At 68.4% G+C, this 43,698-nt stretch carries 41 protein-coding genes and 1 pseudogene; 34 read left to right on the top strand and 8 right to left on the bottom strand.

The window, feature by feature from the left end:
• The first annotated feature begins 199 nt into the window (after window positions 1-199).
• The 5 genes from cls (at window position 200) to ACMZ91_RS09850 (ending at window position 6,553) form a co-directional block, all read left to right on the top strand.
• Window positions 200-1,618 carry a cardiolipin synthase gene (gene cls / locus ACMZ91_RS09830; RefSeq protein WP_049462271.1) on the top strand — a complete coding sequence of 473 codons (1,419 nt, stop codon included), beginning with the start codon at window positions 200-202 and terminating at the stop codon, window positions 1,616-1,618.
• A gap of 45 nt (window positions 1,619-1,663) precedes the next feature.
• A complete protein-coding gene (locus ACMZ91_RS09835) occupies window positions 1,664-3,085 on the top strand; it encodes an FAD/NAD(P)-binding protein (protein WP_049462272.1) in 1,422 nt (473 codons plus the stop codon).
• Window positions 3,086-3,094: 9 nt separating this feature from the next.
• Complete coding sequence (gene uvrD / locus ACMZ91_RS09840; RefSeq protein ID WP_049462273.1) at window positions 3,095-5,287, top strand: DNA helicase II; 2,193 nt, start codon at window positions 3,095-3,097, stop codon at window positions 5,285-5,287.
• Window positions 5,288-5,464: 177 nt separating this feature from the next.
• Window positions 5,465-5,791, top strand: coding sequence for a low molecular weight protein tyrosine phosphatase family protein (locus tag ACMZ91_RS09845; RefSeq protein ID WP_049462274.1), 327 nt, complete (start codon window positions 5,465-5,467; stop codon window positions 5,789-5,791).
• A gap of 207 nt (window positions 5,792-5,998) precedes the next feature.
• Window positions 5,999-6,553 (top strand): hypothetical protein, encoded by a 555-nt coding sequence (locus ACMZ91_RS09850; RefSeq protein WP_049462275.1) that lies wholly within the window; start codon window positions 5,999-6,001, stop codon window positions 6,551-6,553.
• A gap of 85 nt (window positions 6,554-6,638) precedes the next feature.
• Here ACMZ91_RS09850 and ACMZ91_RS09855 read toward each other — a convergent pair whose 3' ends face one another.
• Complete coding sequence (locus tag ACMZ91_RS09855) at window positions 6,639-6,785, bottom strand: hypothetical protein (protein ID WP_180862753.1); 147 nt, start codon at window positions 6,783-6,785, stop codon at window positions 6,639-6,641.
• Between the two features lie 183 nt (window positions 6,786-6,968).
• Here ACMZ91_RS09855 and ACMZ91_RS09860 point away from each other — a divergent pair, with 183 nt between their 5' ends.
• On the top strand, window positions 6,969-7,415 hold the full coding sequence (locus tag ACMZ91_RS09860) for a universal stress protein (protein WP_005411629.1): 447 nt from the start codon (window positions 6,969-6,971) through the stop codon (window positions 7,413-7,415).
• A gap of 134 nt (window positions 7,416-7,549) precedes the next feature.
• Here ACMZ91_RS09860 and ACMZ91_RS09865 read toward each other — a convergent pair whose 3' ends face one another.
• Window positions 7,550-7,834 carry a DUF2782 domain-containing protein gene (locus tag ACMZ91_RS09865; protein WP_049462276.1) on the bottom strand — a complete coding sequence of 95 codons (285 nt, stop codon included), beginning with the start codon at window positions 7,832-7,834 and terminating at the stop codon, window positions 7,550-7,552.
• Between the two features lie 98 nt (window positions 7,835-7,932).
• Here ACMZ91_RS09865 and polA point away from each other — a divergent pair, with 98 nt between their 5' ends.
• Window positions 7,933-10,707, top strand: coding sequence for a DNA polymerase I (polA, locus tag ACMZ91_RS09870; protein ID WP_049462277.1), 2,775 nt, complete (start codon window positions 7,933-7,935; stop codon window positions 10,705-10,707).
• 328 nt (window positions 10,708-11,035) lie between these two features.
• Entirely contained in the window at window positions 11,036-11,515 is a 480-nt protein-coding gene (locus ACMZ91_RS09875) for a DUF421 domain-containing protein (RefSeq protein WP_049462278.1), read from the top strand.
• Between the two features lie 42 nt (window positions 11,516-11,557).
• Here ACMZ91_RS09875 and hemF read toward each other — a convergent pair whose 3' ends face one another.
• The 6 genes and pseudogenes from hemF to ACMZ91_RS09905 all read right to left on the bottom strand — a co-directional run bounded on the left by hemF (window position 11,558) and on the right by ACMZ91_RS09905 (window position 18,696).
• On the bottom strand, window positions 11,558-12,454 hold the full coding sequence (hemF, locus tag ACMZ91_RS09880) for an oxygen-dependent coproporphyrinogen oxidase (RefSeq protein ID WP_149908940.1): 897 nt from the start codon (window positions 12,452-12,454) through the stop codon (window positions 11,558-11,560).
• 54 nt (window positions 12,455-12,508) lie between these two features.
• Window positions 12,509-14,125: pseudogene (locus tag ACMZ91_RS09885) on the bottom strand (hypothetical protein).
• 37 nt (window positions 14,126-14,162) lie between these two features.
• Complete coding sequence (locus tag ACMZ91_RS09890; RefSeq protein WP_049462281.1) at window positions 14,163-15,284, bottom strand: hypothetical protein; 1,122 nt, start codon at window positions 15,282-15,284, stop codon at window positions 14,163-14,165.
• 35 nt (window positions 15,285-15,319) lie between these two features.
• A complete protein-coding gene (locus tag ACMZ91_RS09895; protein ID WP_049398641.1) occupies window positions 15,320-15,880 on the bottom strand; it encodes a hypothetical protein in 561 nt (186 codons plus the stop codon).
• A gap of 30 nt (window positions 15,881-15,910) precedes the next feature.
• Window positions 15,911-16,330 carry an NUDIX hydrolase gene (locus ACMZ91_RS09900; protein WP_049462282.1) on the bottom strand — a complete coding sequence of 140 codons (420 nt, stop codon included), beginning with the start codon at window positions 16,328-16,330 and terminating at the stop codon, window positions 15,911-15,913.
• Window positions 16,327-18,696 (bottom strand): S9 family peptidase, encoded by a 2,370-nt coding sequence (locus ACMZ91_RS09905; protein ID WP_049462283.1) that lies wholly within the window; start codon window positions 18,694-18,696, stop codon window positions 16,327-16,329. Before ACMZ91_RS09905 ends, ACMZ91_RS09900 begins: the two co-directional genes overlap by 4 nt.
• Before the next feature lie 167 nt (window positions 18,697-18,863).
• Between ACMZ91_RS09905 and ACMZ91_RS09910 the strand changes: the two genes are divergently transcribed.
• The 26 genes from ACMZ91_RS09910 to ACMZ91_RS10035 all read left to right on the top strand — a co-directional run bounded on the left by ACMZ91_RS09910 (window position 18,864) and on the right by ACMZ91_RS10035 (window position 43,615).
• Window positions 18,864-19,193: a hypothetical protein gene (locus ACMZ91_RS09910; RefSeq protein ID WP_005414880.1), complete on the top strand. Its 330-nt coding sequence runs from the start codon at window positions 18,864-18,866 to the stop codon at window positions 19,191-19,193.
• A gap of 37 nt (window positions 19,194-19,230) precedes the next feature.
• On the top strand, window positions 19,231-19,884 hold the full coding sequence (locus ACMZ91_RS09915) for an RNA polymerase sigma factor (RefSeq protein ID WP_049462284.1): 654 nt from the start codon (window positions 19,231-19,233) through the stop codon (window positions 19,882-19,884).
• The gene (locus tag ACMZ91_RS09920) at window positions 19,881-20,096 is read left to right on the top strand and encodes a hypothetical protein (protein WP_414577624.1); all 216 of its coding nucleotides are present in this window, start codon (window positions 19,881-19,883) and stop codon (window positions 20,094-20,096) included. The genes ACMZ91_RS09915 and ACMZ91_RS09920 overlap by 4 nt, the downstream gene beginning before the upstream one ends.
• A 247-nt stretch (window positions 20,097-20,343) precedes the next feature.
• Window positions 20,344-21,741, top strand: a complete 1,398-nt coding sequence (locus ACMZ91_RS09925) for a cytochrome ubiquinol oxidase subunit I (RefSeq protein WP_049462287.1) — start codon at window positions 20,344-20,346, stop codon at window positions 21,739-21,741.
• A 1-nt stretch (window position 21,742) separates the two neighbouring features.
• Window positions 21,743-22,756 carry a cytochrome d ubiquinol oxidase subunit II gene (gene cydB / locus ACMZ91_RS09930; RefSeq protein ID WP_005414876.1) on the top strand — a complete coding sequence of 338 codons (1,014 nt, stop codon included), beginning with the start codon at window positions 21,743-21,745 and terminating at the stop codon, window positions 22,754-22,756.
• A gap of 217 nt (window positions 22,757-22,973) precedes the next feature.
• Window positions 22,974-23,717 carry a beta-ketoacyl synthase chain length factor gene (locus ACMZ91_RS09935; protein ID WP_414577626.1) on the top strand — a complete coding sequence of 248 codons (744 nt, stop codon included), beginning with the start codon at window positions 22,974-22,976 and terminating at the stop codon, window positions 23,715-23,717.
• Window positions 23,710-24,507 (top strand): lysophospholipid acyltransferase family protein, encoded by a 798-nt coding sequence (locus tag ACMZ91_RS09940; RefSeq protein WP_414577628.1) that lies wholly within the window; start codon window positions 23,710-23,712, stop codon window positions 24,505-24,507. The genes ACMZ91_RS09935 and ACMZ91_RS09940 overlap by 8 nt, the downstream gene beginning before the upstream one ends.
• The gene (locus ACMZ91_RS09945) at window positions 24,494-24,751 is read left to right on the top strand and encodes a phosphopantetheine-binding protein (RefSeq protein ID WP_005411610.1); all 258 of its coding nucleotides are present in this window, start codon (window positions 24,494-24,496) and stop codon (window positions 24,749-24,751) included. Before ACMZ91_RS09940 ends, ACMZ91_RS09945 begins: the two co-directional genes overlap by 14 nt.
• Before the next feature lie 17 nt (window positions 24,752-24,768).
• Window positions 24,769-25,026, top strand: coding sequence for an acyl carrier protein (locus ACMZ91_RS09950; RefSeq protein ID WP_006402206.1), 258 nt, complete (start codon window positions 24,769-24,771; stop codon window positions 25,024-25,026).
• 22 nt (window positions 25,027-25,048) lie between these two features.
• Window positions 25,049-25,600: a COG4648 family protein gene (locus ACMZ91_RS09955; RefSeq protein ID WP_012512473.1), complete on the top strand. Its 552-nt coding sequence runs from the start codon at window positions 25,049-25,051 to the stop codon at window positions 25,598-25,600.
• Window positions 25,593-27,278, top strand: a complete 1,686-nt coding sequence (locus ACMZ91_RS09960) for an ApeI family dehydratase (protein WP_414577630.1) — start codon at window positions 25,593-25,595, stop codon at window positions 27,276-27,278. The genes ACMZ91_RS09955 and ACMZ91_RS09960 overlap by 8 nt, the downstream gene beginning before the upstream one ends.
• Window positions 27,268-28,038: a glycosyltransferase family 2 protein gene (locus tag ACMZ91_RS09965; RefSeq protein ID WP_414577632.1), complete on the top strand. Its 771-nt coding sequence runs from the start codon at window positions 27,268-27,270 to the stop codon at window positions 28,036-28,038. Before ACMZ91_RS09960 ends, ACMZ91_RS09965 begins: the two co-directional genes overlap by 11 nt.
• A 1-nt stretch (window position 28,039) precedes the next feature.
• Window positions 28,040-28,981, top strand: coding sequence for a lysophospholipid acyltransferase family protein (locus ACMZ91_RS09970; protein WP_049398628.1), 942 nt, complete (start codon window positions 28,040-28,042; stop codon window positions 28,979-28,981).
• Complete coding sequence (locus ACMZ91_RS09975) at window positions 28,971-30,521, top strand: HAL/PAL/TAL family ammonia-lyase (RefSeq protein ID WP_049462290.1); 1,551 nt, start codon at window positions 28,971-28,973, stop codon at window positions 30,519-30,521. Before ACMZ91_RS09970 ends, ACMZ91_RS09975 begins: the two co-directional genes overlap by 11 nt.
• Complete coding sequence (locus ACMZ91_RS09980) at window positions 30,508-30,939, top strand: acyl-CoA thioesterase (protein ID WP_049462291.1); 432 nt, start codon at window positions 30,508-30,510, stop codon at window positions 30,937-30,939. The genes ACMZ91_RS09975 and ACMZ91_RS09980 overlap by 14 nt, the downstream gene beginning before the upstream one ends.
• Window positions 30,936-31,565, top strand: a complete 630-nt coding sequence (locus ACMZ91_RS09985) for an outer membrane lipoprotein carrier protein LolA (RefSeq protein ID WP_049462292.1) — start codon at window positions 30,936-30,938, stop codon at window positions 31,563-31,565. Before ACMZ91_RS09980 ends, ACMZ91_RS09985 begins: the two co-directional genes overlap by 4 nt.
• On the top strand, window positions 31,558-33,912 hold the full coding sequence (locus ACMZ91_RS09990) for an MMPL family transporter (RefSeq protein ID WP_049462293.1): 2,355 nt from the start codon (window positions 31,558-31,560) through the stop codon (window positions 33,910-33,912). The genes ACMZ91_RS09985 and ACMZ91_RS09990 overlap by 8 nt, the downstream gene beginning before the upstream one ends.
• Window positions 33,913-33,965: 53 nt before the next feature.
• Window positions 33,966-35,216: an NAD(P)/FAD-dependent oxidoreductase gene (locus tag ACMZ91_RS09995; protein ID WP_049462294.1), complete on the top strand. Its 1,251-nt coding sequence runs from the start codon at window positions 33,966-33,968 to the stop codon at window positions 35,214-35,216.
• Window positions 35,204-35,761 carry a DUF3261 domain-containing protein gene (locus tag ACMZ91_RS10000; RefSeq protein ID WP_049462295.1) on the top strand — a complete coding sequence of 186 codons (558 nt, stop codon included), beginning with the start codon at window positions 35,204-35,206 and terminating at the stop codon, window positions 35,759-35,761. Before ACMZ91_RS09995 ends, ACMZ91_RS10000 begins: the two co-directional genes overlap by 13 nt.
• Window positions 35,758-36,942 (top strand): beta-ketoacyl-[acyl-carrier-protein] synthase family protein, encoded by a 1,185-nt coding sequence (locus ACMZ91_RS10005; protein WP_049424190.1) that lies wholly within the window; start codon window positions 35,758-35,760, stop codon window positions 36,940-36,942. The genes ACMZ91_RS10000 and ACMZ91_RS10005 overlap by 4 nt, the downstream gene beginning before the upstream one ends.
• Complete coding sequence (locus ACMZ91_RS10010; RefSeq protein ID WP_049462296.1) at window positions 36,939-37,394, top strand: hotdog family protein; 456 nt, start codon at window positions 36,939-36,941, stop codon at window positions 37,392-37,394. Before ACMZ91_RS10005 ends, ACMZ91_RS10010 begins: the two co-directional genes overlap by 4 nt.
• Window positions 37,391-38,122: a 3-ketoacyl-ACP reductase FabG2 gene (locus tag ACMZ91_RS10015; RefSeq protein WP_012512461.1), complete on the top strand. Its 732-nt coding sequence runs from the start codon at window positions 37,391-37,393 to the stop codon at window positions 38,120-38,122. Before ACMZ91_RS10010 ends, ACMZ91_RS10015 begins: the two co-directional genes overlap by 4 nt.
• The gene (locus tag ACMZ91_RS10020) at window positions 38,122-39,360 is read left to right on the top strand and encodes a beta-ketoacyl-ACP synthase (RefSeq protein WP_049462297.1); all 1,239 of its coding nucleotides are present in this window, start codon (window positions 38,122-38,124) and stop codon (window positions 39,358-39,360) included. Before ACMZ91_RS10015 ends, ACMZ91_RS10020 begins: the two co-directional genes overlap by 1 nt.
• 62 nt (window positions 39,361-39,422) lie before the next feature.
• The gene (locus ACMZ91_RS10025; RefSeq protein WP_049454153.1) at window positions 39,423-39,863 is read left to right on the top strand and encodes a hypothetical protein; all 441 of its coding nucleotides are present in this window, start codon (window positions 39,423-39,425) and stop codon (window positions 39,861-39,863) included.
• A gap of 160 nt (window positions 39,864-40,023) precedes the next feature.
• Complete coding sequence (locus tag ACMZ91_RS10030) at window positions 40,024-40,284, top strand: YcgL domain-containing protein (RefSeq protein ID WP_010482302.1); 261 nt, start codon at window positions 40,024-40,026, stop codon at window positions 40,282-40,284.
• Window positions 40,277-43,615 (top strand): ankyrin repeat domain-containing protein, encoded by a 3,339-nt coding sequence (locus ACMZ91_RS10035; protein WP_414577635.1) that lies wholly within the window; start codon window positions 40,277-40,279, stop codon window positions 43,613-43,615. The genes ACMZ91_RS10030 and ACMZ91_RS10035 overlap by 8 nt, the downstream gene beginning before the upstream one ends.
• Window positions 43,616-43,698: the final 83 nt, after the last annotated feature.

Genomic DNA, 43,698 nt, shown 5'->3' on the forward strand with positions numbered 1-43,698 from the left:
GGGGGGGGGGGGGGGGGGGGGGGGGCGGCGGGGGGGGCCCCCCACTCCCCCGGTAGGTGTCGACCTTGGTCGACACGCTGTCCCCTCACCCGGTAGGTGCCAACCTTGGTTGGCACACGGCTTCAAAGCAGTCGAGCGCGGCTCGACTCTACACACCCCGCTGGGCAGAATGGCCCATCACCTCCCGACGGGCGACGCGATGCTGTTCGAGTGGTTGCTGGGTTCCTACCTGCTGCTGATCGACTGGCTGATCCGGCTGGTCGCGCTGTGCTGGATTCCCACCCGCACCACGCCTGGCGCGGCGCGCAGCTGGCTGCTGCTGGTCGGCTTCGTACCGCTGCTGGGCCTGCCGCTGTATCTGCTCTTCGGCCACCCGTGGCTGTCGCGCGAGCGCATCCGCCGCCAGGCCGAGGCCTCGCAGGTCATCCGCGAGGAACAGGCACTGCAGCATCGCCTGCGCTGGACCCCACAGCCCGACACCGCCAGCGCCGAGATCGTGCCGCTGGTGCAGCGCCAGGGCGATTTCATGCCGGTGCACGGCAACGCCGTCGATCTGCTGACCGACTACGACGAGTCGCTGCACACGCTGATCGCCGACATCGACCAGGCCGAAGACCGCGTGCACCTGCTGTACTACCTGATGTTCGATGACGCGGTCGGCGAGGCCATTGTCGAGGCCTTGCAGCGTGCCGCCGCGCGTGGCGTGCAGTGCCGCGTGCTGCTCGATGCGGTGGGCGCCAAGCGTGGCCTGCGCGCCTATCGCAAGCGCCTGCAGGCGCGCGACATCGAAGTGCGCGCGATGCTGCCCGGTGGCCTGCGCTGGCGCCGCAGCGGGCGCATGGACCTGCGCAACCACCGCAAGATCGCGGTGATCGACAACGAAGTGGCCTATGTCGGTTCGCAGAATCTGGCGGGCCCGCGGTTCGTGCCGGGCCACCCGAACCGCGAGCTGGTGGCGCGCGTGCGCGGCCCGGCGGTGGCGCATCTGGAAGCCGTATTCGCCAGCGACTGGTACATGGAGACCGGCCAGCGCCTGGATGTGATCACCGATGTGCCCGAATGCGGCGACGACATCGCCACCCAGCTGCTGCCCAGCGGCCCGGCCTACCCGTACAGCAACGCGCGCGACGCGGTTGCGGCGCTGATCCACCTCGCACGGCGCCGGCTGGTGATGGTCACCCCGTATTTCGTGCCTGACGAAGCCACGCTCAGCGCGCTGCGCATCGCGGCGTTGTCCGGCGTGGAAGTGCAGCTGATCCTGTCGGCCAGCAACAACCAGCGGCTGACCTCGTGGGCACAGGAGGCCTACTACGACGAGCTGCTGCGCTGTGGCGTGCGCATCGCGCTGTACGAGCCGCAGTTCCTGCACGCCAAGCACATGAGCGTGGATGAGGACATCGCTGTGCTCGGCTCGATCAACATGGATATCCGCTCGTTCGCGCTGAATGCCGAAATCGGCCTGATCTGCTACGACCGCGCGCTGGTGCAGCAGCTGTGCGCGATCGAGGATGGCTACCTGCGTGAAGCGCGGCAGCTGGACCTGCAGCAGTGGCGCAGCCGCCCTACGTGGCGGCGCAGCCGCGAAGGTATTGCACGGCTGGCCGATGCGTTGATGTGAGGCGGCGGCAACCGCCCATTTCGGCAATCCGGCCTGTCATCGCCGATGGCCTACAATCGGCGCATGACTGATTCACCGCGTAATGGCGAACTGGACCTGGCGATCATCGGTGGTGGTGCGGCTGGCGTGCTGGTGGCGATCCAGGTATTGCGCCAGGCCAAGGCGCCGCTGGCGCTGGCCATTTTCGAACCCGCCTCGCAGCTGGCGCAGGGCATCGCCTATGCCACGCCATGGCCGGAGCATCTGCTGAACGTGCCGGCGGCGAAGATGAGTGCGTTTGCCAACCAGCCCGGCGATTTCCTCGACTACCTGATGGCCGCCAATGCCTACCCGGGCGAGGCGCGCGAGGTGCTGGGCGAGCGCTATGTGTGCCGCCACTACTTTGCTGCCTACCTGCAGCAGCGCCTGCAGGAGGCCGCTGCGACCAGCCCGGCACAGCTGCAGGTGATCGCGCAGCCGGTGCTGGGCCTGCAGCCGGATGACCACGGTTACCAGCTGACACTCGGCGATGGCAGCACGCTGCACGCCGCGCAGGCGGTGCTGACCACCGGCAACAGCATGCGACCGCTGCCGGTAGCCGGTGCCGAGGCACTGCCCGCCGATGACGTGATCGAGGCCTGGGACTACGACGGCGTGCGCACCCTGGCCGGCGAGCAGGCCGTGGCCATCGTCGGGTCCGGCCTGAGCATGGCCGACACCGTGTTGGCATTGGTCGCCGCCGGCCACACCGGCCCGCTGCATGTGATCTCGCGCCACGGCCTGCTGCCGTTGCCGCATGCGCACGGGGGGCTGCCCACGTTCGATCCGGCTTTACTGCTGCCGATGAACCTGCGCCAGCGCCTGCGCGCGTTGCGCGGGTTCGCACGCCAGTCACAGGCCGACGGCCTGCCGTGGCAGGGCGTGATGGACCGCATCCGTCCGCACGGGCAGGCGCTGTGGTGCAGCCTCGAAGAGGCCGACCAGCGTCGCTTCCTGCGCCATGTGGTGCGCTATTGGGACGTGCATCGCCACCGCATCGCCGAAGAAGTGGATGCGCAGTTGCAGACGCTGCAGGACAGCGGCCAGCTGCGTATTCACCGGTCCCGCCTGCAACGTGTCTGGCGCGACGGCGATGCGCTGCAGCTGTCGGGCCGCGATGCCTCGGGCAATGAACAGCAGTGGATGATCGGCGGGGTGATCAACGCCACCGGCGTGGAGACCCGCGCCAGCGCACTGCGCAATCCGTTGCTGCAGCAGCTGCAGGCCGATGGGCTGGCACGCCCCGGCCCGCATGGACTGGGGTTGGACAGCACGGTGCCGGGCGATCGCCTGCGTGCCGCCGGTGGCCAGCCGCAGGCACGGCTGGGCGTGCTCGGCAGCCTGCGCATCGGCAGCCTGTGGGAAAGCCTGGCGGTGCCTGAACTGCGTCAGCAGGCGCAGGCACTGGCAACCCAGGTGGTCGCAGGAGCCGCGACGGCGATGCCGTAAAATGGGGGCATGGATGTCTCCCACCTGCTTGATGGCCTGAACCCGGCCCAGCGCGAAGCCGTCTCCGCTCCCCCCGGCCACCACCTGGTGCTGGCCGGTGCCGGTTCCGGCAAGACCCGCGTACTTACCCACCGCATCGCCTGGCTGCATGAAGTCGATGGCGTGCCGACCCACGGCATTTTCGCGGTGACCTTCACCAACAAGGCGGCCGGCGAAATGCGCCACCGCATCGACGCACAGCTGCCCAATGGCAGCCGTGGCATGTGGATCGGCACCTTCCACGGCCTGGCCAACCGCCTGCTGCGCCTGCACTGGCAGGATGCGAAGCTGCCCGAAGGCTTCCAGGTGATGGATTCGGACGACCAGCTGCGGCTGGTCAAGCGCGTGGTGCAGGCGCTGGAACTGGACGACGGCAAGTACCCGGCCAAGCAGATCGCGTGGTGGATCAACGCGCAGAAGGACGAGGGCCGCCGCCCACAGCACATCCAGCCCGAACCGCACGACGCGTGGCTTGAAACCATGCGCCAGGCCTACATCGAGTACCAGGCACGCTGCGACCGCGCCGGCCTGGTCGACTTCGCCGAACTGCTGCTGCGCGCGCACGAACTGCTGCGCGACAACCCGGCGCTGCTGTCGCACTACCGCGCGCGCTTCCGCGAGATCCTGGTAGACGAGTTCCAGGACACCAACGCCATCCAGTACGCCTTCGTGCGCGTGCTGGCCGGCGATTCCGGCCACGTGTTCGTGGTCGGTGACGATGACCAGGCCATCTACGGCTGGCGCGGTGCCAAGGTCGAGAACGTGCAGGGCTTCCTGCGCGACTTCCCGGGTGCGCAGACCATCCGCCTGGAACAGAACTACCGCTCCACGGCCAACATCCTCGGCGCCGCCAACGCGGTCATCGCGCACAACCCGGACCGCATCGGCAAGGAACTGTGGACCGACAGCGGCGACGGCGAGCCGATCGACTTGTACGCGGCGTACAACGAGATGGACGAGGCGCGCTACATCGTCGAGCGCGCGCGCCAGTGGGTGCGAGACGGTGGCAGCTATACCGAAGTGGCCGTGCTCTACCGCAGCAACGCGCAGTCGCGCGCGCTGGAAGAGGCCCTGCTGAGCGAACAGGTGCCGTACCGCGTGTACGGCGGCATGCGTTTCTTCGAGCGCGCCGAAATCAAGGACGCGCTGGCCTACCTGCGCCTGCTGTCCAACCGCAACGATGACGCGGCGTTCGAGCGCGCGGTCAACACGCCGACGCGTGGCATCGGCGATCGCACGCTGGACGAAGTGCGCCGCGAGGCGCGCGCGCAGGGTATTTCGCTGTGGGAAGCGACCATGCTGGTCACCCAGGGCAGCGCGCTGGCTGCACGTGCGCGCAATGCGCTGGCCGGCTTCCTGGTGCTGGTCAACGAGCTGCAGGCGCAGACCCTGCACATGACCCTGGCCGAACGCGTGGACCACGTGCTGGCCCGCTCGCAGCTGCGCGAGCACTGGAGCAAGGAAAGCCGCAACGCGCTGGACTCGGAATCGCGTACCGACAACCTCGACGAACTGGTCTCGGTGGCCTCGCGCTTCGTGCGCCGCGCCGACGACATCGAGGAAGTGGGCGAGAACATGGACGAGCTGGTCGCGTTCCTGGCCTATGCCGCGCTGGAGGCCGGTGAGGGCCAGGCGCAGGCGGGCGAGGACGGCGTGCAGCTGATGACCCTGCACTCGGCCAAGGGCCTGGAGTTTCCGCTGGTGTTCCTGGCCGGCCTGGAAGAAGGCCTGTTCCCCAGCGCACGTTCGCTGGAGGAAAGCGGGCGGCTGGAAGAAGAGCGCCGCCTGGCCTACGTGGGCATCACCCGCGCACGCCAGAAACTGGTGCTGAGCTACGCCGAATCGCGCCGCATCCATGGCCAGGACAACTACAGCCTGCCGTCGCGCTTCCTGCGCGAGATTCCGCGCGAGCTGCTGCACGAAGTGCGCCCGAAGGTGCAGGTCTCGCGCCCGGCCTCGATGGGCGCCAGCCGGGTGATGGGCCACGCCTCGATCGAGGCGCCGCCGCTGAAGCTCGGCGCGCTGGTCACCCATCCCAAGTTCGGCGAAGGCATGGTGACCGACTACGAAGGCAACGGTGCCCACGCCCGCGTGCAGGTCGAGTTTGCCGATGCCGGCAGCAAGTGGCTGGTGATGGCCTACGCCAACCTGACGGTGATCTGATCACCGTCGGGGGGGCGGGAATTCCTGTAGAGCCGAAGGTAGCGGCAGGAGCCGCTGCCAACGTCGCTTGCGACGGCCCGAAGGGTGCCGGTCAGGACGACCGGCATAGCCATGCTCGGCTGCTTGCAGCGGGAAAAGTCAGTCGAGCACGGCTCGACTCTACAAAAGCGAGTATCCATGACCCGCAACGTGCTCTTCCTCTGCAGTCAGAACCGCCTGCGCAGCCCCACCGCCGAGCAGGTATTTGCCGATTGGCCGGGCATCGAGACCGCCTCAGCCGGGTTGCTGGCCGACGCCGAGGAAGTACTCAGCCCCGAGTTGCTGCAGTGGGCCGACCTGGTCTTCGTGATGGAAAGGGCGCACCGCAACCGTCTGTCCAGCCGTTACAAGGCCTGGTTGAATGGCAAGCGGGTGATCTGCCTGGAAATCCCCGACGACTACGACTACATGGACCCGGTGCTGGTGGAGCTGCTCAAGCGCAAGGTGGCGCCGTTCCTGCGTTGACGGGCTGTTGTAGAGCCGAGCCCATGCTCGGCTGCTTCTGGTGGGAAAGGCAGTCGAGCACGGCTCGACTCTACAAAGGCAGTCGAGCGTGGCAATGCCGGTCGTCCTGACCGGCACCCTTCGGGCCGTCGCAAGCGACGTTGGCAGCGGCTCCTGCCGCTACCTTCGACTCTACAATGGGGCCTGACATCTTCCAGGAACGCCCCGATGACCGAACCCACGCTGCACGTCACCGTGAAGTTGAACGCCAAGCTGCAGCCCGAGCATCGCCACGAACTGTTCGAGGATCCGCTCGATGCGCTGCTGCAGGCGGCCCAGGTGGGCGAGCTGACCGGCGGCGGCACCGCGATGTCCGACCTCGGCGAGGTCGAATACGGCGATATCGAAGTGGCGCTGGTCGATGCGGCCGGCGTGCCGAAGCTGATCGACCTGCTGGAGCAGCTGGGCGCGCCGAAGGGTTCGCAGCTGCAGGGTGCGGGCGAGGCCGACCGCAGCTTCGGCGTGACCGAAGGCCTGGGCATCTACCTGGATGGCCTGAACCTGCCGGACGAGGTCTACGAACAGTGCGATTCCAACCACGTGTTCGAGCAGCTGTCGGAGAACATCGATGGCCTGGGCGAGATCTGCAGCTGGTGGCAGGGCCCGACCGAGACCGCGCTGTACATGTATGGCGAATCGTTCGAGGCGATGCGTGATGCGATCGCTGAATTCGTGGCCAGCTATCCGCTGTGCCAGAACGCGCGCGTGGTGCAGATCGCCTGAAGATGGGGGCGCTGTAGAGTCGAGCTTGCTCGACTGCCTTTTGTGAGCAGACGCAGTCGAGCAAGCTCGACTCTACGGCAGCAGGCTATCGGCCGGCTGACTGCCTGGCGTTGTCGCGCTGGGCCAGATCCTTGCCCAGGTAATAGCCGCCGCAGAACAGCACGAAGGCGGCAATGAGGCTCCACAGGATGATCCTGAGGGGGCTTCGTGATGTCGGCTTGCGGTCCTGCATGCGGGTTCTCCCAAGGCGGCGGCGCGCCGCCCACCCAGCTTGCGCTGCGGTGTCCGGGTACGCAAGCCGGCGGTGCGCACACGCCGCTGCGCGGCGCCGGATTGATCCTGCTCAAGGCGCGCCCTGCACATCCGGTGTGCAATGGTGTTGTTCCCATCTGGCAGACCGCCACGGAGCCCCATCATGTACAAGCGCATCCTGATTGCCACCGACGGATCCGAGCTGGCCGACAAGGGCCTGGCGAAGGGCTTGGAGCTGGCCAAGGACCTCAATGCAGAGGTCGATATCGTGACCGTTTCCGAGCCGTGGGCCGTCGGCATGTACGACGCCATGGGCTGGAGCGTGGGCTACATGAACAGCCCTGAGTACAAGGCCGACCGCGAGGAAGGCGCGCAGAAGGTGCTGCAGCCGGCGCTGGCCAAGGCCGCCGAGCAGGGCATTACCGCCAACCCGGTGCACGTACTGGACCGCTACGCGGCCGACGGCATCATTGAGACGGCGGGTGAGCGCAACAGCGACCTGATCGTGATGACCTCGCATGGCCGCCGTGGTGTGACCCGTGTGCTGCTGGGCAGCCAGACCGCTGAAGTGCTGGCACGCAGCACGCTGCCGGTGCTGGTCATCCGCTGATACAAGCGTTCCCGGGGAGGGGACCCGACGCCGGCCGCAGGATGCGCGCCGGCGTCATCTTTTGTAGGGCCGGCAGGGGCCCATCCACGCATGGCGTGGATCTACTGAATCGCAGGGATCCGACCCCGGTCACATCACCAGCTGTACAGCTTCCAGTACACCGGCGACACGCCGTCCTTGTCGTTGTCGAAACGGCCATCGCCGTTCTTGTCGTACATGTAGAACGGGGCACCGCGCGACGGGGTCACCTTGACCATGCGCAGCTGGCCGGACACGCGGTATTCCTCGATGACATCGCCGTTGTCCATGGTGCGCTTGGACACATCCGCGCCCTTGACGTCCACCGGGGGAGCGCCCGCGCCACCCATGCTGGCGCAGCCAGCGAGCAGGAGCAGGGGAGCCAGCATCAGGGTCTTCATCGGCGGGGGCCTTTGCCTGGAAAGAGCCTTGATTATGCCCCATCGCCGCGGCTGTGCCGTGTCGTCGCAGTGCAGGCACGGGCGCGTAGAATCGACCCATGAGCAGATTAGTCCTGATCGACGGGTCCAGTTACCTGTACCGCGCGTTCCACGCGCTGCCGCCCCTGTCCAATGCACAGGGCGAACCCACCGGCGCGCTGTTCGGCGTGGTCAACATGCTGCGCTCGACACTGAAGGAGCGCCCGGCCTACGTGGCGTTCGTGGTCGATGCGCCGGGCAAGACCTTCCGTGATGACCTGTACGACCAGTACAAGGCCAACCGCCCGCCGATGCCCGACGAGCTGCGCAGCCAGGTCGAGCCGATGTGTCGCATCGTCGAGGCGCTGGGCATCAGCATTCTGCGCGTCCCCGGCGTGGAAGCCGACGATGTGATCGGCACGCTGGCCCTCCAGGGCCTGGCGCAGGACCTGAAGGTGACCATTTCCACCGGCGACAAGGACTTCGCCCAGCTGGTGCGCCCGGGCATCGAGCTGGTCAACACCATGACCGGCAGCCGCATGGATTCGGACGCGGCGGTGATGGAGAAATTCGGCGTGCGCGCCGACCAGATCATCGACCTGCTGGCGCTGATGGGCGACGCGGTCGACAACGTGCCGGGCGTCGAGAAGTGCGGGCCGAAGACCGCTGCCAAGTGGCTGGCCGAGTACCAGCACCTGGATGGGGTGATGGCGGCCGCGCCCACCATGAAGGGCAAGATCGGCGAAAACCTGCGCGCGGCGCTGGAGCGTCTGCCGCTGAACCGCGAGCTGGTGACCATCCGCACCGACCTGGCGCTGGACGCCAGCCCGACCACGTTGGCCCTGCGCGAGCAGGACGTGCCGGAGCTGACCGAGCTGTATGCGCGCTACGGCTTCACCCAGGCGCTGAAGGAGCTGGGTGCGCCGGTGCCGGCACCGGTGGCCGCCAGCGAGGCGACCCCGAGCCTGCGCGGCACTGCGGCCGGCTTCGCGCGTGGCAGCGTCGAGGCGCCCGCCGCCGGCACGCTGGATCCGGCACTGTCCGCGCCGGGTGAATACGAGACCGTGCTGAGCGCCGAGCAGCTGCAGGCCTGGGTCGAACGCCTGCAGCAGGCCGACCTGATCAGCTTCGATACCGAAACCGATGCGCTGGACGCGATGCGTGCGCGGCTGGTGGGCATCAGCCTGGCCGTCGAGCCGGGCAGGGCGGCGTACATTCCGGTCGGCCACGATTACCCGGGTGCGCCGGCCCAGCTGCCGATGCAGCAGGTGCTGGACGCACTGCGCCCGGTGCTGCAGGACCCGGCGAAGAAGAAGCTGGGCCAGCACGGCAAGTACGACCTGCACGTGCTGCGCCGCCACGGCGTGCAGGTGCAGAGCTACCACGACGACACCATGCTCGAGAGCTTCGTGCTCAATTCCACCGCCACCCGCCACGACATGGATTCGCTGGCGCTGCGCTACCTGGGCTACAGCACCATCAAGTTCGAGGACGTGGCCGGCAAGGGCGCCAAGCAGATTCCGTTCTCGCAGGTGGGCATCGACGAGGCCAGCCGCTACGCCGCCGAGGACGCCGACATCACCCTGCGCCTGCATCACGCGCTGCAGCCGCAGCTGCTGGCCGAGCCGGCGCTGGACAGCGTTTACCGCGGCATCGAGATGCCGCTGGTGCCGGTGCTGACGAGCATCGAAGCCAACGGCGTGCGGGTCGACACCGACGAACTGCGCCGGCAGAGCCAGGACCTGTCTTCGCGCATGCTGGCCGCGCAGCAGAAAGCCACCGAGCTGGCCGGGCGCAGCTTCAACCTGGATTCGCCCAAGCAGCTGCAGGCGGTGCTGTTCGACGAGTTGAAGCTGCCGGCGGTGGTGAAGACCCCCAAGGGCCAGCCCAGCACCAATGAAGAGGCGCTGGAGGCGATTGCCGACCAGCACGAGCTGCCGCGCGTGATCCTGGAGTACCGCGGGCTGGCCAAGCTGCGCAGCACCTACACCGACAAGCTGCCGGAGATGGTCAACCCGGACACCGGCCGCGTGCATACCAGCTACCACCAGTCCGGTGCCGCCACCGGCCGCCTGTCCTCGTCGGATCCGAACCTGCAGAACATCCCGATCCGCACCGAGGATGGCCGCCGTATCCGCCGCGCGTTCATCGCGCCGGAGGGCTTCCAGCTGCTGGCGGCCGACTATTCGCAGATCGAGCTGCGGATCATGGCCCATCTGTCCGAGGACCCGGGCCTGGTGCGTGCCTTCGAGCAGGGCGCCGACGTGCACCGCGCCACCGCCGCCGAGGTGTTCGGGCGCACGCTGGAGGAAGTGACCCCGAACGAGCGCCGCGCGGCCAAGGCGATCAACTTCGGCCTGATGTACGGCATGAGCGCCTTCGGCTTGGCCCGCAACCTGGGCATCGACCGTGGCCAGGCGCAGGACTACGTGGCGCTGTACTTCAGCCGCTACCCGGGCGTACGTGATTTCATGGAGCGGATGCGCCAGCAGGCCCGCGACCAGGGCTATGTGGAAACCCTGTTCGGCCGCCGCCTGTACCTGAACGACATTCATGCACGTAACCAGGGCCTGCGCGCCGGTGCCGAGCGCGCCGCGATCAACGCGCCGATGCAGGGCACCGCCGCAGACATCATCAAGCGCGCGATGGTGGACGTGGACCAGTGGCTGCGTGACAGCGGCGCACCGGCACGGATGATCCTGCAGGTGCACGATGAACTGGTGTTCGAAACCGAAAGCAGTTTCGTCGAGGAGTTGCGTTTGCAGGTGGTCGAGCGCATGTCGCAAGCGGCCAAACTGCGGGTGCCGCTGGTGGTCGATACCGGCATCGGCAACAACTGGGACGAAGCACACTGAGGGTGTTTCAGGCCGAAAACGACGTGAATTCGTTCATTCGTCAGAGGTTTCTGACTCGATCATGAATGTTGCCCTGATGGAGGTTCATTAAATTGGGCCCCTTCACGAACCGTTAGTGTTCGGAGTGCTTCTATAACTCTCGACAGGCGCAACGCCTGTTGTGGATCTCTCCCATCCCCTGGAGCAGATCTCGGAACGGGGACTCCTCCCCAAGTGCCCGTTCCCCGGCCCCGTTGACCTCCCCCTGGTCAGCGGGGCTTTTTATTTGTGCCGTTGCCAGATGCCGTGGCCTGCGCCACGCTGGGCCACCGCTCCGCAGGGGAAGACAATGCCCGATCTGTTCGCACTGGCCATGCCGTGGTGGGAGTTCATCCTGCGCGCGGTGGTGGTGTATGTCGTGGTGCTGGGCATGGTCCGGCTGGGTGGCAAGCGGGCTCTGGGGCAGATCACGCCCTTCGACGTGCTGCTGATCGTGCTGCTGGGCAACGCGGTGCAGAACGCGCTGTTGGGCACCGACACCTCGCTGGGCGGTGGCCTGCTGCTGGCGGCCACCCTGATCGTGCTGAACTATGGGGTGGGCTGGTTGACCACCCGGAATCGGCGCATGGAGCGGATGATCGAAGGAGAGCCCACCGTGATCGCGCGTGATGGCCGGCTGTTGGAGGGCGTTCTCCGCCGCGAACTGATCAGCCGGGCCGATTTCGATGCCGCGCTGCGCCAGCAGGGCGGCCTGCGGATCGAGGACGTGCAGATCGCGCTGCTGGAGACGACCGGACACATCACGATCATCACGCAGAAGGGCACCTGACTTGTAGCACCGAGCCCAGGCCCGGCGCGACCAGGCTGCCCCTCACAGCCAGTCGCGCGGGACCAGGTAGTCGGCCAGTCGCGATTCTGCGCTGCCGGGTTCAGGCGAGAAGCCGTACTCCCAGCGCACCCGGGGCGGCAGGCTCATCAGGATGCTCTCGCTGCGGCCACCGCTCTGCAGCCCGAACAGGGTGCCGCGGTCGTAGACCAGGTTGAATTCCACGTAGCGGCCGCGGCGGTACAGCTGGAACTCGCGTTCGCGTTCGCCATGGGGTGTGTCCTTGCGCTGCTGCACGATCGGCAGGTAGGCGTCGAGGAAACCATCGCCGACCGCACGCAGATAAGCGAAGTCGCGCTCGAAGTCGCCGTGCAGGTCGTCGAAGAACAGCCCGCCGACGCCGCGCGTTTCATTGCGGTGGCGCAGGAAGAAGTACTCATCACACCAGCGCTTGTGCGCGGCATAGCGTTCGTCGCCGAACGGCGCACACAGATCGCGTGCCACCTGGTGCCAGTGCTGCACGTCCTCGTCGAACGGATAGAACGGGGTCAGGTCGAAGCCGCCGCCGAACCAGCTGGCCACCACTTCGCCGTCGCGCTGCGCCTGGAAGAAGCGCACGTTGGCATGCGTGGTCGGCACGTAGGGGTTGAGCGGGTGGAACACCAGCGACACGCCAGTGGCACGCCAGGAGGCGCCAGCCAGTTCCGGACGGTTGGCCGAGGCCGATGGCGGCAGGCGGCTGCCGGCCACGTCGGAGAAGCCGATGCCGGCCTGCTCGAACACCGCACCGTCGCGCAGCACGCGGGTACGCCCGCCACCGCCCTCGGCACGCTGCCACAGGTCTTCCTGGAAGCGGGCCTGGCCATCGACGGCCTCGATCGCCGCACAGATGCGGTCCTGCAGGTCGGTGAGATAGGCGCGCACGCGCTCGAATTCGTTCATGGCGCGTACTTTACCGCAGGGCCCGCCCGAAGCTGTGGGCAGGCCCTGGCCGGCTCAGCGCTTGCGGTTGGAGTTGCGCGGCGCCGGAGCGTCGTCCACGGCCGCCTCGTCAACCGCCTTCTGCAGAGCACCACCCAGCGTGATCAGCTCCCAGTTCTGGGTGCCGAGCACGTCGCAGGCCACATGCAGGCCGCTGCGGTCGGCCTTGCACAGCTGCTCCAGGGTTGCCCGTGCGTCCAGTTCCGCGCCGTTGCCCTGCGCGGTGACCAGGTTCTCGCACCCTTCGCGCACGCCGGCGCGGCAGACCGTGGTGTAGTGCTCGGCGGCCTGCAGCCAGTTCCCGGACAGCGCAAGGCGGTTGCCGAGAATGTTGCAGCCCTGCAGCTTGCCCTGCGCGCAGCAGGCTTCGGCGCCGCCCTCGTTGGCCAGTGCCAGCGGGCAATCCTGTGGCAGTGGCAGCACCTTGAACTGCTTCGGTGCACTGCAGCGTGTCGGGCCCTCGCCGGTGGGGACGAACACCTGGAAGCGGGTCCAGTTATCCAGCCCCAGCAACTGCCCGCCCGGCAGCGGGCGCAGCACGAAGTCGCCGTCCCGGTCGTGGTGGATGCGGATGTCGCCCGCTTCGACGCGTGCGCGAAGATGGCTGCTCCAGCCAACGCCAACCAGGCCGGCATCGCCGAAGTCCAGCGTGTCCATCAGGCCGCCGTCGGACCGGTAGTTGCCGCAGGGTAATGCAGTTGCGGGCTGCGGTCGCAGCGATGCGCCCACCGCCTGCAACGCCGGCAGGCGCTCGCAGGTGGCGGTGTCATTGCCGGGGGTGCAGGCTGCAGCCAGGGCCTGCACCGCCTGCTGGGGATCTCCCGCGTCCCAGGACAGCTCAGCCACGCGGGTGCAGAAGCCGCCGTGCGCTACCTCGCGGCACAACCGCAACAACTGTTGCCGCCGCTCAGCTGGAATGATCACCGGCACGGTCGGCGCCGTCATCGTCACCATGGCTTCGGTCATGGCGGCCGTCATCGCGGCCTTGACCAGCTGCTCCTGCACTGCCGGGTCGGCCTCGAGTGCGGCGGCACACGCCGGGGTTCCCTCTTCGAAGCCACCGTTGTCACAGGCGGCGGGGAGTTTGATGCCGGACAAGGCGGCGTCGAGCGCTGCCTTTGCCAGGGCGGGATCGGCCTCGACCGTGGGTTTGGCTTCCTCGTGCCAACGATCGGCCAGTTGCAGGCACATGCCGGGCACGCCTTCCCGGCACCCTGCTTCCAGCGCGGCCGGGGTCGCTTCGCGACGGTTGTCCAGGCACGCGGCCGCATCGGCCAGTCAGCTGCCATCAGCCGGCGTGGCGGCTGCGGCGCACTGTGCGGGGGCCTGCAGGAGGTAGACCGTGCCATCCACCTCGACCGTGCGGCCACGATCGCGCACCTGCAGCGCACTGGGCAGGCCGTACTCCAGGTTCACCAGCTGCAGCTTTCCGTCGATCTGCTGGAACGCGACCGGAGACGGCGCACTGCCGAAGTGCTTCTGCTCGCCGCGGTTCGGTGAGCTGATGCGCAGCGTGCCGCTGCCTTCGTCGGCCTTGAACAGGCCGCATTGTGGTGACTGTGCGGCGGCCATCGGCGCGGCCAGCAGCAGGGCCCAGGCCAGCCAGCGGCGGCGCGGTGCGGGTGAATGCATGTCGTCTCCTTGACGATCGAACGGGAAGCTCCTGGCGCTACGGCGAACCCTGGCCCTCGCGCGGGGGCGTGCATTGTGCCGCGTCGCGCAGTGGCCGGTAACGCTGGTAGCCGGTCTGGGTATCCATGCCGAGCAGGTCGCCGTTGCCGAGCTGGCGCAGCACAAGGGTTTCGCCGTTCTGCTGCAGCTGGACGGCGCCTTCATGCAGGCGGGCATGCGCGCCATCACCGAAGTCGAGCATGTCGATCACGCCACCGTCGGCCTGGTAACGGCCGCACGGCACCTGCTGCAGCGGAACCAGGCGCAGGTCGGTGCCGAGTTCACGCAGCGGTGCAGTACGTTCGCAGGCACTGACGCGGCCCGCATCGCAGACCACCTGCAGGGCCTGCACTGCCAACGCAGGTTCCAGCGCGTTCAATTGCTGCGCGGCCACTTCCACGCAGAAGCGGCCACTGCGGTGCTGCAGGCACAGTTGCTGCAGCTGATCGCGTGCAGCGGCCGGAAGCGGCGAATCCAGCGTGTCTTCGTCTTCCTGCTGCAGGCGTTGATTCACCCGCTGCATGGCGGCAGCCAATGCATCATTGGTCAGCGCCTCGCAGGCCTGCGGGTCATGCCCGGGCGTGTGTTCGCGGCAGGCAGGTGGGCGATCAAAGCCCGTGGCACCGACGTCGTCGGTGGCCTTTGCTGGGCTGCCATCCCGCAGTTGTCGCAGCAGCGCCGAGCAGCCCGCGCCAACGCCTTCGCTGCACGCGCGCTGGGCCTGGCTGGGCGAAGCCGCGGGCAGCTTCGCAATGCAGTGGCTGCCGGCGGCGCGGCAGCTGCCGGCAATCGCGCTGGGCTCGCTGGCGCAGTCCCGGGACTGGCGCAGCGTGTAGACCACCACAACCTCGTCTTCGATGCGCTGCCCATCGGCACTGATCCGGACCGGCAGCGCCACGCCATCGTCGAGCATGACCAGGCGGGCCTGCGCCGCACTGCGATCGACCCACAGCGGCTCCGGCTCGCTGCCGTCGTCGTGGCGGTAGCCGGTGCTGGGTGATGTGAACACCAGCGCCATGCCGCCTTCGGTGCTGCGGTATTCGCCACAGCGCAGCGCATCGGCGGCGGCAGGCAGCGCGGCGAACAGCAGCAGCGCGGGGAGACGGGTCAGCAAGCGCATGCGACGGTCCTTGTCGTGCGGGAAAGGGGTGTGGCTCAGTGGAAGCGCGAGCGGATGTCTGGTCGCAGCAGGCGCCAGGCCAGCCAGCCCTGCAGGCCGAGGAGTACGAATGACATGGCCACCATGGTCAGCGTGATCAACCAGCGCTTCAGATGGAGTTCCTGTTGCAGGACGGCGTCGTCGGAGAGAAACGGGATGACGTCGCGCATGAACACGTCCAGCCACCCGGCGATCGCAAAGTTGGTCAATGCACTCATCAGCAGGATGGCCACAAAGCTCCACAGGCCCCAGCTGCGCTCGCGCAGCAGTCCCCAGCTGGCCAGCGTCGAGGCAAGGCACAGCAGTGCGACGATCATCGACGCGGCCACCGGATGCGCCAGAAGCCAGATCAGGCTGTGCAGGTGCTGGAGTTGTACTTCCCTCTCAACCAGGTGCCAGATCGGAAGGTTGTGCAGCGGCCACAGCAGCAGTCCCTGCATCACGAAGTAGACCGTGAGCAGCAGTGACAGCCAGAACGAGGCGTGTGCGATCGGGCGCACCCAGGCGTGATAGGTCGGTTGGACCAGCGAAGGAATCGGCGGGATCGACATTGACATCCGGTGTCCTTGCAATCGGTGCCGGCGCGCTCAGCGGGCCGTCACCCGGGTGGCGACGGCCGGCAGGATATGGTGTTCGCTCAGCGGTGCCAAGGGCAGGCCGTGCGGTGGCTGCAGCGGCACCCAGGCCAGTTGGGCGATCTCCGCGCGTGCCTGTGGCATGCCGTCCACCTGCACCCACCAGGCCTGGGCCTGCACGCGGTGGCCGGGCTCGTTCACCGCCCAGTCTTCGAACGTGCCCAGCGCGACGGCGGTCTCGACGCACAGCTGCACGCCGAGTTCCTCATTCAGTTCACGCGCCAGCGCCTGCAGCGGTGCTTCGCCGGGTTCGGGCTTGCCGCCGGGCTGGATGAAGCGGCTGGCGCCGTGTTTGCGCACCACCAGCGCCCGGCCGCGGTCATCCAGGATGACCGCGGCCACGATATGGATCGTGGCCGCGGCGTTGCTCACTTCAGGTTCTGCTCGAACAGCTTGAGGATGCGCTTGTACTGGTCCAGCCAGGAATCGGCGCGGACGTAGCCGTGGCGCTCCAGCGGGTACGGTGCGATCGACCAGTTGTCCTTGTGCAGTTCGATCAGGCGCTGGGTGAGGTTCACCGAGTCCTGGAAGAACACGTTGTCATCCATCATGCCGTGGGCGATCAGCAGGTTGTCCTGCAGGTTCTGCGCGTACTCGATCGGCGAGGACACGCGGTACGCCTCCGGATCGATGTCCGGGGTGTTGAGGATGTTGCTGGTGTAGCCATGGTTGTACTGGTGCCAGTCGACCACCGGGCGCAGCGCGGCGCCGGCCTTGAACGTACCCGGCGAGCGGAACAGCGCCATGAAGGTCATGAAGCCGCCGTAGGAACCACCGTAGATGCCGGCATGGTCACGGTCACCCTGCTGGGTGTCGACCAGCCAGTCCAGGCCATCCTTGTAATCTTCCAGTTCCGGGTGGCCCATGTTGCGGTAGATCGCCGTACGCCAGTCGCGGCCGTAGCCCTCGCTGCCGCGGTAATCCATGTCCAGCACGATGTAGCCCTTCTGCACCAGCAGGTTGTGGAACATCTGCTCGCGGAAGTAGGCCGGGTAGCGCTGGTGCACGTTCTGCAGGTAGCCGGCGCCGTGCACGAACATCACAATCGGGTACTTCTTCCCCGGTTCCTTGTTTTCCGGTTCGTAGTACTTGGCCCAGACCACGCCGGCGCCATGCTTGGACGGCACTGCCACCAGCTTTGGCTGGATCCACTGGCGCGCCTTGTAGTCGGCGGTGCGGGTGTCGGTCAGCACGCGGGCCTGGCCACCGGTGCTCGGCAGCACGGCCAGCTGCGGCGGCAGGTAGGCGCCGGAATAGCGCACCAGCAGCTGCTGGCCGTCCGGCGACAACGAGAAGTCTTCCACGCCGTTGAGGCTGGTCAGCTCGCGCACCTGGCGGCTGCCGGTATCGACCGCGCAGACTTCGTAGTCATGCGGCGCCTGCTGGTTGCACAGGAAGTAGAAGCCCTTGCCATCGGCCGACGGCACCGGCGCCGAGGTTTCCCACTTGCCGCTGGTCAGCGCCTGCGGCTTGGCCGTGCCGGCCTGGGTGTACAGGTGCGAGAAGCCCGATTCCTCCGACAGCAGCCACAGCGTGCGGCCATCGGCCATCCAGCCGAAATCATTGAAGCCCCAGTTGATCCAGCCGTTGTCGGTCAGGCGATGACGGTTCTGCACGCGGCCATCGGCAGCGTTGACGCTGATGATCCAGCGGTCCTTGTTGTCGTTGGCACGCAGCATCACTGCGGCCTGCTGGCCGTCGGGGCTCCAGCGAATGCCACCGCCCATGAAGTCGCTCATCACCTGCAGGCTGCGCTCGCCCTTCAGCGCATCCTTGCCGGCCTTGCGGCGCAGCTCGGCCAGCGGGTCGGTGGCGATGCCGGGCAGGCTGGACAGCGAGACCTTCTCGGCCTTGCCGGTGCGCACGTCCACATACCACAGGGTGTGCGGCTCGAAGCCGTTGCGGCCGACGCGGGTGCGGGTGTCTTCGGTTTCCTCGTAGCCCGACTCGGTCACGTACAGCGGCATCTTGCCGCCGCGGCCGTCATCGAAGTCCTTCGGCTTGGTCACCACGATCAGGTGGGTCAGGTCCGGCGACAGCACGCTGTCGGCGATCTCCACGTCGGTGCCCAGGTACACCGGGCCCGGCGCGCGGGTCGGGTCGGCCTGGCGCCAACGCTGGTCCTGGTCCTTCAGTGCTTCGCGCTGGTCACGGTCGCGGCGCAGGGTTTCCAGCGTGCGCAGCTGCTGGTCACGCAGCACGTCGGCCTTCGGCGGCGTGCGCGGATCCTTCTCGGCCTTCAGGCTGGCCACCTGCTGCACGCCGCTCGCGGCGGTCCAGTGGAACCAGTTCTGGCCAACGCGCCAGATCACGCCATTGTCGGCAGCAAAGTTCACGTTGCCCGCGCGCTCGTTGCTGCGGGTCAGCTGGGTCAGCGCGCCGCTGCGCAGGTCGCGCACGAACACGTCGCCATTGCGGACGAAGGCGCTGCGGCTGCGGCTGCGGTCGTAGACCGGCTCGGCCACGTCCAGGGTGCCGCGCTGGTCATCGGCCACCTGTGCGGCCACGCCACCCGCCACCGGCTGGCGGAACGTATCGCGCACCGGGCTGCCGCTGCGCTTGAGCTGGTATTCCACCTGCTGGCTGTTCCACGACCACCAGGCCTTCTCGACCGGCGGACCGATCCAGTCCGGGTCGGCCATGGCCTGTTCGATGGTGATCGGCGTCGGCGCGGCATGCGCAGCCGGTGCGGCCAGCACGGCCGACAGCAGGAGGGACAGGGGCAGCACTCGGGACATGGGCGGACGGCACCAGAAGAGGAAACCGGGCAAGCGTAGCAGCCGCAAGGGCCCGGGGCAGGGGCCACAGGTCATGGCAGCGGGATTGGCAAAGTGGTGCAACCGGTTGCCGGGGTTGCGCATCCATCCTTCTGAACCCGCATCATCCACCGAACCGGAGCCCGACCATGCAGGAACTGATCCCGATCACCCTCTTCATCTGCATCGCCTACGCGATCCATGCCATTGCCGATGCGCGCGCGCGCAGCAAGCTGGTGGCCCCGCACGTGCCGGAGGAAGTGATCCGCTCGCTGGCGGTGCTGGAAGAAGAGCGCCGCCGCCAGGGCGCGCTGCGCTGGGGCATCAGCCTGGTCTGCCTGGCGCTGGCCATGGCCCTGCTGGAAGCCATCGGTGCCCGTGACCTGACCTTTGGCGCCGCCGCCGCGCTGGTCGGCAGTGCTGGCCTGGGCCAGCTGCTGGCCTGGCACTTCACCCGCCCCGCCGCACGCAAGGGCTGAGCCGGCCCATGTCACGGGCACAGGGGGCGCCCCGCAGATGAGCCTGCTCGGCGAAGCATTGTCGGCACTGCGGGGCCGTCGCCGCCATGATGCAGCGGCGACGGCGGCACCCGCCGCACCGCTGGATGCGGACCAGGCCCTGGTGCGGGCCATCATCGATGGCTCGCAGGCGGCGTTTTCGCAACTGGTCGAGACACATCAGCGCACCTGCGCACATGTGATCGGGCGCATGGTGGGCGACCGCGATCAGGTGGCCGACCTGCTGCAGGAGACCTTCCTGGCCGTGTTCCGCCAGCTGCACCGCTTTCGTTTTGAATCCTCGCTGCGCACCTGGATTTCCCGGGTGGCCTACACCACCGCGCTGCAGCACCTGCGCCGGCGGCGGCTGGAGGCGCAATGGATGGTGGCGGTGGAGGTGCCGGAGGAACTGGGAATCGGCGATGAAGGACCGGGGCCGGCTGAACTGAGCGAGGCGCTGCAGGCGGGGCGCCATCTTGGCGTGGCGCTGGAGCGGCTGAGTGCACCGCAGCGCCTGATCGTCGGCCTGCACTACCTGGAGGACTTCGACCTGGTCGAGATCGAGCAGGTGACCGGGCTGGCACGCGGTACCATCAAGAGCCACCTGCACCGCGCGCGCCAGGTCCTGAAGCAGGAACTGACGCGGCATGCCGCCGCCGGAGAACTGCTGTGAGCCCATCGACCGACCCTCGCGATGCGGAAGAACGCGCGCTGGCGCAGGCGTTGCGTGAGCAGACGCAGCAGGAAGAAACGCCGGATGTGAGCGAGGCCCTGCAGAAGCGCATTGCCGCTGAATCGCGCGATAGTGGCGTGGGCTATGTGGTGGTGCAGGTGGCGTTGTTGGGGGCGTTGGTGGCGGCAGCTGTCTGGTACTTCTGGAACTGAGGCGCCCTCCGGGCGGTGGGCTGCTCTAGTCGCTGTTGGTAGATGCCGACCTTGGTCGGCGTTTGGGCGTGTGTGCCAACCAAGGTTGGCAGCTACCAAAGTGGTTAATTCGTAGTGCTGGGCCATGCCTGGCAGGCCTTCCCGCCTGCGACAAAGTGAAGCAGCGCGTCACCCGGTCGCATCCCACCTTAACGAAATCCTCCTAAAGTGGTCCGGTATCCCACCGGTCACAGGCAGGAGGCGTCCCTTGGACGCGTTGTTGTTGTCCCGGATCCAGTTCGGATTCGTCATCAGTTTCCACGTGCTGTTCCCCGCCTTCACCATCGGTACGGCCAGCTGGCTGGCCTTCATCGAATGGCGGTGGCTGCGCACGAAGTTGCCCGTGTGGCGCGAGCTGTATTTCTTCTGGCAGAAGATCTTCGCCGTGTCGTTCGGCATGGGCGTGGTCAGCGGCATCGTCATGGCCTTCCAGTTCGGCACCAACTGGCCACGGCTGAGCGAGGTGGCCGGCACGGTCATCGGACCGCTGCTGACCTACGAGGTGCTGACCGCGTTCTTCCTGGAAGCCAGCTTCCTCGGCGTGATGATGTTCGGCTGGGGCCGGGTCTCGCCGCGCCTGCATTTCTTCTCCACCTGCATGGTGGCGCTGGGCACGCTGTTCTCCACGTTCTGGATCCTGTCGTCCAACAGCTGGCTGCATACACCGGCCGGCTACGAGATGGTCAACGGTATCGTGCATCCGGTGGACTGGTGGCAGGTGGTGTTCAACCCCTCGTTCCCCTATCGCCTGGCCCACATGGCGCTGGGCTCGTTCATCACCACCTGTTTCGTGATCGGTGGCGTCGGCGCGTGGTACCTGCGCAAGGGCACACATGTCGAGGCCGGCCGGCGCATGCTGATCGCGGCGGTGGCGTTCGCGGCGCTGACGGTGCCGGTACAGATCTTCGTCGGCGACATGCATGGCCTGAACACGCTCAAGCATCAGCCGATGAAGATCGCGGCGATGGAAGCGCACTGGCATGAAACCCAGGAAGGCGAGGGCGTGCCGCTGGTGGTGTTCGCGCTGCCGAACGAGAAGGAAGAGCGCAACGACTTCGAAGTGGCGATTCCGAAGCTGGGCAGCGTGATCCTCACCCACAGCCTGGACGGCACCTTCGATCCGCTCACCTCGGTGCCGGCCAGCGAACGGCCGCCGGTGACGCCGGTGTTCTTCGCCTTCCGCATCATGGTTGGGCTGGGCACGCTGATGCTGCTGCTGGCCTGGGTGTCGGCTTTTCAGCTGTGGCGCAGGAAGCTGCTGGATTCGCCGTGGCTGCTGCGCGGCTGGAACTGGATGCTGCCCAGCGGTTTCATCGCACTGCTGTCGGGTTGGTTCGTCACCGAGATGGGGCGCCAGCCGTGGGTGGTGTATGGCGTGCTGCGCACCGCTGATGCGGTCGGCCCGCAGAGCGCGTGGATGACCGCGCTGTCGCTGGGCGTCTATGTGGTTGGCTATGCCTTCGTGTTCGGCTGGGGCATCTGGTACCTGGTGAAGATCCTGCGCCACGGGCCGCAGCCGTATGCCGAGGGGCCGTCGCTGGACCATGGCAGCCATACCCCGGCACGTCCGTTGTCGGCCGCCGATGAACCGCTGGAGGAGCGCTGACATGGACCTGATGACCTGGCTGCCGGTGGCGTGGTTCGCGGTGATCGGCTTCGGCGTGCTGATGTACGTGGTGCTGGACGGCTTCGTGCTCGGCATCGGCATCCTTGCCCCGTTCGCCGAGGACGAGGAACAACTGGACCTGATGATGAACACCGCCGCGCCGATCTGGGACGGCAACGAGACCTGGCTGGTGCTCGGTGGCGCTGGCCTGCTGGCGGCCTTCCCCAAGGCCTATGCGGTGCTGCTGTCGGCGCTGTATCTGCCGGTGCTGCTGCTGGTGGTGGCGCTGGTGTTCCGCGGCGTGGCCTTCGAGTTCCGCTTCAAGGCGCATCGATCGCGCCGGTTGTGGAGCGTGGCGTTCGGCCTCGGTTCGCTGCTGGCCACGTTTGCCCAGGGCGTGATCCTCGGCACCCTGGTGCAGGGCATCCCGCTGGTGGACGGTGTCTATCAGGGCGGGCCGTTTGCCTGGTTCAGCCCGTTCGCGATGCTGACCGGTGCCGCACTGGTGGCCGGCTATGCGCTGCTGGGCAGCACCTGGCTGATCCTGAAGACCGAAGGTCGCGTGCAGGCGCTGGCGCGGCAGATGACCCGGCCACTGGTGGTGGCGGTGATCGCGGCGATGGGCCTGGTCAGCAGTTGGCTGCCGTTCCTCGATTCGCGCCTGATGGCGCGCTGGTTCAGCGACGGCAACTTCTGGTGGCTGTCGCCGGTGCCGCTGCTGACCCTGGCGGTGGCCGCCGCGCTGTGGCGCAGTGCCACCCACCCGCGCCGTGACCTGCCGCCGTTCCTGCTCAGCCTGGCCCTGTTCGTGCTCGGCTTCCTCGGCCTGGTGCTGGGCATGTGGCCTTATCTGCTGCCACCGTCGATGACCCTGTGGCAGGCCGCCGCGCCGGCGTCGTCACTGGGCTTCACGCTGGTCGGGTTGGTCATATTGCTGCCGGTCATCCTCGGCTATACGGCGTGGTCCTACCGGGTATTCCGCGGCAAGGTGCACGCCGACACCGGTTACCACTGATCGATTGAACACGGGGCCTGCCGGTACCGGGCCCCGTGTTGGGGAATGTGAAACCTGCACACCCTGGGCGGGACGTGCTAGCGTGCGCTCCTTTCCGGCGGCCAGGGGGGCAGCCGGCGACGTCCTGGACGGACGCACGGCTGCAGGAACGGGGGGCCGCCGCGCGTCGCCGTAATGGCTCGTGCCTATCGTTCTCCCGTTGAAGCACCATCGCTAAATGATCGAATTCTCCATCGTCGACTGGGCCGCCTGGGCGCCCGGCCTGAGTGAGCGTAGCCAGTGGCTGGGCTGGGCCGATGCGCCGTACCTGCCGCACGGCGCGGACACGCCGGCGCTGGCCGAAGTGCCGGCGATGCAGCGCCGCCGCATCGAGCGGCTGGGCCGGATGGCGATCCAGGCCGCGTGCTGGTGCGAGGACGGGCAGGGCGCCGACAGTGACGTGCCGCTGGTGTTCGCCAGCCGCCACGGCGACGTGGCCCGTTCGATGGACCTGCTGGGCGCGCTGGTCGGCGACCAGCCGTTGTCGCCGACCGGATTCGGCCTGTCCGTGCACAACGCGATTGCCGCGCTGTATTCCATCGCCCGCGGCCACCGCGGCAACTACCTGGCGCTGGCGGCGGGCCAGGCCACGGTGGAGACGGCTTGCCTGGAGGCCGTCGGCCTGCTGGCCGACGGTGCCCGCGAGGTGCGGGTGGTGGTCTATGAGTCGCCACTTCCGGAAATTTACGCGACGTTCGCCGACGAACCCGACCCGTTCTTTGCCTGGTGCTGGCGCCTGACCGCCCCGGCAGAGGGCCGGCCGACGCTGTCGCTGCAGTGGCAGCCGGCTGACGCCCAGGCCGGCACTGCGCCCGGCCTGCTGCCGCATGCGCTGGACCTGCACCGGTTCCTGTTGTCCGGCGCGCCGGCGCTGGAACACGTGGCCCACGGCCAGCGCTGGCGCTGGAGCCGCCGTGGCTGAGCTGCTGCGCCGCCTCGACCATGCCTGGCGGGTGTTTGGCACCGGCCTGAGCTTTGTCGCATTTGGCCTGGGCGGCCTGCTGCTCGGCGTTCTGGTGATGCCGGTACTGCTGCTGATGCGCGACCCGGTGGTCCGCCGCCGCCGGGCCCGCCGCGTGGTCCAGGCCGCCTTCGCCAGCCATCTGCGGCTGATGCGCGGGCTGGGGGTGATGACCTACGAGATCGAGGGCGGTGAACGCCTGCAGCGCGACGGCCTGCTGGTACTGGCCAATCACCCGACCCTGATCGACGTGGTCTGCCTGATCTCGCTGCTGCCCAACGCCGACTGCGTGGTCAAGCCGGCCGTGGCCTGCAACCCGTTCATGCGTGGCCCGGTACGGGCCGCCGGCTACATCTCCAATGACGATGGCGCCGGCCTGGTCGATGACTGCGTGGCGGCGGTACATGCCGGCGGCACCCTGGTGATCTTCCCGGAGGGCACCCGCAGCGTGCCCGGGCAGCCGCCGCGGCTGCAGCGTGGGGCCGCCAACATCGCCGTACGGGGCCGCCTGGACGTCACCCCGGTGCGGATCACCTGCAGCCCGCCAACGCTGGCCAAGGGGCAGAAGTGGTATCGTGTCCCCTCACGTCGCTTTCACGTTCGGCTGCAGATCGGCGAAGATATCCCGATCGCGCCATTTCTGGCCGAAGACGACTCGCCAAGGGGGGATGCCTTGGCAGCCCGTCGCGTCACCGAGCACCTTTCTCGTTATTTCGACCTGTCTGGAGATCCGAACCGTGCAAGCACTTGAGCACGAGATCAAGGAATTGATCATTTCCTCCCTTTCGCTGGAGGACATCACGCCGGAGGACATCGATCCGACCGCCCCACTGTTCGTCGAGGGCCTTGGCCTGGATTCGATCGACGCGCTGGAGCTGGGCCTGGCGCTGCAGAAGAAGTACGGTGTGAGCCTCTCGGCCGATTCGGAAGAAACCCGTCGCCATTTCTCCAGCGTGCGCGCGCTCGGCGAGTTCGTCGCCGCCCGCCAGTCGTAACGGTGCCAGGACCTGCCATGACCAAGAATGAACTGTTCGAACGCATCGTCAGCATCCTGACCGACAGCTTCGAGATCGAAACCGCCCGGATCACCCCCGAGGCCCGCCTGTACGACGACCTGGACATCGACAGCATCGACGCGGTCGACCTGATCGTTCAGCTGAAGCCGTTGCTCGGCCGCAACCTGCAGCCGGAAGCGTTCAAGGCCGTGCGTACCGTGCAGGACATCGTCGATGTGGTGCACAGGCTGCTGCCGGACCAGGCAGCCGCCTGACCGCAGCGCCGGCGGCTCCACCATGGCACGCGCACGCACGGTCGTGGTGGCTGCGATCTCGCTGGCCTACCCGGTGCTGGTGTACCTGGCGATGGGCCGCTTCGAGCCACGCTGGTTGTCGCTGCTGCTGTTCACCCTGGCCCTGCTGCGCGCGCTGAGTACGCGCCAACCGCTGTGGTGGGCCGCGGCCGCCGGCACCGGCCTGCTGGCGGTGCTGGCCACTGTGCTCAACCAGGCCCTGCCGCTGAAGCTGTACCCGGCGCTGGTCAACGCAGTGATGCTGGCGGTATTCGGCACCAGCCTGCGTTTCGGCCCGCCGCTGGTGGAACGCCTGGCACGGCTGCAGGAACCGGACCTGCCCCCGTTCGCGGTGGCCTATACCCGCCGCGTCACCCAGGTGTGGTGCGGCTTCTTCGTTCTCAACGGCAGCCTGGCCCTGCTGACCGCGCTGTACGCGTCGGACCGGGTCTGGATGCTCTACAACGGATTGTTGGCGTACGTGATGATGGGCGTGTTGTTCGCAGGTGAGTGGCTGGTGCGGCGGCGGGTGAAGGCGGCGCACGCGCATGGCTGAGTGGATTGCCCTGGACCGGCTGCTGCTGGAGGCGCGGCCGCATCGAAGTGTTGGCGTCTGCGATGGCGAGGTGATCGACCACGCCCGCTTCCGCCAGCGCGTACTGGCCTGGCGCGCCGCGTTTGCGGCGGCCGAAGGCCGTGACTGGGCCCTGTATTTCGATGATGCGGTGGCCTTTGCCGCTGCGTTGTTCGGTGCCTGGCATGCCGGCAAGCGGGTGTTCCTGGCTGCCGACAATCTGCCGGCCACGCTGCAGGCGCTGCAGCCGCAGGTGAGTGGTTTCGCAGGCGATGTGTCCGCCGATTATCGTCCGCTGGCGGCGCTGGACGCCGCACCGGACGAGGGTCTTCAGGCGCTGGACGAGCGCGCCTGCGAGCTGTGCGTGTTCACCTCCGGCAGCACCGGACAACCCAGTGCGATCAACAAGCGCATGGACCAGCTGACGCGCGAGGTGGACGCACTGCAGGCTGCGTTCGGCACGCAGCTGGAAGGCGTGCAGGTGCATGGCACGGTGTCGCACCAGCACATCTATGGCCTGCTGTTCCGCGTGCTGTGGCCGCTGGCTGCCGGCCGCCTGATCCATCCACGCCGGTTCTTCCACGAAGATCTGGTGGGTGCGCTGGCCGGTACCGATACGGTGCTGGTCGCGACCCCGGCCCACCTCAAGCGCCTGCCCGAGCAGCTCGACTGGGCCAGCCTGCATGGCCGCCTGCGCGCGGTATTCTCCTCCGGTGGCCCGCTGCCGGAAGAAGCCGCACGCCAGGTGCGGCAGTGGCTCGGCGTGGCACCGACCGAGGTCTATGGCAGCAGCGAGACCGGCGGCATCGCCTGGCGCCGCTGGGACACCGACCTGCCGCCGTGGCAGCCGCTGCCCGGCGTGCAGTGGCGCATCGAGGAGGGCTGCCTGGCGGTGGCCTCCGCACATCTGGAAACCCCGGATTGGTGGCGTACCCAGGACCGCGTTGAAGCGTTGGCCGATGGCCGCTTCCGCCTGCTGGGCCGCGCCGACCGCATCGTCAAGATTGAAGAACGCCGCGTTTCACTGGATGCGCTGGAACGTGCGCTGCGCGAAGACGCCGAAGTGGATGACGTGCGCGTGCTGGTGCTGCCCGGGCAGCGCGAGCAGTTGGTCGCGGTGGTGGTACCGGCCGACCCGACGCTGCTGGAGGGCGGTGAGGCCGCGCGCCGCGCGCTGGGCCAGCGCCTTGGCGCACGCCTGGCACAGGCTCATGACGCGGTCACCCGACCGCGCCGCTGGCGGCTGGTGCCGGCGCTGCCGATCAACGCACAGGGCAAGGTCACCCAGGCGGCACTGGCAGCGCTGTTCCAGCCGCTGATGCCGGTGCCGGTCTGGGATCACCGCGATGCGGCCAGCGCCACGCTGCGGATGACCCTGGACCCGGCGCTGCGACCGTTCCAGGGCCACTTCCCGCAGGCGGCGATCCTGCCCGGCGTGGCGCAGCTGGACTGGGCGGTGCGGTTTGGCCGCCAGGTGTTCGCCATGCCGGCAGTGTTCCTGCGCATGGATGCGGTGAAGTTCCAGCACGTGGCCCGCCCGGGCGATGAGCTGACCCTGCAGCTGGACTGGGATGCCGCACGCAACGTGATGGCCTTCCGTTACACCTCCAGCCACGGTGTGCATGCCAGCGGCAAGGTGGTCTTCGCCGATGCGGACTGATCCGGCCGTTGCCGGTGCCGCGTTCGCGCCACTGGTGGTGATTCCCGTCTACGACCACGAGCATGCCATCGCGGCGGTGGTCGACGGCGTGCAGGCCGCCGGCCTGCCGTGCCTGCTGGTCGACGATGGCTCGCATGAGGCGTGCGCGGCAGCACTGCGTTCGCTGGCACAGCGCCAGGGCGTCGACCTGCTGCGCCTGGACGTCAACCAGGGCAAGGGCGGGGCGATGCTGGCCGGTTTCGCCGAAGCCGGCGCGCGAGGCTACAGCCACGTGCTGCAGATCGATGCCGACGGCCAGCACGACACCGCTGACCTGCCACGCTTCATCGAAGCGGCGCGCGCCCATCCTGAGGCGGTGATCTGTGGCATTCCGGCCTACGACGCCAGCGTTCCCAAGGCGCGCCTGTATGGCCGCTACGCGACCCACATCTGGGTCTGGATCAACACGCTGTCGCTGCATCTGCGCGACACCATGTGCGGCTTCCGCGTGTATCCGCTGCCGCCGGTGCTGCGCCTGATCGGTGAAGAAACCATCGGCCGGCGCATGGATTTCGATACCGAAGTGATGGTGCGCCTGTACTGGCGGCACCTGCCGGTCGAGCACCTGGCCACGCGCGTGACCTATCCATCCGATGGCGTCTCGCACTTCGATGTGTGGCGCGACAACGTGCGCATCAGCCGCATGCACACCCGCTTGTTCTTCGGCATGCTCTGGCGCGCACCGCGCCTGCTGTGGCGCCGCCTGCGGGGGCAGGGCTGAGATGGCGGCCGCGCAGGGGGCCCCGCACTGGGCCGACATCGGCGAATCCACCTCGGTGGCCGGCGTGCTGTTCCTGTGCTGGGTGCACCGCTGGTTCGGGCGCTGGCCGTTCCGCCTGTGCGTGTGGCCGGTGGTGGCCTGCCACTGGCTGGGCAACCGCGTTGGCCGCCAGGCCTCGATGCAGTACCTGCAGCGGCTGCAGGCATACAGCGGCGTGCTCGGCCGCACGCCGACCCGGGGTGACAGCCTGCGCCACTTCTTCGCCTTCGCCGATACGATGCTGGACAAGATCCTCGGCCTGGGCGGGCGCTATCCGGCCGAACGCATCCATCTGCATCGCGACCTGGTGCTGGAGAAGATCGCGCGCCGCGAAGGCGGGCTGATCCTCACCGCGCACATCGGCTGCCTGGAACTGTGCCAGGTGCTGGCCGAACAGGTGCCGGGTTTCCGCATCACCGTGCTGGTGCACACCGCGCATGCGCAGCGCTTCAACCGCCTGCTGCAGCGGCTGGACCCGCTGGCGGCGGTGGAGCTGGTGCAGGTAACCGAAATGGGCCCGGCCACGGCAATGATGCTGGCCGAGCGCGTGGCGGCGGGTGGCTTCGTCGCCATCGTCGGCGACCGCACGCCGGTGCAGGGCGGCCGCAGCGTCACCGCCGATTTCCTTGGCCACCGCGCGCCGTTCCCGATCGGTGCCTACGTGCTCGCCGCCGCGCTGGGCTGCCCGGTCTACACGATGGCCTGCCTGCACCAGGGCGAGGGTTATCGCGTGGCGTTTGAACAGTTCGCCGAACGCATCGTGCTGCCGCGTGGCTCGCGCGATGCCGCACTGGCCGAACAGGCACAGCGCTTCGCGCGCTGGCTGGAACTCCAGGTCATCCAGTCCCCGTTGGACTGGTTCAACTTCTTCCCCTTCTGGGATCAGGCTCCGCATGACGACTGACGCCGTACCCGTGTGCCGCTTTGGCGATGCACCGTTGACCATTGAAGACGTGGTTGCCCTGGCCCAGCGCCAGTGCGAGGCCGCACTGAGCGACGCGCCTGCGTTCCGCGCGCATATCCAGCGCGGTGCCGACTTCCTCGACCGCCTGCTGCGCGAGGACGGCGTGATCTACGGCGTGACCACCGGCTACGGCGACTCGTGCACGGTGAACATCCCGCCGGCGCTGGTGGCTGAGCTGCCGCACCACCTGTACACCTACCACGGCTGTGGCCTGGGCCGTTACCTGGACCCGGTCGAGACCCGCGCGGTGCTGGCCGCGCGCCTGGCGTCGCTGGTGCGCGGCATGTCCGGTGTCAGCGTGCCGCTGCTGGAAGGCCTGGCCACACTGCTGCAGCACGACGTGCTGCCGATGATTCCGGCCGAGGGCTCGGTGGGTGCCAGCGGTGACCTGACCCCGCTGTCGTACGTGGCCGCGGTGCTGTGCGGCGAGCGCGAGGTGCTGCACGACGGCCGCGTGCAGCCGGCGGCGGATGTGCTGGCGAAGATCGGCATGACCCCGCTGAAGCTGCGGCCGAAGGAAGGCCTGGCGATCATGAACGGTACCGCGGTGATGACCGGCCTGGCCTGCCTGGCCTGGCAGCGCGCCGATTACCTGGCGCGCATGGCCACGCGGCTGACCGCGTTCAACGTGCTGGCCAGCGACGGCAACGCGCATCACTTCGACGAAACCCTGTTCGCCGCCAAGCCGCACCCGGGCCAGGGCCGCATCGCCGCGCGCCTGCGCAGCGACCTGCACAGCGAGCGTCCGCCGCGCAATGAACAGCGCCTGCAGGACCGCTACTCGCTGCGCTGCGCGCCGCATGTGATCGGCGTGCTGGAGGACAGCCTGCCGTTCCTGCGCCAGCTGATCGAAACCGAACTGAACAGCGCCAACGACAACCCGCTGATCGATGCTGACGGCGAGCGCATCCTGCACGGCGGTCATTTCTACGGCGGCCACATCGCGCTGGCGATGGACACCCTGAAGAACACCGTGGCCAACGTCGCCGACCTGCTCGACCGGCAGCTGGCGCTGGTGGTCGATGCCCGCTACAACCACGGCCTGCCGGCCAACCTGTCGGCGGCCACCGGCCCGCGCGCGGCCATCAACCATGGCCTGAAGGCGCTGCAGATCAGCGTTTCGGCATGGACCGCCGAAGCGCTGAAGCAGACCATGCCGGCCAGCGTGTTCTCGCGCTCCACCGAATGCCACAACCAGGACAAGGTCAGCATGGGCACCATTGCCGCGCGCGATTGCCTGCGCGTGATCGAGCTGACTGAACAGGTAGTGGCCGCGATGCTGATCGCTGCCCGCCAGGGCCTGGCGCTGCGCGAACGGGTTGGCCTGAACGCGCAGCTGCATGGCAGTCTGGCCGACATGTACGCCGACCTGGGGCAGCGCATCGCCCTGGTTGAAGAAGACCGCGCGCTGGATCGCGAACTGCGGGAACTGCTGGTGGAGATCCGCGCGCAACGTTGGGAGCTGTATGCCGGTGAATGAAGCAATCGAACGGGCCGGCGAGATTTCGCTGACCCCGGCCTTCCATGACTGCGATCCGATGAACGTGGTCTGGCATGGCAACTACTTCAAGTACTTCGAGATCGCGCGCTGCGCGCTGCTCGGCCGCTACGACTACGACTACCCGCAGATGCTCGAATCGGGCTACCTGTGGCCGGTGGTCGATGCGCGGGTGAAGTACGTGCGTCCGTTGCTGTTCAACCAGGCCCTGCGCGTGATCGCGCGCATCGTGGAATGGGAGAACCGGCTGAAGATCGAGTACGAGATCGTCGATGCGCAGAGCGGCCAGGTGCTGACCCGCGCGATGACCATCCAGGTTGCGGTGGACGCTGCCAGCAAGGAAATGCTGTACCAGTGCCCGCCGGTATTGTGGGAACGCCTGGGAGTGCCTGCGCCATGAGCCGAGCGAACCGTTTCGCCCGTGCGCTGCTGTGCGCGCTGCTGCTGGTGGCCGCACCGCTGGTGCAGGCCGCCGATCCGGCCATCGATGCGATCACCCAGGCGGTGGCGCGGCCGGATGTGCTGCGTGGCCAGTTCAGCCAGGAAAAGCAGGTCAGCGGCTTCAAGAATCCGCTGCGTTCGCAGGGCCGCTTCGTGGTCGCGCGTCAGCACGGCGTGATCTGGTCCACGCTCAAGCCGTTCCCCTCCGAGGTGGTGGTCACCGCCGACCGCATCCTCAGCCGCCAGCGCGATGGCAGCACCCGCGTCGAACTCGATGCACGGCAGCAACCGGCGATGCGTTCGGTGAACGCGATCATGTTCGCGCTGATGAGTGGCGACGTGCAGGCGCTGTCCAGCCAGTTCAACGTGGCGGCCAGCCGTGAAGGGCAGGGCTGGCGGCTGCGGCTGACGCCGAAGTCGGCGATGCTGGCCAAGGCGTTCCAGTCGCTGACCCTGCAGGGTGACCGCTACGTGCGCCAGGTCGAGATCGTCGAGGCCAACAAGGACCGCACGCAGATCCAGTTCAGCGCATTGAGCGAGGCACCGGCCACGCTCAACGCCGACGAGGCGCGCCGCTTTGAGTGAGGGTGCAGCATCGAACGCGCCGGACCGGTTGCGGCGCTGGTGGCACTGGCTGGGCATCGCCTGGCTGCTGGTGCTGGTGGTACTGGGCGCGCAGCAGTGGCACCTGTGGAGCCAGCAATCGCGGATCGACACCGACATCCTCGCCCTGCTGCCGCAGGATGCACACGACCGTCTGTTGAGCGATGTCACCCGGCGCATTGCCGATGGCAGTTCGCGGCAGGTGGTGGTGCTGCTGGGCGGCAAGGACGGCGCTGCCGCCAAGCGTGCGCAGGCCGCGTTTGCTGCAGCCATGGCCAAGGACGCCGATCACGCCCTGCTGGTACCCAGCGGCTCGATCGAAGGCTGGTTCGATGAGGCGCGCGCGTTCTACGCGCCGTACCGTGACCGCCTGCTGACCCCGGCCCAGCGCGAGCAGCTGCAGGGCAGCGAGCCGGGCGCGCTGGCCGAACAGGCGTTGGCCGCGCTGTACGGCCCGATGGGCGCGCCGCGCCTGACCGACTGGCGGCAGGACCCGTTGTCGCTGTGGCCGCAATGGTGGCAGCAGCAGGCGCAGGGGTCGGGGCTGCGGTTGGGCGATGACGGCCTGCTTGAAGCCGAGGGCAGGCACTGGGCCGTGCTGCAGTTCGATACGCCCGGCTCGGCGTTCCAGCTGGATGGCGAGCGCCATCTCGATGGCCTGCTGGAACGTGCCGGGCAGGCCGCAAAAGCAGCGGCGCCGGAGCTGGAAATCCTGCACGCCGGCGTGCCGCTGCATGCCGAGGCCGCCGCGGTGCAGGCCAACCAGGAGATCAACACCATCGGTTGGGGGTCGCTGGCGGCGGTGCTGCTGCTGGTGTGGCTGGCATTCCGCTCGCTGCGGCCGATCCTGCTGGTCGCCGCCTCACTGCTGATCGGTTGTGGCGTGGCGCTGGCGGTGACCGTGCTGGTGTTCGGCAAGGTGCACGTGCTGACCCTGGTGTTCGGTGCATCGCTGGTGGGCGTGGCCGAGGACTACGGCATTCACTGGTTCGCCTCGCGCCAGGCCGAGCCGGCCGATCGTCGCTGGAAACTGCTGCGGCATCTGCTGCCTGGCCTGTGGCTGGCCCTGCTGACCAGTGCGCTGGCCTACCTGGCATTGGGCCTGGCCCCGTTCCCGGGCCTGCGCCAGATGGCGCTGTTCTCGGTGGTCGGCCTGGCTGCCGCCTTCCTCACGGTGATCTTCTGGTTCCCGTGGCTGGATGGTGGCGAGATCCGCCAGACCCGCTTCTCGCAGTGGCTGGGCAACACGCTGGAGCGTTTCCCGCGCCTGCATGGCCGCCGCGCGGTGACGATGTTCGTGGTGATCACGCTGGCACTGTCTGCCATCGGCATCGCGCGCCTGCAGAGCAACGACGACCTGCGCAGCCTGCAGTCGTCGCCGCCGGCATTGATGGCGCAGCAGATCCGCCTGAGCCAGTTGCTGGGCATGCCCAGCCCGGCGCAGTTCTACCTGGTGCAGGGTGCCGATGCCGCGCAGCTGCTGCAGCGCGAAGAAGCGCTGACCGAACGCCTGCGTGTATTGGCCAACGACAAGCGCATTGGTGGCTATCGCGCGATCAGCGATTGGCTGCCGTCGCCGTCGCGCCAGCAGGCCGATGCCGCGCTGACCGCGAGGGTGGAACCCGGCGTGCTGTCGGCCGTGTCCGAGGCCGTGGGCGAGCCGCTGCAGCGACCGCAGTTCGCGGCCGCACCACTCAGCGCCGAAGCCTTCCTGGCCTCGCCGGCCTCGCAGCCGTTCCGTCACCTGTGGGTGGGTGAGGTCGGTGAGCAGATGATCAGCGTGGTGATGGTCGATGACCTGTCGCGCGCCGATGCGCTGGCCACCCTGCAGGGTGCGGCCGAAGGCCTGCCGGGCGTGCGCTGGGTGGACCGTACTGCCGACTTCTCCACGCTGCTGGGCCACTACCGCAAGCTGATGGGTGGGCTGCTGCTGGTCGGCATCGCGCTGGTGTTCGGCGCGCTGTGGCTGCGCTACCGCCGCCAGGCCTGGCGCGTGTTCGCACCGACCCTGATTGCCGGTGCCTTGACCCTGGGCCTGCTGGGTCTGTTCGGCCAGCCGCTGCAGCTGTTCAACGTGCTGGCACTGATGCTGCTGCTGGGCATGGGCATTGACTACGGCATCTTCCTGATCGAGCACCGTGGCGATGCCAGCGCCTGGCTGGCAGTGTGCGTGGGCGCGGCCAGCACCTGGCTGTCGTTCGGCCTGCTGGGCCTGTCGCAGACCCCAGCGCTGCGCGCGTTCGGCCTGACCCTGCTGTTCGGCATCGGCCTGGTCTGGCTGATCTCGCCGCTGTTCCGGCCGCCGCCACATGACCTGCCGCCAGCTTGAACCTGTCTTCCGACTTCCTTCTTTCCACCTGATCGAGCAACAAGGACGCACCGATGAATACTGCTGTGGATGCTGTCGAACGTACTGAAATCCTGATCATCGGTGCGGGCCCGGCCGGCTCGGTGGCCGCGGCGATGCTGCGCCAGCAGGGCCGCCAGGTGCTGATGCTGGAGCGCCAGCAGTTCCCGCGCTTCTCGATCGGTGAAAGCCTGCTGCCGCAGAGCATGGAGTACATCGAAGCGGCAGGCCTGCTGCAGGACGTGGTCGAAGCGGGCTTCCAGCACAAGAACGGCGCCGCGTTCGTGCATGGCGAGGCGCGCACCGCGTTCGACTTCAGGAAGAAGTTCTCGCCAGGTTGGGGCACCACCTACCAGGTGCAGCGCGCCGACTTCGACAACGTGCTGGCGCGCGGCGCCGAACGCATGGGCACCACGCTGCGCTTCGGTGATGAAGTGCTGTCGGTTGAAGCGGGCGAGCAGCCGGCGGTGACCGTGCGCCGTCCGGACGGCAGCGAGTACCGCATCGAAGCCGATTTCATCCTCGATGCATCCGGTTTCGCACGCCTGCTGCCGCGCCTGCTGCAGCTGGAATCGCCGTCCAACTTCCCGGTGCGCGGCGCGATCTTCTGCCACGTGCGCGACAACATTCCGGCCGAAGCGGACTTCGATCGCAACAAGATCCTGATCACCACCCATCCCGAGCACATCGACGTCTGGTACTGGACGATCCCGTTCTCCAACGGCTGCTGCTCGCTGGGCGTGGTCGCCGAGCCGTCGTTCTTCGAGCGCTACGAGGGCGACGACCTGCAGAAGCTGCAGGCCATCGTCGGCGAGGACCCCAACCTGACCCGGCTGCTGGCCAACGCCGAATGGGCGGTGCTGCCGGTGCGCCGCATCACCGGTTACTCGGCCAATGTCAGCTCGTTGTGGGGCCCGGGCTACGCCCTGCTGGGCAATGCCGGCGAGTTCCTCGACCCGGTGTTCTCCTCCGGCGTCACCATCGCCTTCAAGTCCGCGCAGCTGGCCAGCGAATGCCTGGCGCGCCGCTATGCCGGCGAAACCGTCGACTGGGAAGCTGAATTCTCGATCCCGCTGCGTGCCGGCGTGAAGACCTTCCGCCGCTTCGTTGAAAGCTGGTACGAGGGCGGCTTCCAGAAGATCATCTACCACCCGCAGCAGCAGCCCGAAGTACGCGACATGATCAGTTCCATCCTGGCCGGCTACGCCTGGGACACCAACAACCCGTATGTGGCCGACGAAAGCGGCCGCCGCATGCGCGTGCTGGAGCAGCTGTGCAGCGCCTGATCGCCCGTACCGCGGCCGTGCTGCTGTGCCTGCTGCTGGCCGCCTGTGCCGGCCGCATGCCCAAGCCATTGGTGGAACTGCCGCCGCTGCGCCTGTCGCCGGCCAGCCTGCCGGCGCCGCTGGCATTGCAGCAGCAGCTGCATTTCCGTTTCGGTACGCATGAGCGCGACCTGGATGCTCTGCTGGAAGCCGATGCGCAGCAGGTGCAGCTGGCGGTGCAGGCGATGGGCCAGACCGGCGTGCGCCTGCAGTGGGACGGCCAGCAGCTGACCCAGCAGCGCGCACCGTGGCTGCCGCCGCAGGTGCGTGCCGAGCGCGTGCTGGATGACCTGCAGTTCGCGCTGTGGCCGACCGCGGCCATTGCCGCCGCGTTGCCGGCAGGTTGGCAGGTCAGCGATGACCGCCGGCAGCGCAGCCTGTCGCGCGACGGCACGGTGTGGCTGCAGCTGCAGCGCCTGGACGATGGCAGCGTGCAGCTGGACAACCGCGCCGAAGGCTACGCCCTGCGCATCGAATCGATCGACATGGCCGGGCAGGACCGATGAGTGCACCGATCTACCTGAACGACCTGGGCGTGGTCTGTGCGCTCGGCGATGGCCGCGCCGCGGTCGCGTCGGCGATGTTCGCTGATGTGCCGGGTGGGCTCAGCGACAACGACAGCCTGCTGCCGGGGCGCACCCTGGCGCTGGGAGAGGTGCGCACGCCGCTGCCGGCGCTGGAGGACCTGCCGGTGGCCCTGCGCGGGCGCAACAACGCCCTGCTGGACGTGGCACTGGCGCAGATCGCACCAGCGGTGGCCGCCGCGATCGCCCGCCATGGTGCCGAGCGTGTGGCGGTGGTGCTGGGCACCAGCACCTCGGGCATTGGTGAATCCGAGCAGGCCCTGCGCACCCACGCCGAACAGGGCCAGTGGCCGCAGGGCTTCGATTACGCCCAGCAGGAAATGGGCACCGCCGCGCAGTTCGTGCGCCAGCGCAGTGGTGCACAGGGGCCGGCATGGACCCTGTCCACCGCCTGCTCGTCCAGCGCCAAGGCGCTGATGTCGGCCGCGCGCATGCTGCGCGCCGGCATCGTCGATGCGGTGATTGCCGGCGGTGCCGATTCGCTGTGCCGCTTCACCGTGGCCGGCTTCAGCGCGCTGGAATCGGTGTCGGCACTGCGCTGCAATCCGTTCTCGCAGCACCGCTCCGGCATCAACATCGGCGAGGGCGCCGCGCTGTTCCTGCTTACCCGCGAGCCGGGTCCGGTGTGCCTGGCCGGGTGGGGCGAATCGGCCGATGCCCATCACATGTCCGCCCCCGATCCGCAGGGGATGGGGGCCATCGACGCCCTGCAGCAGGCGCTGCTGCGCGCCGGCTGGGGCGCCGACGAAGTGGATTACGTGAACCTGCATGGCACCGCCACCGGGCACAACGATGCGATGGAAAGCCTGGCGGTCTCGCAGGTGCTGGGCAACGGCGTGCCGGCCAGTTCGACCAAGCCGCTGACCGGCCATACGCTGGGTGCCTCGGGCGCGATCGAGGCGGCGCTGTGCTGGATCCTGCTGGCCGAGAACCCACAGCAGCAGCTGCCGCCGCACTGGTGGGACGGCGTGCCCGACCCCGCACTGCCGGTGCTGCCGCTGGTCGCGCCGGGCTCCTGCCTGGCGCAGGCGCCGCGGCGGGTGCTGAGCAATTCGTTCGCCTTCGGCGGCAGCAATGCCGTGCTGGCACTGGAGCGTCGATGAACACGCTGTACGCGATCGAGGACGTGGTGCCGCACCGCCAGGACATGTGCCTGCTGGAGCGCATCACGCAGTGGGACCAGGACACCCTCGAGGCTGAACTGGTGGTGCCCGAATCCGGCCTGTTCGTGGAGAACGGCGAAGTGCCGGCGTGGGTCGGCATCGAATACATGGCGCAGGCCATCGCGGCCTGGGCCGGCTGCCGCGCGCGTGCGGCCGGCAAGCCGCAGCAGCTGGGCTTCCTGCTCGGCAGCCGCCGCTACAGCAGCGCGCGCAGCAGCTTCCCCAGCGGTTCGCGGCTGCGCGTACAGGCGCGCTGCGAGCTGTTGGGTGACAATGGATTGGGGATGTTCGCCTGCCGCATCCTGGCGGGCGAGGACGAATGGGCGACAGCCAACGTGTCGGTGTTCGAACCGGCCGACGCGATGGCCTATCTGGAGAGTGGACAGGCATGACAGGGAATCGAAGCGTGCTGGTGACCGGCGCCAGCCGGGGCATCGGCCGGGCCATCGCGCTGCGCATCGCGCGCGATGGCTTCGACGTGGTGGTGCATTGCCGCAGCCGCCTGGAAGAGGCACAGGCCGTGGTGGCCGAGATCCAGGCCATGGGCCAGCAGGCCCGCGTGCTGGCGTTCGACGTAGCCGACCGCGAGGCCGCACGCGCCGCGCTGGAGGCCGATGTCGAAGCGCACGGCGCGTACTACGGCGTGGTCTGCAATGCCGGTATTGCCCGTGATGGCGCCTTCCCGGCGCTGTCGGCGGAGGATTGGGACCAGGTCATCCACACCAACCTGGATGGCTTCTACAACGTGCTGCATCCGCTGATCATGCCGATGGTGCGGCGGCGCAAGCCGGGCCGCATCGTCACCCTGTCGTCGGTGTCCGGGCTGGCCGGCAACCGCGGCCAGGTCAACTACAGTGCCGCCAAGGCCGGCATCATCGGTGCCACCAAGGCGCTGGCACTGGAACTGGCCAGCCGCCAGATCACCGTCAACTGCGTGGCCCCGGGCCTGATCGAGACCGAAATGCTCAACGATGAAGTGATCGAACACGCGCTCAAGCTGATTCCCGCCGGCCGCGTCGGTCGTCCCGACGAAGTGGCGGCCACGGTGGCGTTCCTGCTGTCCGAGCCGGCCGGCTACATCACCCGCCAGGTGATCTCGGTGAACGGAGGCATGCTCTGATGGCTGCCGATCGTCGCGTGGTGGTCACCGGTGCGGCCGCCATCAGTCCGCTCGGCCACGACTGGCCCACCATCGAAGCGCACCTGCGCAGCTGCCGCAATGCCGTGCGCACGATGCCCGAATGGGATGTCTATGCCGGCCTGAACACCAAGCTGGCCGCGCCGGCGCAGGACTTCGAGCTGCCGCCGAACTACAACCGCAAGACCACCCGCTCGATGGGCAAGGTCGCGATCATGTCGGTGCGCGCCACCGAGGTGGCACTGCGCGAGGCTGGCCTGCACGAGCACCCGGTGCTGCGCAGTGGCCGTACCGGCGTGGCCTACGGTTCGTCCTCGGGCAGCCACGAGGCCACCGGTGAATTCGGCCGCATGCTCAACGAGTTCACCACCGACGGCATCAGTGCCACCACCTACCTGAAGATGATGAGCCACACCGCGCCGGTCAACATCGGTGTGTTCTTTGGTTTGTCCGGGCGCGTCTACACCACCTCCAGTGCCTGCACCTCGGGCAGCCAGGGCGTGGGCGCGGCCTACGAAGCGATCCGCAGCGGCAAGCAGACGGTGATGGTGGCTGGCGGTGCCGAGCAGCTCGATGCCACTGCCGCGGCAGTGTTCGACACCCTGTTCGCCACCAGTGTGCGCAATGATGCGCCGCAGACCACGCCGCGCCCGTTCGATGCCGGCCGCGATGGCCTGGTGCTGGGCGAGGGTGCCTGCACGCTGATCCTGGAAGACCTGGAGCACGCGCAGGCGCGCGGTGCCACCATCCTTGCCGAGGTGGTCGGCTACGGCACCAACAGCGATGGCCAGCACGTCACCCAGCCCAGTGCCGACACCATGGCCCAGGCCATGCGCCTGGCGCTGGAGGATGCCGGGCTGGACGCGGCGCAGATCGACTACGTCAACGCCCACGGCACCGCCACCGACCACGGTGACATCGCCGAGACCCAGGCCACCGCGCAGGTGTTCGGCAGCCGCATGCCGATCAGCTCGCTGAAGAGCTACGTCGGCCACATGCTGGGCGCCTGTGGTGCGTTCGAGGCCTGGATGAGCATCGAGATGATGCGCGCCGGCTGGTTCGCGCCCACCCTGAACCTGGCCGAGGTCGATCCACGCTGCGGCCAGCTCGACTTCATCACCGGGCAGGGCCGTGAACTGCAGGCTGAGTACGTGATGAGCAACAACTTCGCCTTCGGTGGCATCAACACCTCGCTGGTGTTCCGCCGCTGGAGCGAGTGATCCACCGCCCCACCACCGCTGTTCCCGCAACCTACCCGCACCCTCGACAAGGAGATGTTCCGATGCGCCGCACCCTGATGATCGCCACGGCCACCGCGCTGCTGGCCCTGACCTCCACCGCCTCCGCCCGCGACACCCGCGTGGAGCAGTCCCTGCAGGAACTGGTCAGCTCGCAGGCTGCCAAGGACGCCGGCATCGACGGCAGCGTCCGCTTCTACCTGGCCGGCCAGCCGGTCAGCGTGCAGCAGCGCCTGGGCGAAGACGTGACCAACAAGAAGACCAACGCCGCCAACAAGAGCGACGCCGAGGCCTGCCGCTGGGTTGCGCTGTCGGCGCTGCGCGCGCTGCAGGACGGTGCCAAGTCGCGCGGTGCCAACGCCGTGGTCGACATCGTCAGCTACTACAAGAAGAACGAGTTCAAGAGCAGCACCAACTACGAATGCTATGCCGGTGCGATCCTCGCCGGTGTCGCGCTGAAGGGCACCTACGCCAAGGTCAAGTAAGCGCCCGTGCGGCGGCGGCGTTGGCTGAACGCCGCCGCCACATTGCTGAATCCCGCCGGGGAAACGCCGCCGATCACGCCGCCATCGTCGGCTGACGGCTTTCCCCGGTGTCGGCTTTCCGACACAATCATGGCTCTTCCCGGGTTATCGTCCCGCGGACATGCACGCCTACGTCTATAAAAGCCAACTCAAGCCGGACACCTACGTCTACGTTCCCCGTCGCGATGATTTCAGCGCGCTGCCTGCGCCGCTGCTCACCTCGCTGGGGACGCTCGCCTTCGTCCTGGACGTGGCCCTGGATGCCCAGCGCCGCCTGGCCCAGGCCGATCCGGAAAAGGTCCGCAGCGAAATGAGCGAGCGCGGGTTCTACCTGCAGGTGCCGCCATCGGTGGCCAGCCTGATGCCGCGCCACTATGACTGACACGTCCCGTCCGCGCGCCCTGTCGATCGCCTTCGCCGTGGGTGCCGTGCTGGCGCTGGGCGCCGCTGTGGGCGGCGTTCCAGGCGCCATCCTTGCGGCACTGGCGCAGCCGGCGTTCGCGCTGGGTGTGTCGTGGTGGCGTCGCAGCCGCGCGCTGCTGCCGCTGAAGATCGTCGCGCGCCAGGACCTGCCGGCGCTGCTGGCGTTGTGGACGGCAGCGCCGCTGTTGCTGGCGCTGCTGCTGGCCTGGCCGCTGGCGGCGCTGCGTGACAGCGGCAGCCTGGCCGCGGTGCTGGGCCTGAGCGTGCTGGTCAGTGCCGGCCTGCTGGCGGCCTGGCGCACCTGGCCGCTGTGGAACGATGTCGAACGCCTGGATGGCAATCTCGCCCAGCATTGGCAGGCGCTGGCCGGACGCGACCTGACCGCCTGGCGCGGTCTCGGTGTCGCCGCGCTGGTGATCGCGCTGGCCGCGCTGGTGGTGCTGCCGGCCTGGCCGGGCCTGTTGCCGGAAGGCGCGCGCTGGCCCGCCGCGCTGGCGGTGGTGCTGCTGTCGCCGGTGCTGCACCTGCTGCTGCAGCGGGTCGCGCCCGCGCCGCTGGTGTCGCTGCGCCCCAGCCCGTTCGCAGCGGCCAGCAGCGAACAGGAACCGATGTTCCCCGCTGCGGCCGAAACCGCGCCGCTGGAGGCGATGGCGCCGCAGGAACTGACACCGGCGCTGTATGAAGCCGCGCGCCAGGGTCGCATCGACCGCGGCCTGCAGCTGCTTCAGGCCGGTGCCGATCCGTATGCGCTACCGGACCCGAACTGGCGCGACCAGCGCAGCCTGGCGGTGCTGGCGGCGGTGCTGCCGGACCTGCGCCTGCTGCGCGAACTGATCGCCCGCGGCGTCGATGTGAATGCGCCGCACCGGGGCATGACCCCGCTGCTGGCCGCCACCCGCGACAGCTGGCACGGCCGTCCCGAAGCGGTGATGACCCTGCTCGCCAACGGTGCCGATTCGCGTGCCATCGACAGCGATGGCAACACCCCGCTGCACCATGCCGCACGCAGTTCCGACCCGGGCGTGGCCGCGCTGCTGCGCGATGCCGCCGCCGAAGTCGACGCGCTGAACAACGAGGGCTGGTCGCCGCTGGCCGTGGCCTGCCAGGTCGGCAACTGGCGCCTGGCCCGCTTCCTGCTCGAACGCGGTGCGCGCAGCGAACCGGCCGAAGGCACCCCGGTGTTGCTGGCCGCGGCCGCCACCGAAGACGACGATCCGGCCGGCGTGCAGCTGCTGCTCAAGCACAAGGCGCGGGCTGACGCGCGTGATCGCCAGCGCCGCAGCGCGCTGCATGAGGCCGCACTGGCTGGCCACGTCGAGATCATTGGCGTGCTGCTGGGTGCCGGTGCCAATCTGGAAGCGCGCGATGCGCTGGGCCGTACGCCGTGGCTGGAAGCGGCCCGTGCCGGTCGCGCTGCCGTGGTCGAGCATCTGCTGCCGCACAAGCCGGATCTGGTTGCGGTGGACGGCGAAGGCCGCAATGCGGTGCAGCTGGCGGCGATGGCCGAGGATGTCTCGCCATTGCTGATCAAGCGCCTGGTCGAGCTGGGCATCGCCGCCGATGCCACCGATCCGGTTGGCCGCCGTGCGGTGGACTACGCCGCCGAAGCCGGTCGCTGGGCGATTGTGGCCCTGCTGGACCCGTCCTATCCGTTGCCGGCCGCCGTCAGCGATGGCCTGGCCGAGCGCGGCGAAGCCGCCAGCGCCAGTGGCCTGCTGCCGGACCGTCCGCCGCTGACCCTGCTGCGCGAGGCACTGGGCTTCGGCAACACCGATGGCATGGCGGCGCTGGCCAAGCTGTGCCAGCCGGAAGAACTGGGCGGCCTGCTGCTCGATCCGGAGCTGGCGCTGGAACCGCGTGCGGTCGACTGGCTGCTCGGCCACGGCGCCGACCCCTATGTGCGTGACGCCTGCGCCGACACGCCGATGTTCGCGCTGCTGTCGCGCGGCATCGACGCGGTGCCTGCGCTGCAGGTGATGCTGCAGAGGGGCCTGTCGCCGGCCGGACGCGGAGGCCTGGCGCGCTTCCTGGCCGCCTGTGCGCAGCACGACCAGGCCGCCCGTGGCCTGGAACAGCTGGCACTGGAGCTGCTGGAACGTGGCGCCGATCCGTTCGCGGCCTCGCCGGAGGGTGATCCGCCGCTGTCGCTGGCGGTGCGTCTGGGCTGGCTGCGCCTGCAGCAGGCCCTGCTCAAGGCCGGTGTCGATCGCGAAGCACGCGACAGCCACGGCATGACCGCATTGCATCTGGCCACCGCATTGGCCCGCGAAGGCGCGCTGAAGCTGCTGGTGCAGCACGGTGCCTCGCCGGAAGCACGTGCCGCCGATGGGCAGACGCCGCTGGGCGTGGCGCTGTCGATCGGTCGCCGTGACCTGGCCGACTGGCTCGACTGGCGGGTGTGGCCGTTGCCGCGCCGCACCCTGCGCGAGGCCGATCTGCCGGCCGCTGCGATGGCTGGTGACGTCGATGCGGTGCGCCGCCTGATCGATCTGGGATTTGCCGTCGACGCAGTCGACGCACAGGGCTGCACCGCGCTGCTGCGTGCGGCCGGTGGTGGCCATCTGGCAGTAACCGACCTGCTGCTGGCACGCGGCGCCGATCCGCAGCACGCCGCTGCCAGTGGTGCGACGCCGCTGTCGGCGGCGGTCAGCATGCGCCAGGTGGACATCGTTTCGGCCCTGCTCGACGCCGGGGCCAAGCTGGAACACCGCCTGCCGGGCGGGGTGACCGTGCTGATGCTGGCCTCGGCGCTGGGCCTGCCGGACATCGTCGCGCGCCTGCTCACCGCCGGTGCCGACGTGCATGCCGGTGACGCGCAGCAGCTGGGCCCGCTGCACTGTGCCGCGCTGTACGGTTTCAGTGCCCGCGACCGCTCGCGCTTGCTGGCCCTGCTCGACACCCTGCTGCTGGCCGGTGCCGAACCGGACCAGGCCGCCGCCGGTTCGGTCACGCCGCTGCTGCTGCTGCTGGGTGCGCGTGCCGAGCCGGGTACCGCCTGCGACGAGCAGGTGGTGATGGCGGCGGTAGAGCGCCTGCTGGACGAGGACGTGAGCCTGGACGTGCGTGATCCGCGCGGTTTCGGCCCGCTGCACCTGGCCGCGCTGCATGGTCTGCCGCTGCTGGTGCAGCGCCTGCTGCGCGCCGGTGCCGATCCGGAAGTGCGCGACAGCCTCAACCGCAGCCCGCGCGAGATCGCGGTGATGCGCGGCTTCATCGACGTGGCCGGCGAGTTCGAGCCGCGCGTGCCTGGCGTCTCGTCGATGGCGCGGTTCCTGCGCGACAACGGCTGATCCCTGGAAATGGGTAGTGCCGGCCGCTGGCCGGTAACCTCATGAAACCTCCGGGATCCCGAGGCTGCCGGCCAGCGGCCGGC

Origin of the sequence: Stenotrophomonas sp. FR024 (assembly GCF_047500745.2) — a bacterium.
GTDB classification, from domain to species: domain Bacteria; phylum Pseudomonadota; class Gammaproteobacteria; order Xanthomonadales; family Xanthomonadaceae; genus Stenotrophomonas; species Stenotrophomonas maltophilia_A.

Coding starts and splice junctions, on each gene's coding strand:
- ACMZ91_RS09875 (WP_049462278.1), top strand. CDS start 11,036: ATGCCCGATCTGTTCGCACTGGCCATGCCGTGGTGGGAGTTCATCCTG.
- ACMZ91_RS10020 (WP_049462297.1), top strand. CDS start 38,122: ATGGCTGCCGATCGTCGCGTGGTGGTCACCGGTGCGGCCGCCATCAGT.
- ACMZ91_RS10025 (WP_049454153.1), top strand. CDS start 39,423: ATGCGCCGCACCCTGATGATCGCCACGGCCACCGCGCTGCTGGCCCTG.
- ACMZ91_RS09855 (WP_180862753.1), bottom strand. CDS start 6,785: ATGCAGGACCGCAAGCCGACATCACGAAGCCCCCTCAGGATCATCCTG.
- ACMZ91_RS10030 (WP_010482302.1), top strand. CDS start 40,024: ATGCACGCCTACGTCTATAAAAGCCAACTCAAGCCGGACACCTACGTC.
- ACMZ91_RS09905 (WP_049462283.1), bottom strand. CDS start 18,696: ATGTCCCGAGTGCTGCCCCTGTCCCTCCTGCTGTCGGCCGTGCTGGCC.
- ACMZ91_RS09915 (WP_049462284.1), top strand. CDS start 19,231: ATGAGCCTGCTCGGCGAAGCATTGTCGGCACTGCGGGGCCGTCGCCGC.
- ACMZ91_RS09960 (WP_414577630.1), top strand. CDS start 25,593: ATGGCTGAGTGGATTGCCCTGGACCGGCTGCTGCTGGAGGCGCGGCCG.
- ACMZ91_RS09935 (WP_414577626.1), top strand. CDS start 22,974: ATGATCGAATTCTCCATCGTCGACTGGGCCGCCTGGGCGCCCGGCCTG.
- hemF (WP_149908940.1), bottom strand. CDS start 12,454: ATGAACGAATTCGAGCGCGTGCGCGCCTATCTCACCGACCTGCAGGAC.
- ACMZ91_RS09950 (WP_006402206.1), top strand. CDS start 24,769: ATGACCAAGAATGAACTGTTCGAACGCATCGTCAGCATCCTGACCGAC.
- ACMZ91_RS09995 (WP_049462294.1), top strand. CDS start 33,966: ATGAATACTGCTGTGGATGCTGTCGAACGTACTGAAATCCTGATCATC.
- ACMZ91_RS09975 (WP_049462290.1), top strand. CDS start 28,971: ATGACGACTGACGCCGTACCCGTGTGCCGCTTTGGCGATGCACCGTTG.
- uvrD (WP_049462273.1), top strand. CDS start 3,095: ATGGATGTCTCCCACCTGCTTGATGGCCTGAACCCGGCCCAGCGCGAA.
- ACMZ91_RS10035 (WP_414577635.1), top strand. CDS start 40,277: ATGACTGACACGTCCCGTCCGCGCGCCCTGTCGATCGCCTTCGCCGTG.
- ACMZ91_RS09895 (WP_049398641.1), bottom strand. CDS start 15,880: ATGTCAATGTCGATCCCGCCGATTCCTTCGCTGGTCCAACCGACCTAT.
- cydB (WP_005414876.1), top strand. CDS start 21,743: ATGGACCTGATGACCTGGCTGCCGGTGGCGTGGTTCGCGGTGATCGGC.
- ACMZ91_RS10015 (WP_012512461.1), top strand. CDS start 37,391: ATGACAGGGAATCGAAGCGTGCTGGTGACCGGCGCCAGCCGGGGCATC.
- ACMZ91_RS09865 (WP_049462276.1), bottom strand. CDS start 7,834: ATGAAGACCCTGATGCTGGCTCCCCTGCTCCTGCTCGCTGGCTGCGCC.
- polA (WP_049462277.1), top strand. CDS start 7,933: ATGAGCAGATTAGTCCTGATCGACGGGTCCAGTTACCTGTACCGCGCG.
- ACMZ91_RS09965 (WP_414577632.1), top strand. CDS start 27,268: ATGCGGACTGATCCGGCCGTTGCCGGTGCCGCGTTCGCGCCACTGGTG.
- ACMZ91_RS09910 (WP_005414880.1), top strand. CDS start 18,864: ATGCAGGAACTGATCCCGATCACCCTCTTCATCTGCATCGCCTACGCG.
- ACMZ91_RS09860 (WP_005411629.1), top strand. CDS start 6,969: ATGTACAAGCGCATCCTGATTGCCACCGACGGATCCGAGCTGGCCGAC.
- ACMZ91_RS10005 (WP_049424190.1), top strand. CDS start 35,758: ATGAGTGCACCGATCTACCTGAACGACCTGGGCGTGGTCTGTGCGCTC.
- ACMZ91_RS09835 (WP_049462272.1), top strand. CDS start 1,664: ATGGCCTACAATCGGCGCATGACTGATTCACCGCGTAATGGCGAACTG.
- ACMZ91_RS10010 (WP_049462296.1), top strand. CDS start 36,939: ATGAACACGCTGTACGCGATCGAGGACGTGGTGCCGCACCGCCAGGAC.
- ACMZ91_RS09985 (WP_049462292.1), top strand. CDS start 30,936: ATGAGCCGAGCGAACCGTTTCGCCCGTGCGCTGCTGTGCGCGCTGCTG.
- ACMZ91_RS09970 (WP_049398628.1), top strand. CDS start 28,040: ATGGCGGCCGCGCAGGGGGCCCCGCACTGGGCCGACATCGGCGAATCC.
- ACMZ91_RS09845 (WP_049462274.1), top strand. CDS start 5,465: ATGACCCGCAACGTGCTCTTCCTCTGCAGTCAGAACCGCCTGCGCAGC.
- ACMZ91_RS09850 (WP_049462275.1), top strand. CDS start 5,999: ATGACCGAACCCACGCTGCACGTCACCGTGAAGTTGAACGCCAAGCTG.
- cls (WP_049462271.1), top strand. CDS start 200: ATGCTGTTCGAGTGGTTGCTGGGTTCCTACCTGCTGCTGATCGACTGG.
- ACMZ91_RS09955 (WP_012512473.1), top strand. CDS start 25,049: ATGGCACGCGCACGCACGGTCGTGGTGGCTGCGATCTCGCTGGCCTAC.
- ACMZ91_RS09890 (WP_049462281.1), bottom strand. CDS start 15,284: ATGCGCTTGCTGACCCGTCTCCCCGCGCTGCTGCTGTTCGCCGCGCTG.
- ACMZ91_RS09980 (WP_049462291.1), top strand. CDS start 30,508: ATGCCGGTGAATGAAGCAATCGAACGGGCCGGCGAGATTTCGCTGACC.